This is a genomic window from Streptomyces sp. NPDC111656, assembly GCF_055656965.1.
Genome location: NZ_JBVKCA010000002.1, coordinates 927,944 through 984,047 on the forward strand (window position 1 = coordinate 927,944; position 56,104 = coordinate 984,047).

Here is a 56,104-nt window from a genome sequence, read left to right on the forward strand (position 1 = left end):
GCACCCGGGCCACCCCGACGGAGCGGCAGCTGACGGAGATCGGGATCGTGCCGGACACCCGGCGTGAGGTCACGGCGGCCGAACTGGTCGACGACGAGGAGCTCGCCGCGGCCGACGTGGTCGTCCTGGCCACCGTGGGCGGTACGACACTCGCGCTCACCCACAGCCTCGGGATCGCGTGGGAGGGGCGGGAGCGGCGGCCGGTCACGGTCACGGGGTATGTCGGGGTCGTGTACGAGAAGATGGTCGACGGGCTGATGACCCGGGCCGGCACCGATCTCGTACTCGCCAACAGCGCGTACGACGCGGACCGTTTCCGTTCCGCGTTCGCGAGTGTCGGAGTCGATCCGGACTCGGTGGTCGAGTGCGCGCTGCCCTTCCTCGGCGGCGAGCCGTACGTGCCGTCCACGGAACGGCCCTTCACACTCACCTTCGCCGTCCAGCCGTCGGTGCCCAAGGGCCGGGAGTCCCGGCTCAAGCTGCTGGAGCGGGCGGCGGCCCACGCGCGACGGCATCCCGACCGACAGGTGCTGATAAAACTGCGCAGCCTCCCGGGCGAACACACCACGCACGTCGAGGCCGATCCGTACCAGGTGCTCGTCGAGAAGCTGACCGAGCCGGCCCCGGCCAACCTGCGGCTGGTCTACGGCAACATGGGCGAAGTCCTGGACCGCACCGACCTGTTGGTGACGGTCAGCTCGACGGCCGCCCTGGAGTCGATGCACCGCGGCATCCCAACCGCGATCCTCACCGACTTCGGTGTCCGCGAGGCGCACGGCAACCACTATTTCGTACACTCCGGCTGCCTCGCGTCCTGGGACGACCTGGACGCGGGTGCGTTGCCCCGCGTCGACCCGGTGTGGGCGGCACGGCAGGGCATCGGCAAGAGCGATCCGTACGGAGCCGCCCGCGCGCGGGTCGCCGCGCTGGGCGCGGCAGGACGGCTGCCCGCGCTGCGGCCGTACTACTCGCCGCAGCGCGCGGGGGCGTATCTCGACGGCATCCTGGAGCGCAACGGTCTCGACGAGAAGGGCAGGCCGCTGGCCCTCGCGCCGAGCGGGGACGGCGCGAGCCCGCTGCGGGCGGTCGTCCGCCGGGCCGCGCGCAGCGGCGCCAAGTCCCTCTACCGCGTGGGCCGCGAGAAGGTCGCCCCCACCTTGCGCCGCTGGGGGCAGAACTGACCCCGACCGACGCGGAGAGAACCCCGTGTCGGTCGGGTGTCAGACCTCTGCGGCGGGCTGGGGCGGGATCCCCGTGGCGGGCGGGGACCACGGGCGGTCCTGCATGAGGTTGCCGAGGCCCGCCCAGGCGAAGTTCATCAGGGTCGCCGCGGCCTGCTTCGCGGAGACGCCCGGCGTGGCGTTGGCCCAGGCGGCGAGGGACTCGGCGGCGCCGACGAGGGCCTCGGCGAGTCCGGCGACCTCCCGTTCGGGCAGCGACGGATCACGGTGTGCATCGCGCGCGGCGACCACGATCAGCTGGGTGACGAACGCGACGAGTTCCTCGCGCATCGCCGCGACCTCGGACGCGAACGGCTCGCCGTGCGTACGCGCCTGACGGTGCAGGACCGCCCAGCCGTCCGGATTCTCCGCCGTGTGCGTGAAGAACGCCCGCAGGCCCGCCCAGAGTTGACGGTCGGCGGGCAGGCCGGGCCGGACGCCCGCGCGTACCGCCGTGGTCAGTGCGGCCGCCTCACGGCGGATGCAGGCGGTGAAGAGGTCTTCCTTGGAATTCAGGTACAGGTACACCAACGGCTTGGACACGCCCGCCAGATCGGCGATCTCGTCCATCGAAGCGGATCGGTACCCCCGCTGCCCGAAGGTCCGCACGGCGGCGTCCAGCATCTGCTGTTCGCGTACCGCGCGCGGCATCCGCTTGTTCTTCACAGCACCCATACAGGCAAGCGTACGATCGGCCGCCGTCGGCCAGGCACAGCGTTACGAGGTCTGGCCCTGCACGCCGCCGCGGGCGGCGTCGTCCACGCCGTCCTCCTGGCTGCGGTTCTGGTCCAGGTTGGTCTTCATGCGATCCACGCGCGCGACAACCTGGGCGGAGGCGCGGTCGCGCTCCTTGCGCAGCACGACGAAACTGATGGGCGCGGAGATCACCAGCGCGAGCAGGACGATCCACATGTAGTTGGAGTCACCCAGGCCGCGCGGGGCGATGCCCAGGTAGACGAGGCCCCAGACGACCACGAGGCAGCCGGCGAAGACGCCGAGGCGCATCAGTGTGTAGCGGCCCATGTCAATCCACTCTTCCGTTCCGAACCGTTTCGAACGTTCCCAAAGGGCACCGTCCAGTGAAGCACGCCCGGCGTTCCCGGCGCGCAGGGGGGCCTCAGTCGATGCGCGGGAGAGGCAGCAGCATCGTGATCTCGTCTCGGTCGTCGCCTGGCGCGACACGCAGCGCGTCGGGCGCCCGGCCGATCTCCTTGTAGCCGCAGGAGGCGTAGAAGCGTTCCAGTCCCTCCCCGCCCCGGCAGGTGAGGCGGAGTCCCTCCAGGCCGAGCGCGCGGGCCTGGTCCTCGGCCTCGCGGAGCAGGTCGGCGCCGTAACCGCGGCCCTGGAGGGCCGGGTCGACCATGACGGTGTACAGCCAGGCCCAGTGGCGCATGAGGGGGTGGTCGTTGAAGGCGAGGAACGCGGTGGCGGCGAGCCGGCCGTCGGTGGTGAATCCGGCGAGGAGCCGGGTGCGGCCCTCGGCTATCGCGGTGAGGTGGGCCTGGGCGCGGGGGCCTATGTCGACGGCGGTCACCGGCGGCACGAAGCCGACCGCACCGCCCGCGTTGGTGACATCCGTCCAGAGGGTGAGCAGCTGGTCGGGCAGGGGGTGGGGCGGTTTCGCGTCACGGGTGAACAGGGTGAAGGTCAGTGGCACGGCCACCGAGCGTAGAACACCGAGGTCGGAGTGGACCAACTGCGGATGTCACCCGCCCACGCCGGGTTGAACTTCCGGAACACGACGGCGGAGTCGTCGCACGAAGCGACATGCCGGCCCCCTCCGCGAGGAGGGAACCGGCACAGGGACCGTCATGGGCGTACGACCGGACCGCGGAGCGTCAGACGCGCATCGGCTGCGGCGACTCGCGGCGCGCCGGGTCCGGACCGTCGTACTCGCGGATGATCTCGTAGCGGGTGTTGCGCTCGACCGGCCGGAAGCCCGCGTCGCGGATCAGGTCGAGCAGGTCCTCGCGGGTCAGCTTGTTCGGCGTGCCGTAGTTGTCCGCGTCGTGCGTGATCTTGTACTCGACGACCGAACCGTCCATGTCGTCGGCACCGTGCTGGAGGGCGAGCTGCGCGGTCTGCACGCCGTGCATCACCCAGAAGACCTTGACGTGCGGCACGTTGTCGAAGAGGAGACGGGAGACCGCGAAGGTCTTCAGGGCCTCGGCGCCGGTCGCCATCTGGGTGCGCGCCTGGAGCCGGTTGCGGACCTTGCCGTCCTTCATGTCCACGAAGTCGTGCTGGTAGCGCAGCGGGATGAAGACCTGGAAGCCGCCGGTCTCGTCCTGGAGCTCACGGAGCCTGAGGACGTGGTCGACGCGGTGGCGGGGCTCCTCGATGTGCCCGTACAGCATCGTGCACGGGGTCTTCAGACCCTTCTCGTGCGCGAGCCGGTGGATGCGCGACCAGTCCTCCCAGTGCGTGCGGTGGTCCACGATGTGCTGGCGGACCTCCCAGTCGAAGATCTCCGCGCCGCCGCCGGTGAGGGACTCGAGACCCGCCTCGATCAGCTCGTCGAGGATCTCCGACGCCGACAGCCCGGAGATCGTCTCGAAGTGGTGGATCTCCGTCGCCGTGAAGGCCTTCAGGGAGACGTTCGGGAGGGCCTTCTTCAGCTCGCTCAGCGACCGCGGGTAGTAGCGCCACGGCAGGTTCGGGTGCAGGCCGTTGACGATGTGCAGCTCGGTGAGGTTGTCGTTCTCCATCGCCTTGGCGAGGCGGACGGCCTCCTCGATGCGCATCGTGTACGCGTCCTTCTCGCCCGGCTTGCGCTGGAACGAGCAGTACGCGCAGGACGCGGTGCACACGTTCGTCATGTTGAGGTGGCGGTTGACGTTGAAGTGGACGACGTCGCCGTTCCTGCGCGTGCGCACCTCGTGGGCGAGCCCGCCCAGCCAAGCCAGGTCGTCCGACTCGTACAGCGCGATGCCGTCCTCGCGGGTCAGCCGCTCACCGGCTCGAACCTTCTGCTCCAGCTCGCGCTTGAGCCCGACATCCATGCCTCTACCTCTTCCTCAGACAGCCTTCGCAAACCGTACTCCCCCACCCTGCGGGCGGGAGGGGCCCCCATCAGGCACGTCGTGCCCTAGCCCTCTTCGGGCAGCTCTCCGACCCGGTTCTCCCACTTCGTGGAGAGCACGATCGTCGTACGGGTCCGGGAGACGCCCTTCGTCCCCGAGAGCCGTCGGATGGTCTTCTCCAGCCCGTCGACATCACTCGCCCGCACCTTGAGCATGAACGAGTCGTCGCCCGCGATGAACCAGCAGTCCTCGATCTCGCCGAGGTCCCGCATCCGCCGGGCCACGTCCTCGTGGTCCGCGGCGTCGGAGAGCGAGATGCCGATCAGGGCGGTGACGCCGAGACCGAGCGAGGCGGAGTCGACGGTGGCACGGTAACCGGTGATGACCCCGGCCGCCTCCAGCCGGTTGATGCGGTCGGTGACGCTGGGTCCCGACAGACCGACGAGGCGCCCCAGCTCCGCGTAGGAGGCCCGGCCGTTCTCTCTCAGGGCCTGGATGAGCTGCCTGTCCACCGCGTCCATGCGATCGCTAGCCTTCCGCTGAAGTGTGTGAGTCGTGAGTGGTGCGATGTTGCTCAGTGGTGCTCGGGTCGTGCGTGCTCGGGTCGTACGTGCTCGGGTCGTACGTGCTTCGCTTCACAGGTGCTCGGTCGTGGCCGCTCAGGTCGCTCGGGAACCGCCGCCGAGTTCGCCCTCCCACCGGCGGTACAGCTCGTGTTCGACGCCCGCCGCGTCCAGCACCCGCCCGGCGACGAAGTCCACCAGGTCCTGGATGTGGGTGGCCCCCGCGTAGAACGCCGGCGAGGCGGGCAGCACGGTGGCGCCCGCGTCGTCCAGGGAGACCAGATGACGCAGCGTCTGCCCGTTCAACGGGGTCTCGCGGACGGCGACGACGAGCTTGCGCCCCTCCTTGAGGGTCACACTCGCCGCGCGCTGCAGCAGATCCTTCGACAGCCCCAGGGCGACTCCGGCCACGCAGGCCGTCGAGGCCGGCACGATCAGCATGCCCTTCGAGGGGTACGAGCCCGAGGACGGCCCCGCCGCCAGGTCACCGGCGCTCCAGTGCCGTACGTCCTCGATGGGCACGTCGAAGGTGCCGGGCTTGCCGTCCGCGCCACGCGCCAGCCATTCCCGCAGGTCGTCCTGCCAGTGGGCGTCCCGGAAGGGGAGGCCGGTCTCGTCGAGCAGCGTGAGCCGGGAGGCGCGCGAGACCACCAGGTCGACGCTCTCCCCCGCCGCCAGGAGCGCCCGCAGCACGGAGGCGGCGTACGGCGTACCGGAGGCACCCGACACCCCCACGATCCAAGGCCGCCGCTGCGTCTGTCCTGGCTTCATGATGTCGAGGGTATCCGGCGGCTGTCGGGATTCAGACCGTGAGCCCGCGGACCAGCAGATCGAGCAGGGCACACACGAACAGGGCGATGCCGATGAATCCGTTGACTTGGAAGAACGCGCGGTTCAGACGAGACAGGTCGTGCGGCTTCACGATGGAGTGCTCGTAGAGGAACGCGCCCGCGACGATCAGCAGGCCCAGCCAGAAGAACGCGCCCGCGTCGGTGGCGACGGCGTACCAGGCGAACAGGGCGGTGGTGACGGCGTGGCAGCCGCGCGCCCCCCAGATCGCGGCGGGGATACCGAAGCGCGCCGGTACCGACATGACCCCGATCTCGCGGTCCGTGTCGACGTCCTGGCAGGCGTAGATCAGGTCGAAGCCGCCGATCCAGATCCCGACCGCGAGCCCCAGGATGACGGCGTCCCACGACCACTCGCCGGAGATCGCCAGCCAGCCGCCGATCGGGCCCATCGCCTGGGCCAGACCCAGGATGGCCTGCGGGAAGTTCGTGAACCGCTTGCCGTACGGATACACCACCATCGGGATCACCGCGATGGGGGCGAGGGCCAGGCACAGGGGGTTCAGGAGGGCCGCGGCGCCCAGGAAGAAGACCAGCGCGACCAGCGCGCCCGTCCACGCGTGCTTCACGCTCATCGCACCGGTGACCAGCTCACGGTGGGCCGTGCGCGGGTTGCGGGCGTCGATCTCGCGGTCGATGATCCGGTTCGCCGCCATCGCGAACGTGCGCAGCCCGACCATCGCGATCGTGACGAGCAGCAACCTGCCCCAGTGGATGTTCCTGTCCCACTCGAACATCGCGGTCAGCGCGGCGATGTAGGCGAAGGGCAGCGCGAAGACGGAGTGCTCGATCATGACGAGCCGGAGGAAGGCCTTGGTGCGCCCCGGCTGCTGCGGGAGCGCGGCGGATGCGCTGGTCACCGGCCGGCCGCCTGTCCGCTGTCGATCCGTCCGCTGTCGATCCGTCGGTTGTCGATCCGTCCGCTGTCGATGGACCTCACAGGCCGTACTCCTTCCAGCGGCGGTCGACCGTCGCCGCCGTCTCCGGGTCGGAGAGAACCATTTCCGGCCACCCCCCGTCCCGGGTGTAGCCCTCCTCGGGCCACTTCCTCGTCGCGTCGATGCCCGCCTTGCCGCCCCAGAACTGCTGGTAGGAGGCGTGGTCGAGATGATCGACGGGGCCTTCGACGACGGTGAGGTCGCGGGCGTAGTCGGTGTTGCCGAGGGCTCGCCACGCGACCTCGTGCAGATCGTGGACGTCGCAGTCCGAGTCCACGACCACGATGAGCTTCGTGAGGGACATCATGTGCGCCCCCCAGACGGCGTGCATCACCTTCTGGGCGTGCTTGGGGTATTTCTTGTCGATCGCGACGATCGCGCAGTTGTGGAAACCGCCGGCCTCGGGGAGGTGGTAATCCACGATGTCCGGCACGATGATCTTCAGCAGGGGGAGGAAGAAGCGCTCCGTCGCCCGTCCGAGGGGGCCGTCCTCCGTCGGGGGCCGCCCCACGACGATCGACTGGAGCAGCGGCCGCTTGCGCATGGTGACGCAGTCGATGGTCAGCGCCGGGAAGGGCTCCTGGGGCGTGTAGAACCCGGTGTGGTCGCCGAAGGGCCCCTCCGGGAGCATCTCCCCCGGCTCCAGCCACCCTTCGAGCACCACCTCCGCGTTCGCGGGCACCTGCAGCGGGACGGTCTTGCAGTCCACCATCTCGATCCGCTTGCCCTGGATGAACCCGGCGAAGAGGTACTCGTCGATGTCACCGGGCAGGGGGGCGGTGGAGGCGTATGTCACGGCGGGAGGGCACCCGAAGGCGATCGCGACCGGCAGTCGCTCTCCCCTTCTCGCCGCCACCTGGTAGTGGTTGCGGCTGTCCTTGTGGATCTGCCAGTGCATGCCGATGGTGCGCTTGTCGTGGCGCTGGAGGCGGTAGAGCCCGAGGTTGCGGATTCCGCTCTCCGGGTCCTTGGTGTGGGTGAGCCCGAGGTTGAAGAAGGAGCCGCCGTCCTGGGGCCAGGTGAAGAGTGCGGGGAGGGCGTCCAGGTCGACGTCCTCACCGCGCAGCACGACCTCCTGCACGGGCGCGTTGTCCGACTTCACCTTCTTCGGCGGTACGTGGGTCATCGCGCCGAGCTTGCCGAAGGCCTCGCGTACGCCGACGAAGCCGTGCGGGAGTTCGGGCCTGAGCAGGCCGCCGATCTTCTCGCTGATCTCGCCGTACGACTTCAGGCCGAGGGCCTTCAGCAGCCGTCGGTCGGTGCCGAAGACATTCATGGCGAGCGGCATGGCGGATCCGCGCACGTTCTCGAAGAGCAGCGCCGGTCCACCCGCCTTCTGCACCCGGTCGACGATCTCCCCGACCTCCAGATACGGGTCCACCTCGGCCTTGATGCGCTTGAGGTCGCCCTCGCGCTCCAGCGCCCTCAGCAGGGATCGAAGATCGTCGTAAGCCATGCGTCCAAGTATCGCTGAGGCCCACCCGACACCGACGTGCGCCCCACCGCCGCGGGCAGGACCACGCCTCTCGCCCCCGCCGCCCCTACCCGTCCCATCCCAGGGGCTCCGCCCCTTCCACCCCGCTGGGGGCTCCGCCCCCAGACCCCCGCATCGGCCTGAACGGCCTCGTCCTCAAACGCCGGACGGGCTGAAAGATGCGCGCCAGCGCCCTTGAGGGGCGCGGGGAACTGCGCGCCAAGCCCCCACCGGGCCCGCAGCCAAACGAACTCGGGCGGGCGGGAGATCCGGGGCGCAGCCCCGGCCCCAGGGGCGCGGGGAACTGCGCGACCAGCCCCCACCGGCCCGCGGCCGACGAACCACCGGACGCACGGGGCATCCGGGGCGTAGCCCCCTGGGCGGTGGGGGCGGGGGAAAGTGTCATACCCCCGTTGAAGTCAGCCGCTACCCTGTGCGCGTCACCGGGGCGCACCGCCCCGCCACCGTCCACTGGGGGACCGTTCCGCCATGCTCAGGTATCTGCCGTTCCTGCTGGTCCTGGCGCTGTGGATCTACGCGTTCATCGACTGCCTGAACACGCCGGAGGAAGAGGTCCGCGGCCTGCCCAAGGTGGTGTGGGTGATCGTCATCCTGCTCTTCGGAGAAGTCCTCGTCGGCCCGATCGCCTGGCTCGTCGCGGGCAAGGTCGGCCGGGGCCCGACCCGAGGCGTCACGCCCTCCGAGTGGCACCGCGACCAGCGCCCGCAGTACGTCGCCCCCGACGACAACCCCGAGTTCCTGAACTCCCTCGGCGCGGAGCCCGCCCCCTCCAAGAACGTCAAGGACGAGGCACTCCTGAAGGACTGGGAGGCCGACCTGCGGCGCCGCGAGGAGGAGCTGCGCCGACGCGAGGCCGGCGAGGAGTCCGAGAGCTGACGCCCGTACAAGGTGCGCGCTGGTGCGGCGGGCGCCCCGCGCGGGCTGAGCGGTCAGCCCGTGGTGCTCAGCAGCGAGGCCTGTTCGGCGTACCCCACCTCGATGTGCCGTGTGCCGAAGGCCTTCTCGACGAGGGGCGCGGCGGCGGTGGGGTCGTCGACGCCCACGAACACGAACCCGGCCTCGTCCACGCCGACTTCGCGCAGGTCGAAGGTGCCGTTCCAGCGGTTCATGTCCTCGGCGATCCGGTCGGCGAGGGCCTCCAGGTCGGTCCGGTTGGCATCGGTGTCGTGCAGCCGCACCGTGACGCCCTTCTCGGCGGCGCCGCAGAGGTCGGCGTCGAAGGAGGCGGACGGCATGCGGTACACGTCCGTGGCCCGGTCCTCCTCGTCGACCGACATGCCCGTGTACACGGCGGCGTAGCGGGCGGACTCCGCCATCCTGTCCACGTGGGCCAAGGTGCGGTCCAGCGGGGTGAAGTCGTCGGCGCCGCGGTCGGGAAGGCTCCCGGGCGGCCGGGTTCCGACGCAGGTGGCGGTGACGGGCGCGGTATGCGCGGGCTCGGCCTGCGCGACGGCGCTCGATCCCTGGAGCAGCGCTCCCAGCAGCACGACGGCACCGGTCACGGTGGCACCGGTGGCCGTCCGACCCCTCACGCGCTTGTTCATGCCCCTTCGACGCGGGAGGCGGCGAATCGGTTCAGTGCGCCCGGTCCTCACGCAGAACCAGGTCGAGGAGTCCGGGGAAGCGGGCCTCGAACTCCTCGCGTCGCAGGCGGTTGACGCGCTTGGGGCCCTCGTCGCGCTGCTCGACCAGGCCCGCCCCGCGCAGCACCGCGAAGTGGTGGCTGAGGGCCGCCTTGCCGACGGGCACGTCGAAGCTGCCGCAACTCCGCGTCCACTCCGCCGAGTCGGCCAACTCCCTCACGAGGGTGACGCGTACGGGGTCGGCGAGGGCGGCGAGGGCGGTCTGGACCGGAACGTCGTCGGGATGGGTGTGCTCCGGGGCGACCCGGTGACTCGCTCGTTCCGCCACGCCCGACTCCCCTCAGATCTCCGACACCTTGCCGAGTGTTCGATGAAAACCATACACTCCCGAGTGTTCGGTTTTCATTGAACAGTCGAGCGGACGAACTCTCGTGAGAGGTGTGCCATGCGCGCGGTCGAGATCCAGGAGTACGGCGGTCCCGAGGTGCTGAGGGTCGTCGAGGCGGAGGTGCCCGCGCCTGGTGCGGGGCAGGTGAGCATCGACGTGGCGTACACCGGCGTGAACTTCGCCGACCTCAAGGCGCGGGCCGACGGCTATCGGGTGCCCGCCCTGCCCTTCGTCCCCGGTCTGGAGGTCTCGGGCCGCGTCCGGGCGCTCGGCGCGGGGGTCACCGGCCTGGCCGTGGGGCAGGAGGTGGCGGCCCTGACGCAGGGCGGCGCGTACGCGGACGTCGTCGTGGCCGACGCGGTGACCGTCTTCCCGCTGCCGCCCGGCGTGGGCCTGCGCACCGGCGCGACCCTCCCCACCGTGCTGCCCACCGCGTACGCCCTGATCCACACCGTGGGCCGGCTCCAGCCCGGCGAGACGGTGCTCGTGCAGGGCGCGGCGGGCGGGGTGGGCACGGTGCTGGGGCAGTTGGCGAGCGCGGCGGGGGCCGGGGCGGTCTACGGGGTGGTGTCGAGCGCGGCGAAGGCCGAGTACGCGCGGGAGCACGGCTACGACGAGGTCTTCATCACCTCCTCCACCGCCCCCTCCTTCGCCAAGGAGGTGCGCGAGGCGACGGACGGCCGCGGGGTCGACCTGGCCCTCGACCCGGTCGGCGGCGAAACCCTCCGGGCCTCCCTCGACTCCCTCGCCCCCTTCGGCCGCCTGGTCTCCTTCGGCAACGCGAGCGGGGCGCAGCCCTGGCAGGTGGGCCAACCCGACCTCTACCCCCTGGCCCTCTCGGTCTCCGGCTTCTCCATCCTCACCCTGGCCCAGACGTCCCCGACCGAACTGCGCACCCTCACCGAACGCGCCTTCCAAACGGTGGTCGACGGGGTGGTCTCCCTGCCGGTGACGGCGGAGTTCGCCCTGCCGGACGCGGCAGAGGCACACCGTCTGATGGGGACACGAACAAGCACGGGCAAGCTGCTGCTGCGCGCCCACGACACGGACGGGGCCACCGAGCTCGCGTGACGACGAGGCATCGGGCTTGTCAGTGCGAGGTGGGCACGATGGCGGACCTCGACATCGAGGACGCGTCACTCGCCGGGGCCCTCGTCTGGTACCCCACCGCCCACACGCCGTTGGACGAACTTCCCTTGATTTAAGGGGAGTTACACCAGATCCTGGTACCGCGTACGGCCATGACCTGGACCTCGACGTCTACCGCTTCCCACCCGAGCGTGTCGCCGAGCTGCTGCGCGAGGCGGGGCTGGTGGAGGTCGCCCGCCTCGTCCGCGAGGCCGACGCCCAAGAGAAAACCCCGCAGGCGTTCATCCTGGCCCGCAACTCTCCACAACAGCACCACACTTGACCGCTGTTACTGCCTTGCAGTCACCACACGCCCGGTGGTTAATGTTCCTCACTCGGTGATCGGACACCACAACGGCCTCAGGGGGACGCATGGACACGACAGGACCGGAAGAACGGCCATGGAACACCCCGCCGAACACCCCGCCCCCGCCGCCGGTGCCACCTCTCCTACGGGGCGCCGAAGTCGACCTGCGGGTCAGCAAGCGACTGCTGTGGGTGGGCGGGGCCGCCTATCCACTGCAGAACATCGCGCGGGTCTACACGTTCACCCTGCACCCCAGGCGCATGGACGCCACCGTGCGCTTCTTCAAGAACGTCGCGATCACGCTCTCGGTCGCGTTCGCCCTGACGATCATCGGTACCGTGACAGCGCTCGGGAGTGAGAACGCGGCCGGCGGGATCCTCACGTTCGTCTGGCTCTCCACCGTGGCTGCCCTGATCTACTTCATCGGGGAGCTGATCTCCGTGTTGTCGGCACAGTCGCACTACGTCCTGGCCGTCGAAACAGCCGGCCCGTCCACGGCGGTGGTGACGAGCCCGAACCCGCAGCACCTGAACCAGCTCGTCGGCTACATCACCCACGCGATCGACAACCCCGAGGCCGAGTTCCAGGTGAAGGTGGAGAGCATCACGATCAGTCCCAAGAACTACTACTTCGGGGACAACGTCAACATGTACGGCGGCACGGGCAACGTGGGGATGGCGGCATGAGCGGCGACAACTTCTACTTCGGCGACAACGTGAACATGCACGGCGGGGTCGGCAACACCGGCATGGTCAAGAACCAGGCGGTCGCCCCCGACTCCGCGGCGGTGTCTCCCGAGCTGGAGGCCGCGGTGAGGGAACTCCTGCGGCTGGTCGAGCAGCTCCGCGGCCACGTCGCGCCCGTCAGCGCCCAAGCCATCGACGACTCCCTCCCCGCCATCAGCTCCGACGGCAGCACCCCGCCACAGGAACGGCACCGCGCGCTGCTGGCCGTCGCCGGCATCGCGACGACGGTGGGCGCCGTCGGTCAGCCGGTCATCGAGGCAGTCAACAAGATCCTCGAACTGCTGGGCGGACGATAGCGGCACCCGTCCGCCCCGTCCGCATTCCTTCGTCGGGCCTCCGCATACCTTCGGCGGACGGCCGTAGACCTTCGGCGGACGGCCGAGCGGCCCGCCGCTTCCCAGACTGGAGCCACGGCGACGGATCTGGGGAGGCGCGATGCGGGGGATCACTCGGGGGCGGTTCATGGGGATGGCCGCGGGGGTCGGGGGCGCGGTGGTACTGCCGGTCGGGCGGGCCGGGGCGACGGGCCGTCGGCCGGGGCTGACACACCGGGGTGTGGTGTACGAGGTGACGGACGGGGAGACGCCGAGCACCGGGTGGAGCCCCGGGCGCATGCGCCGCGACCTGCGCGCCATCGCGCACGACCTGCACGCCGACTCCGTCAAGGTCACCGGCGACGGCGTCGAACGGCTCACCGCCACCGCGGCCGAGGCGGCGGAGCTCGGTCTGAACGTCTGGCTGGAGCCGGCCCTGGGCGACGTACCGGAACGCGAGATCCTCGACCACCTCGCGCAGACGGGCCGGTTCGCCGAGCGGCTGCGGCGAGGGGGCGCGGGAGTGCATCTCAGCGTCGGCTGCGAGTTCGTGCTGTACGTGCCCGGGATCGTGCCCGGCGCCAACGCCCAGGAGCGCGTCGAGCATCTGCTCAAGGGCGACTTCGATCCCGTACTGATGGCACGGCGCCTGCACCGGTTCACGGCGAAGGCGGCGTCCGTGGGCAGGTCCGTCTTCCACGGGCGGCTCACGTACGCCGCCGCCCACGACGAGGACGTCGACTGGGGCCTCTTCGACCTCGTCGGTGTCGACTACTACGGCTGGTTCCGGGACCGGAACGCCTACGTCCGCGACCTCGCCGCGCTGCGGCGCTTCGGGAAGCCCGTCGCCGTCATGGAGTTCGGCTGCTGCACCTTCGAGGGCGCGCCGGAGAAGGGCGGCATGGGCTGGGACGTCGTCGACTACAAAAAGGAGCCGCCGGAAATCAAGGCGGGTCTCGTCCGCAGCGAGCGCACCCAGGCCGCGTATCTGACGGACGTGCTGTCGGTGTTCGAGTCGATGGGCCTGTACTCGGCGATGGCGTACACCTTCGTCACCCCCGACGCCCCGCACCGCCCCCGCGACCCGCGCCACGACCTCGACATGGCGAGTTACGGCATCGTGAAGACGATCGAGGACCGCCGCGGCGGATGGCACTGGGAGCCGAAGGAGTCCTTCCACGCACTGGCCCGGCAGTACGCATGGGCCCGCGCACACACCTGCTGACGGTCGGACCGGGTTCGGCGACCGTCCGGAAGGCCTCCACGGACGGGGTCGAGGGCCAGGATGTCGCGGAGGGTGAGTGCGGGCACGGGTACCTCCTTCGGGCGCTGACAGTCCGTCCGGGTGCGGCTTGCCGGGAGAGTACTTTCCGCACGTTGCCCTCGTGTTTCGGCCACAGCAGAGTGGAGTCATGGAGCGCATCGATCAGGCACGGGCACGGATGTGGTTGTCGACGGCCGTCGCGGAGGCCCGCGCCGGGCTGGCGGAGGGCGGTATCCCCATCGGCGCCGCGCTGTACGGCGCGGACGGCACGCTTCTCGGCCGCGGTCACAACCGGCGGGTCCAGGACGGCGACCCGTCCATGCACGCGGAGACGTCGGCGTTCCGTGCCGCGGGACGACAGCGTTCGTACCGCGGCACGACCATGGTGACGACTCTTTCACCGTGCTGGTACTGCTCCGGCCTGGTGCGCCAGTTCGGCATCTCGCGGGTCGTGGTGGGCGAGGCGGAGACCTTCCACGGCGGCCACGACTGGCTGGCCGAGCACGGCGTGGAGATCGTGCTCCTGGACGACCCCGAGTGCACCGCGCTGATGCGCGACTTCATCAAGGACAACCCGGCTCTGTGGAACGAGGACATTGGTGAGTAGCCCGAGCAGCCCCCGTACCCCCGGTACCCCCCGTGAGCTGCCAACAGAAATCGAACACCTAGGCTACAGTTCACTCGAAATATCGAGATTGTGCAATCGAGCTGCGAATAAATGCGCGAGCGGCGAAACTGTTCTTCGTGAAGATCGTCGTGCAGGTGAAGTTGCTTCCATCGTCGGAGCAGGCCGCGGCACTTCACGAGACGCTGCGCACCGCTAACAAGGCCGCCGATTGGGTATCCCGCTTGGCGCACCAAGAGCAGGTGACCGACAAGGCGGCACTACAGCGCCTCACCTACGCGCAAGTGAAGGAAGGTTATGGCCTGTCGGCTCAACCTGCGATCCATGTGATCCGTAAAGTCGCAGGATCATATGCCACACTCAAGGCCAATCTGAGGGCAGGAAACTACGGCAAGAAAGGCTCCAAGCGCCGTGCGGGGGTAGAGGCCAAGCCCATCACCTTCCGTGCTAACTCCGCCCAGCCATACGACGACCGATGCCTGTCGTGGCAGCTGGAAAACCACACCGTGAGCATCTGGACCACGCGCGGCAGACTTCGAGCAATCCGGTTCGTCGGCTCGGATGCCCAGCTCGCACTCCTCGCCAAGTATCGGCGAGGTGAAAGCGATCTCCTACATCGCAGCGGGAAGTGGTTCCTACTCGCTACATGCGAGTTTCCTGAGACTATTTCCGACCACCAACCAACAGGATGGCTCGGCGTCGACCTCGGAATCGCCAATATTGCCACGACCAGCGACGTGGAGACATTGTTCGCCGGGGAAGAATTGAACAGCTACCGCCGCAGAAATCTCCGTATCCGTGCCGAGTTGCAGGCATGCGGGACGAAATCAGCGAAACGGAAGCTGAAGCAACGCGCGAGGCGCGAGGCTCGCCATGCTACACACGTCAACCACAAAATCGCGAAGGAAATTGTAGCCGAGGCTCAACGCACCGGCCGCGGAGTCGGTCTGGAGACCCTGACCGGCATCCGCGAACGGGTACGGCTGAGGAAGCCTCAACGGTCCGCCTTCCATTCATGGTCCTTTGCTCAGCTCAGCCGCTTCATCGCTTATAAAGCACATCGCGCTGGAGTGCCAGTCGTCCACGTTGACCCCGCTTATACAAGCCAGTGCTGTTCGTGGTGCGGCCACGTCGAAAAAGCGAACCGGCCTTCCCAAGAACTTTTCACCTGCCGGTCGTGTGGCGTGATTGCGCACGCCGACCACAACGCGGCCCGCAATATCGCGAAGCTCGCCGAAAGCGTCTGGGGCGCCGTCAACCGCCCTCATGCGGCGCAGCCGTCACCGCCAGTGACGTCTGTGGCTGCAAGCCCAAACCGACAAGGAGCAGGTCGTTGACCATCAACTGGTACCCGGGGACGGAGGTCGTCGGCGAGCCCGAGCCCGGCCAGTTCCGTATCGGCCCCCACACCGACTTCGGCACCGTCACCATTCTCGACCGCCAGGCCGGCAAGGGCGGGCTGCAGGTCTACACGGACGAGGGCGGCTGGGCGGACGCGCCCTTCGACCCGGCGGCCTTCACGATCAACATCGGTGACCTGATGGCCCGTTGGACGGGTGACCGGTGGCGCTCGGGCCGGCACCGTGTGCTGCCTCCGCCCGCCGACGCGCCGGCCGAGGAGCTGATGTCGCTGGTCTACTTCGGCGAGTGCACGCCGGGGACGGTGGTGGAGTCGGTCCCCGCGCCGGTGGGCCGCGTCGCGTATCCGCCCGTCGACTCCCATGTTTATCTGCGCGAAAAGCTGGATTCGATCACCGTGGGATAGACGGGCGAAAGGGCGCGGACAATTTTCGTAACCAAACGGACATCCCATGCCCTAGTCCGAATCAACTCCCCCTTTTTACACTGGTGTTGATAGACCTCACAGCAGCACAGAGCAGGACCGGACCGCGCCAGGGGGAGATGCGGTGCACAGAGGGCTGCACGGACGCGGAGCGTTGTTCGACACGGATCCGCCCGGTCTTGCACTACGGCTCGTCGGCCTGCGCCCGTACCAGCTGCGCTCGAACCCGTACGAACACCCGAAGGAACTGCCCTTCGTGGTGTTCGCGGGCGGGCGGGGGCTCGGCAAGAGCGCCGTACTGAGGGAGCTGCGCGACGCGTACCGCGGGCACACACCGGTCGCGCTGATCGACGGCGAGGAACGGCAGTTCGCGGGGCCGCCCGCCGAGCGGCCCGCGGAATCCTGGTCGCCGGTGGGACAGGCGCTCACCACCATCGCCGAGCAGCTCGCGGAGCCGGTCACCGGCGCCGGGCGGATCGGCTTTCCCCGCCTGACGTCCGGGCTGCTGGCCGTCGCGGCGGGCGGCTGGAGCGACCGTGACGTGCCCCGCATCCGGCAGGAGGCGGAGCGGATCCTGCTGCTGAACGAGACCGGCTCATGGCTCTCGGGGTTCGCGGGCCGCTGGGTGAGCAAGGTCGTCTCCAAGCTCATCGCCTCGCTCAGCGGTACGGGTCCCGTGATCGCGCCGATCATCGAAGCCACCCTGGAGGCGTTCGCCGAGGGGATCGGCCCCGCTCCCCGCCGGCTGCGCAGGGCCGCCACCTGGTACCGCGACTATCCGAACGCGGGCGGCAATCCCAAGCTCGGCCTGATCCTGCTCTCCTCGCACTTCCGGGCGGGCGGCGACTCCCGCACCCACGCCGAGCGCTATCTCGTACGGGCCCTGCTGGCCGACCTCGACGACGCCTACACGGGGGTCATGCAGCGCTCGCACCGGCTGGGCCGCCCGGTCGTGCTGATCGACAACGTGCAGGAACGGGCGGGCCTCGGCCTGATGGAACCGGTGCTGCGCGATCGCGCCGACGGCATCGCCGACCACGCCGTCTTCTTCGCCGCCCTGCGCGGATACACCCATGGAGCGCTGCGCAACGCGAGCCGCCGCACCCTCCCCGAGGTCGCCCGGCACGCCGGCTGGGAGCCGGGCACCTCGCCGTCCTCGCGGGCGTTGCTCGTCGCGCTGCCGCCGCTGACCCCGGACGACACCCTGCATCTCGTGGGCGGCGTCTCGCAGGGCCTCGCCGTTCCCCCTCAACTCCCGCACGCCACCCACCGGCTCTCCGGCGGCAGCCCGCTCGGCGTCACCCTCCTCGCGGAGTCCGCCCGCCAGAACCTCCCCCAAGGCGCCAAGTCCCTGGGCGAGTTGCTCACCTCCGACGTCGCCGTCCACGAGGACAACGACGGCCGGCCCACCTATCAGGAGCTGCTCGACCGGCTCGTACCCGGTGGCCGGCTCGACGAGCTGACCGTGCTCGCCGCGGCCCACGACCGCGACTCGGCCTGCGTGCTCGCGGAGGTCCAGCTCTCCGACGACTTCGGCGCGTCGGGGGTCCTCGCGCTGGAGGAGCGGCTCACGGAGGAGGGCTGGACGAGCGCCGCCGGGCAGTTCGTGGGCGATCCGTTCCTGCGCGCGCTGCTCCTGCTGCGGCTGCACCACGACGACCCCGACCACGCACGCTGGCGGTCCGTGCACCGCGCCCTCATCGACCACTACGGCGACGGGGACCGGCCGGACAGCGCCCGCTATCGACTGCACCACGAACTCGCCCTCGGCAAGGCCGACTTCGCGGTGGCGCACCTGCGCGACACCTTCCCGCGCACCGACACCGGGTCCTGGCTGTCCTCGCTCGTCTTCATCGCGTCCGCCCCGTACTACCACGCACACGACCCGGACGGCCGCGACTTCGGCGGCCACGGCGGTCACGACGACCGGGCGGCCGTCGCGCTCGGCCGCACCGACGCCGCCCAGCAGCCGCCGGACAGCGTGGACGCCGTACTGCACTTACGGGTACGACGGCTGCTGCACGCGGTCTGGCAGCTCACCGATCCGCTGGTACTGCCGGACCCGAAGGTGTCCGACCGGCTCCGTTTCGAGCTGGAGCAGTTGTCGAACCTGCGGCCCGCGGGCAACCCGCTGCTGTGGCGGGCCTCGCGGGAGTGGCCGTCCGACGCGCTCGCCGGCCGCCCCCTGCGCATCCCTGGTGACGACGACGACAACGGGAACGGGGACCTGTGATGGCGCGCTTGTGGACCTGGCTGCGCGAGGACGTATGGGAGATTCGTTTCCGCAGGTATGTCGCGCTGACCCTCGCGGCGGTGCTCGCGGGTCTCGGCGTCTGGGGCGGTATGACGGCCACCAAGGAGAATCGCTCCTGCGCGCCCGGCGTCGTCCAGCCGAAGGGCAGCGACGAGTGCGTGGGCGTCTCGTGGACGACGTACGCCTTCGGGCGTGCGCAGTTCGCCGACACCGTACGGGCCATCCACCGCGAGAACGCCCGTCTGGCGCCTGGCAGTTACGTCACCGTCGCGCTCCTGGAACCCTTCACCGCCACCGACGCGGACAACCTGGCCGATGTGCTGCACGAGCTGCAGGGCGCCTATCTGGCCCAGTACCAGGCCAACCACGACACCACCGGCCTGAAGCCGAAGATCCGCCTGGTGCTGGCCAACCCCGGCTCCACCGGCACGTACTGGCAGCACACGGTCGACCAGCTCGCGGGCATGACGGGAGGCTCCGAGCGGCTGCGCGCGGTGACCGGGGTCGGCCTGAGCACCGACAACAACAAGAAGGCCGTCAAGGAGCTCACCCGCCGGGGCATCCCGGTGATAGGGAGTTCGATCACCGCCGACGACCTGGCCAACGGGCAGAACGGCAAGGACCCGTTCCCCGGGCTCGCGCGGGTCTCCCCCACCAACACCGACGAGGCCCGCGCCCTCGCCTCCTTCGCCAAGGTCTCCGCCGCCAACGCCTTCCTCGTCTACGACCGCACCGGCGACCCGTACACGCGCACGCTCCAGGCCTCCTTCGAGAAGATGCTCAAGGGCTCGCGCTACGAGGCCCAGCCGTTCACGCCGCCCGCCGACCGCAGCAAGGAGGGCAGCACCTCCAACGTCTTCATGCAGATCACCAACATCCTCTGCAACACGCCGACCACCACGAACACCATCCTGTTCGCGGGGCGCCACACGCAGCTGCGGCAGTTCATCAACATGCTGGGTCAGCGCGGCTGCCACGACCGCCGGTTCACCGTGCTCACCGGCGACGAGGGCTCCTATCTCGCCGGGGACAAGGACCTCGACCCGGCCGCCCTCAAGGACCCGCTGCTGACCGTCCGCTACACGTCCCTGGCCCATCCGGACGCCTGGCTGAAGGACACCGCGAAGACGGGCGGCAGCGCGGCCGACGCGAAGGTGCTGCAGTCGCTTCTGGGGAGTGCCGGGAAGGAGCCGGTCGGGCCCCTCGGGCCGGTCGCCCTCGACGACGGCCAGCTGATCATCGCGTACGACGCCATGCGGCTCGCCGTGCGCGGCATCCGCGGGGCGTCGCCGACCGGGAAGATCCCGGCCCTCGCGGACGTCGGGCTCCAGTGGCCGCAGGTCAAGGGCGAACAGCAGCGGGTGAACGGGGCGAGCGGGTGGATCTGTCTGAACGTCCACGGCAATCCGTACGACAAGGCCGTGCCGATCGTGCAGCTGACTCCCGAGTCCCGGGCTCGCTTCGTGAAGATCGCGTGGCCTGAGGGGAAGCCGCCCTCCGCGGACTGTCTGCCGCCGGCTTGAGGGGGGCGCCGTTGGAGTTCCGTGGTCCGATGGGTGCGGGTTGTCCGTGGCTGAGCGCGCCCACGCGGCGGAGCCGCACAATGTCACAGCCCCGCGCCCCTAAGGGGCGCTCCTGTCCGGAGCGCTTGCCAAGTGGGCGACCAATCTGTCGAAGCGTTGGCGCCAGCCCGGGTCCTCGTCTCTTGGGGACTCGTGGGTGAAGCGGACCGTCGTGCCTGATGGGCGGGTCGGTTCCAGGTGGAAGCGGATGCGGCCCCGGCCCTCGACCGTGTACTCGGCGATCCGCTCGACGTCCCACGCCGTGATCCGGCCGCTGCCCAGCCCGCGCAGCGTGACCTCGCCGCCGAGTCGCGGCTCGAAGACCTCGGCCTCGGCCAGCCACGCCCTCAGGCCCTCGGGGGTGGCCACCGCCCTCCAGACATTCTCCACAGGCTGGGGGAAACGCAGCAGGTAGTGCAGGACGCGGGTGCCGTCCTCCCGGGTCTCGGTGGCGCCCTCTTCGATGCCTCGGGTCACTCCGGTCATGACACCAGCGTGGCCCGAGACAGCGGGATCCGCATCAGACCCCGGCGTACGAGTGCTTGCCGGAGACGAAGATGTTGACTCCGTAGTAGTTGAAGAGGAAGCAGGCGAAGGCGATCAGGGCGATGTACGCGGCCTTGCGGCCCTTCCAGCCGGCCGTGGCGCGGGCGTGGAGGTAGCAGGCGTAGGCGACCCAGGTGATGAACGCCCACGTCTCCTTGGGGTCCCAGCCCCAGTAGCGGCCCCACGCGTCGCCCGCCCAGATGGCGCCCGCGATGATCGTGAAGGTCCACAGCGGGAAGACGGCGGCGTTGACGCGGTAGGAGAACTTGTCGAGGGAGGCCGAGGAGGGCAGCCGCTCCATGACGGAGGTGGCGAAACGGCCCGGCTCGCCGCCGGTGGCGAGCTTGTTCTCGTACGAGTCCTTGAAGAGGTACATCAGGGTGCCGACCGCGCCCACGTAGAAGACGGCGCCGCAGAGGATCGCGGTCGAGACGTGGATGTACAGCCAGTACGAGTGAAGGGCGGGCACCAGCTGGTCGCTCGCGGTGTAGAGCACGGTGACCGCGAGGCCGAGGTCGAGGAGGACCGTGGTGACCAGGGGCAGGCCCAGCCAGCGGATGTTCTTCTTCAGCGCGAGCATCACCAGGTACACGGTGACGGCGACCGTGGAGAAGGTGACGCTGAACTCGTACATGTTGCCCCACGGCGCCCGCTGCACCGACAGCGCGCGGGCGACGACACCGGCCGCCTCGACGGCCCAGGCGAGCACGGTGAGGGACACCGCGATCCGGCCGTAGAGGTCGCCCTGCTCGTCACCGCCGTGCGCACCGGGCCCGTCGGGCACGTCACGGGCGCCCGCCGCCGACCGGGTGACGACCTTCGGCCGCTCCAGGACGGCCGTACCGCCCGCCGACTGCACGGTGACCGCGGGGGCCTTCGCCTTCTCGGTGGTGGTGAGCGCGGCGGCCGTACGGGCGACCTTGCTGCGGCTGCCGAAGATCCACTCGGCGATGTACGCGAAGAAGGCCAGGGTGTAGACGGCCATCGCGGAGTAGATCAGCGTGTTGCTGATGTTGGCGAGGTGTTCGTTGGTGGCCGTGGCCAGATCGGTCACGGCGCCCAGGTCGGTTGCGGTGGCGAGAGTCATTTCTCAGCCCCTTCGGCGGCAGGTACGGAGGGTTCGGCGTCGGGGTCGGTTTCGACTGCGGCTTCGTCTGTGTCGGGCTTGGTGGGCGCCTGGTCGTGCACCAGGGCGGCCAGGTCCCCCAGTTCCTCGGGGAGCTTCGCGGACTCGCTGCGGCCGAGGCCCGCCATCTCGACGACGGTGACGCCGTCGTCCCCGGTGGTCGCCCGCACCCACACGCGGCGGCGCTGGATGAAGAGCGAACCGGCGAGACCGAAGATCGCGGTGAAGGCACCGACCAGCGCCCAGTCACTGCCGGGCTGCTGGGTGACCTGGAAGTTCGCCCACTCCTTGATGCCCTTGTCGAAGGTGATGGAGCCGGCGCCGTTCGGCAGCTTCATCGTCTCGCCGGGCAGCAGGCGCGCCTTGACGATGTTGCCCTTCGCGTCCTTGAACTGCTTCATCTTCGAGGTGTCGAGCTGGTACACGTTCTGCGGGACGCCCGCGTCGACGCCCAGACTGCCGTGGTAGCCGGTCAGCGCGAGCACGGGGAAGTCGAGCGCGGGGAACTGCGAGAACATCGTGCCCTTGCCCGCGCCCGCGAAGGTCGGCACGAAGACGGCTTGGAAACCGAGCTGTTCGGTCGTCCCCTGCGCGTTCTTGTAGCCGTCCATCACCTTGATCGCGCCCACCGAGGTGACGTTCAAGTCCTGCGGCAGCGCCGGTACGGCGTCGTGGTACACGACGTTGCCCTTGCCGTCCCGGACGGTGACGACGGGCGCGTAGCCATGGGCGGTGAGATAGACCTTCGAGTCGCCGATCTTCAGCGGCTCGTTGACCTTGACGGTGGTCTTCTTCTCCTTGCCGTACGCGCCGACGCTGTACGTGAGGTCCGCCTGGTACGTGCGGGGGGTGCCCTTGTTGGGGCCGGTGCGCTCGTAGGTGCCGGTGAAGTTCTTGAGGTTGAAGCTGAACGGCGTGAGGTCGTCGGTGCTGAAGAGGTTGCCGGACTTGAAGTCGTCGTACTGCGAGATCGTGTTGGAGAAGCCGTCGCCCTCGACGATCAGCTTGTTGCCCTCGGACTTGAAGAGCTGGCCCCAGGCGAAGGCGACCAGCATCACGATCAGCGCGATGTGGAAGAGCAGGTTGCCGGTCTCGCGGAGGTAGCCCTTCTCGGCGGCGACGGCGTCCTTCTCGATGTGCGCCCTGAAGCGTCGCCGCTTGAGGATCTCGAGGGCGGCCTCGCGGACCTGCTCGGGCTCGGCCGCGGTGCGCCAGGTCGCGTACGCGGGCAGCCGGTTCAGCCGCTTGGGGGCGCCCGGCGGACGGCCGCGCAGCTGCCCGACGAACTGCCAGGTGCGCGGGACGATGCAGCCGATGAGCGAGACGAACAGCAGGATGTAGATCGCGGAGAACCACACCGAGCTGTAGACGTGGAACAGGCCGAGCTTGTCGTAGACGGGCCCGAGGATGCTGTGCGCGTCCTTGAAGGTCGCCACCTTCTGGGCGTCGGTCCCGGACTGCGGGATCAGCGAGCCGGGGATCGCCCCGAGCGACAGCAGGAAGAGCAGGATCAGGGCGACCCGCATCGACGTCAGCTGCCGCCAGAACCAGCGGGCCCAGCCGACGACCTCACGGCCGGTCCAGGTCAGCCAGCCCAGGGCGCCGGGCGCGCGGGACCCGCCGAAGGAGCCGGGCACGGCCGTGTCGACCGGCGCGGTGGAGAGCTGGGATCCGGCTTCGCCGAGTTCGCCGTCGGCGCTCACCCCGATGTGCCGCTTGGCGGTCGCCGGGTCCTTCGTCCTGCCGGTGCCGGTGTCGGTGTCGGTCGTGCTCATCGATCAGATCCCTACCGTGAAGCCGTTGGACCAGGTCTGCATCTGCTGCACGATGCTGTCCCAGGCGCCGGTGAGCAGGAGCAGGCCGGTCACGATCATCATGCCGCCGCCGATCCGCATCACCCATGCGTAGTGCCGCTTGACCCAGGCGAAGGCACCGAGCGCCTTGCGGAAGGCGACGGCGGCGAGGACGAAGGGCACTCCCAGGCCGACGCAGTACGCGACGGTCAGTATGGCGCCGCGGCCCGCGCTCGCCTGGTTCATGGAAAGAAAATTGATGGAGGAGAGCGTCGGTCCCAGGCAGGGCGTCCAGCCGATACCGAAGAGCGCACCGAGTATCGGAGCGCCCACCAGGCCGGTCACCGGCCGTTTGTGGAAGCGGAACTCGCGCTGCGTGAGCCAGGGCATCATCCCCATGAAGAACACGCCCATCGCGATCATCAGCACGCCGAGGATCTTGCTGAGCGTGCTCTGGTACTCCTGGAGGGTCGATCCGAAGTAGCCGAACAGCGCCCCGCCGGAGACGAACACGGCGGTGAACCCCACCACGAACAGGCTGGCGCCCGCGACCATCCGCCCCCGTCTGGCGTCCGCCAGATCCGTGCCGGTGACACCGGTCACGTACGACAGATAGCCGGGGACGAGCGGCAGCACGCACGGTGAGAAGAAGGAGACGAGGCCGCCGAGGACGGCGATCGGCAGGGCGAGCACCAGGGCACCGCTGACGACGGTGTCGGACGACGCGGCGAGGTTCGTGGACGCGGCGAGAAGGGACACGTCGGGTCACTTCTCCGCGACTACGGGGTCGAGCATCTCGCGGAGCTTCTCCTCGCTGAGGGCCTGCAGCGTACGGGCCGCGATCTTCCCGTCCCGGTCGATGACGATCGTGGAGGGGATCGTCTGCAGGTTCAGCGTGCCCTTCTTGAAGCGGAGCAGCAGCTTGCTCGTCGGGTCGTAGAGGCTGGGGTAGGTGACGCCCTGCTGCTTCTCGAACGCCTGGGCCAGACTGATGTTGGCGTCACGGGTGTTGATGCCGACGAACTGCACGCCCTTCGCCGCGGTGTCCTTGGCGACCTTGACGAAGTTCGGCGCCTCGGCGCGGCACGGCGGGCACCAGGAGCCCCACACGTTCACGACGACGACCTTGCCCTTGTAGTCCTTGACGTCGAGCTGCTTGCCGTCCACGGTCGGGCCGGAGAGGTCGGGGGCCTCGGCCCGGGAGCCCTTGGCGACGGTCGAGATGCCGTCCTTGCCCGCCACGAAGTTGCTGTCGCCCGAGCCCCCGGACGTCCCTCCCGAACCGCACGCGGACAGGACAAGCGCGGCGACGGCGGCCCCGGTGGTGAGCAGGGCGGCGCGGCTACGGGTGCGGTTCGAGCGCTGTTCGGCGCGGCAGGCGGCACTCATGTGAAAAGTTTCGCATGCCCGTTTCGAGGATCTTCCGCACCCCCCTCGCGGGCGGAAAACACCATTTCAGGCGGCGTTCCCGGACTCCTTGGAAGTGGCCGTCCCGGTGCCGGTACCAGTGCCGGTACCCGTACCCGAACTCGTACCAGCCCCCTTGCCGGTGTCGCCGAGGAACGTCTTCCAGCCACCCGCGGGCCGCTGTCCCACGTCCAACGTCCGCAGCTTGGCCAGGATCTCGGGCTTCTGTACGTCCATCCAGTCCACGTACTGCCGGAAGGAGACGAGGCGGACGTCCTCGCCCTTCTCCTTCTCCCGGGCTATGTGCTTGAAGGCGTACTCGACGGCGTCCATGTAGATGCCGCCGTTCCAGTGCTCGAAGTGGTTGCCGATGAAGAAGGGCGCCCGGTTGCTCTCGTAGGCCCGCCGGAATCCGGCGACGTACGCCTCGCCCGCCTGCTGCCGCCACGCCGGGTAGTTGTGCGCGGGCGCCTTCGTCGAGTTGATCGACTGGTTGGCCAGCATGTTGTAGTCCATGGACAGCACCTCGAAGCTGCGCCCCGGGAAGGGGATCGCCTGGAGGGGCAGGTCCCACAGTCCGTGCCGCTTCTGCGGCCAGACCTGGCGGCCGCCGGGCGAGGAGGCGTCGTAGCGCCAGCCGAGCTCCTTGGCGGTGGGCAGCAGGTTGTCCTGGCCGAGCAGACAGGGGGTGCGCGCGCCGACGAGTTCCTTCTCGTAGTCGAAGGGCAGCGGGGGCAGATCGGTCCAGCCCGTGTTGGTCCGCCACTCCTTGACGAAGGACTTGGCCTGGTCGATCTCGCTGCGCCACTGCGCCGGCGTCCAGTTGCCGACGGTGCCGTGGCCGGAGCAGAAGTGGCCGTTGAAGTGCGTGCCTATCTCGTGGCCGTCGAGCCAGGCCTGCCGGACGAGCCCGAGCGTCGACTTGACGTGGTCGTCGGAGAGATAGCCGATGTCGGAGGCGCCCCGGGGGTTGTTCGGCGGCAGGTACTTGCGCTTCTTCGACTCGGGCAGGAGGTACAGCCCGGAGAGGAAGAAGGTCATGTGCGCCTCGTGCTCACGGGCGAGCCGGAGGAAGCGGGAGAAGAGTCCGGTCCCGACCTCACCCGCGCCGTCCCAGGAGAAGATGACGAACTGCGGAGGGGTCTGGCCGGGCTCCAGAGGAACCGGCTTCGCGGGCTGGTTCGGCTGCTTGCCCGTGAAGGAGGTGGAGCCGTCGCCTATCAGGCGGGCGGGGTGCGCGGAGGCGCTGGGCTTGCCGGACGGACCGGGCTTGCCCGACCGGGAACCACCGCCCCCGCCATGACCGTCCTGTTGGTCGGTGCCGCACGCCGCGAGTCCCATCGCCGCCGCGGCACCCGCCCCGAGTCCGATCATTCCCCTCCGGCTGATGTCCCGCATTCGGTCCCCATCTCATCGTGCCCTCTCAGCTGGCTCCCAGCTGACACACAATGAGAGGGCACGACAAGCAGATAGGTTCCTTCGAACGCGCAACATTGATCGTATTTTACGAAGAACAGTTCGGGTAGCGACGCATACAAACACTTTGCGCCAACATGTACGGGAATGGACGCTCTACGCCCCGAACGCCTTGCCCTTCCCCTTCACCGGCTTGGCGCCCGCGAGGAGATGGGCGGGAACGAGATCCCGGGCGGGCTCGCTGTATCCCACGGACACGATCTTGTCGCCGCGGTAGGTGAAGGACGTCAGGGACGCCAGCGTGCACTGCCGCTTGCGCGGGTCGTGCCACAACCGCCGCTTCTCCACGAAGGACCGCACGATCCAGATCGGCAACTGGTGGCTGACCAGCACCGCTTCATGCCCACGGGCCGCGTCCTTGGCGGCGTCCAGCGCCCCCATCATCCGTACGACCTGATCGACGTACGGCTCGCCCCAGGACGGCTTGAACGGGTTGACGAGGTGCTTCCAGTTCTCGGGCCGCCGCAGCGCCCCGTCCCCCACACCGAAGGTCTTCCCCTGGAACACGTTCTCGGCCTCGATCAGCCGCCCGTCGGTGTCGAGGTCGAGACCGTGCGCCTTCGCGATGGGCGTCGCGGTCTCCTGCGCCCGCTCCAGCGGGGAGGCGACGACATACGTGACGTCCCGCGGGGCCAGGTGCTCGGCGACCCGCTCGGCCATCTGCCGCCCGAGCTCGGACAGGTGGTAGCCGGGCAGCCGCCCGTACAGCACCCCGTCCGGGTTGGCGACCTCGCCGTGCCGCATGAGATGCACGACGGTGATGTCCTGATCCCGGCCCTGCGTCTGACCCTGCGTCTGTTCCTGGCTCATGCCGTGGCCTCCGCCGCTGCCCGAGCCGCCGCCGGAAGGGCGTCGGCGATCCGCTGAATGGCCCGCTCGTCGTGGGCCGTGGACACGAACCACGACTCGAAGGACGACGGGGGCAGATAGACGCCCTGCGCCAGCATCGAGTGGAAGAACGCGGTGAACCGGAAGGACTCCTGCGCCTTCGCGCCCTCGTAGTCGCGCACGTCACGCCCGGTGAAGAAGACCGAGAACATGTTGGAGGCGTTCTGCAGCCGGTGTGCCACGCCCTCCTTGCTCAACGCCTCCGTGACCAGCCCGCGGATCTGCTCGGAGACGGCGTCGACCTTGTCGTACGCGGCGTCGTCGAGCAGCCGCAGCTGGGCGAGCCCGGCGGCGGTCGCGACGGGGTTACCGGAGAGCGTGCCGGCCTGGTAGACGGGCCCCGCGGGAGCCAGGTGCTCCATGACGTCCTTGCGGCCACCGAAGGCGGCGGCGGGGAATCCTCCGCCCATGACCTTCCCGAACGTCATGAGATCGGGACGTACCCCGTCGATCCCGTACCAACCGGCCTTGCTGGTCCGGAATCCGGTCATGACCTCGTCGGAGATGAACAGGGCGCCGTTGCGCGCGCAGGCGTCCTTGAGTCCCTGGTTGAACCCGGGCTGGGGCGGTACGACACCCATGTTGCCCGGCGAGGCCTCGGTGATCACACAGGCGATCTCACCGGGGTGCGCGTGGAAGGCCTCGTTCACGGCTTCGAGGTCGTTGTAGGGCAGCACGATCGTGTCGGCGGCCTGGGCGCCGGTGACACCGGGGGTGTCGGGCAGCGCGAAAGTCGCCACCCCGCTCCCCGCCGACGCCAGCAGCGCGTCGACATGCCCGTGATAGCACCCGGCGAACTTGATCACCTTCGACCGCCGGGTGAACCCGCGGGCGAGCCGGATGGCGGACATGGTCGCCTCGGTCCCGCTGGAGACGAGCCGGACCTGCTCGACGGGCTCGACGCGGGCGACGATCTCCTCGGCGAGCGCGACCTCGCCCTCACCGGGAGTGCCGAAGGAGGTGCCGCGCGCGACGGCCTCCTGGACGGCGCCGATGACGTCGGGATGCGCGTGCCCGAGGATCATCGGCCCCCACGAACACACGAGGTCGACGTATTCCCTCCCGTCGGCATCGGTCAGGTATGGACCGTTTCCGGACACCATGAAGCGGGGCGTACCGCCCACGGCGCGGAACGCGCGCACCGGAGAGTTCACGCCGCCGGGCGTGACGGCAGCCGCACGGTCGAAAAGAGTCTGCGAAACTGGGGCTTCGTACGGATAGCTCACACGGGCCATGGTGTCAGAGGCTGCGAAGATCCTGCGGACAGGTGTTTCAGCGTACGTTTCGGCGTGCGGCCGTGGGGGAGGTCACTGTCACGATGATCGGGTTGCGTGGCGGGGGTCGCGCGCCTTAGAAAAGCAGTCGGGTGGAGATATGCATCGCGGTGGCGGACTGGGCGAGGGGACCGATGACCTCGGTCCTCGGCGTGCCCGGCGGGGAAGGCACCGGCGCGAGGCGGAGGAAGCGGCCGAGGCACGACAGACGCAGGGGTCGCCGGGCTCTCCCGGATCACCCGGAGCACCCGGGTCGCAAGGAACACAGAACGATCCTGAGCGGATCGACCCGTCGGGCCGTATGGACGGTATGGACTACACGGACCGCGGGGCAGACCGGCTCAGGGCAGGAAGCGGGAATGGTGGCCGGGTGGGGGTGACCTACAAATACTTCGGCGCGCCGGACGGCGCGACGGCGGCCCGCGTGCCGATCTCGATGCGCCCCGAGGAACTCGGCGGCGACGAGCTCGGCATGAACGGCATGTTCACCAAGATCAAGCCGGAGACCATGGCCGCGATGGTCCTCACCGGTATCGAGGGCGTCCCTCTCCACAAGGTCCCGCCCCTGGAACTGGTCGTCCTGCACCCCGACTACGCCGTCGTGAAGCTCCCCATGACCGTCGTCGACCCCCTGCGGGGCATCGGCGAGGAGGCGGTCGGCGCGGCGGCCTTCATCTGGTCGACGGTCCCGGACCGCGGGGGCCCGCGGGACGCCTTCAACGTGTACCAGCTCCTCCACGAATGGCAGGATTTCAGCCATCGTCTGCACGAGGCGGGGCACCAGCCGTACTGCCTGGTGTGGCCCTGATCTCAGGTTCTCCGTGACACGGGCGAGGCCTTCGGGTCCCGCCCGGGAGCGGCCCGCACAGCGGACATGACGGGCATGACGGGCATACCGCACCGGCCCGGCGGATACTGGATTTCATGCGCGTCGATTTCGACCCGGAAGCCATGCCCGGAGCCGACTTCTACCGGTTCCTCACCTCGGTCGTCATCCCTCGTCCGATCGCATGGATCTCCACCGTCACGCCGGACGGCTCGACCGAGAACCTCGCCCCGCACTCCTTTTTCAGCATCGTCAGTACCGACCCGCCGATCGTGCAGTTCACCTCGATCGGCCGCAAGGATTCCTTGCGCAATGTCGAGGACACCGGGGAGTTCGTCGTCAACTTCTCCTCCGAACCGCTGCTGCAGTTGATCAACGCCACTGCCACCGATTTCCCCCGGTCGGTCAGTGAATTCGACTTCGCGGGAATCGACCGCGAACCGAGCCTGCGGGTACGACCGCCCCGAGTGGCGGCCTCCCCCGTCGTTCTCGAATGCCGTTCGCACACCACCCTGCGGATGGGAAACTCCACCCTCGTCTTCGGACGGGTGCTCCACGCGGCGGTGCACGAGGACCACATCGTCGAAGGCCGCCCCGGCTCCGCACGTCTGCTCCCGCTCACCAAGCTCGGCGGCGACGAGTGGGGCACGCTGGGAGAGGTCCTGCACCTGAGCCGCATCCCCTACGAGGAACCGCGTCCCTAGGGCCTGGGCACAGCCGCGGTCACAGCCAGCCGTTGCGCTTGAACCCGCGGTGGATGACGAAGCACGACACGGCGATCACCGTGAGGGCCAAGGGGTAGCCGAAGCGCCAGTGGAGTTCGGGCATGTGGTCGAAGTTCATGCCGTAGACGCCGCACACCATCGTTGGTACGGCGATGATCGCGGCCCAGGCCGTGATCTTGCGCATGTCCTCGTTCTGGGCGACGGAGACCTGGGCGAGGTGGGCCTGGAGGATGGAGTCGAGGAGGGCGTCGAAGGCGGTGATCTGTTCGGTGACCCGGGACAGGTGGTCGGCGACGTCACGGAAGTACGCCTGTATCTCGGGGGCGATGAGGCGCATCGGCTCGGTCGCCAGGATGTGGAGAGGGCGGCCGAGGGGGACCACCGCGCGCTTGAGTTCGAGAAGTTCGCGCTTGAGCTGGTACATGCGGCCGGCGTCGGCCCCCTGGGCACCGCGAGGTGAGAAGACGGACGTCTCCACCTGGTCGATGTCGTTCTGGACGGCGTCCGTGACGGTCAGGTAGTCGTCCACGACGTGGTCGGCGATGGCGTGCAGCACCACGGTCGGCCCCTTGGCCAGCTGCTCCGGCTCGGCTTCCAGATCCTCGCGCAGGGGGCCGAGGGAGCCGTGCCGTCCGTGCCGTACGGTCACCACGAAGTCGGGGCCCGCGAAGACCATGATCTCGCCGGTGTTCACGACCTCGCTGGTGGCGGTCAGTTCGGTGTGTTCGACGTAGGAGACCGTCTTGAAGACGGCGAACAGGACGTCGCCGTACTGCTCGACCTTGGGGCGCTGGTGGGCGTGGACCGCGTCCTTGACGGCGAGCGGGTGCAGCCCGAACAGTTCGGCGACCCGGGCGAACTCCGTCTCGGTGGGCTCGTGCAGACCGAGCCAGACGAAGCCGTGGCCGCCGTGTTTGCGGACCCGGGCGACGGACTCCTCGACGCTGGGCGCGGCCTTCTGGCGGACGCCGTCGCGGTAGATGACGCAGTTGACGACGGCGGAGCCGAGCGGGGAGCGGGCGGGGTGACTCAGGTCCACCCGGCGTCCGCCGCGTGCCAGACGGGCGACTTTGCGCAGGTTGCCGACCATCGACATGCGGTACTCCTTCCCCAGATTTCCCGGAACGGACGGCCAGTGTGCCAGCAAGGGGTAAGACCGACGTCAGAGCCCGCTTCGAGCGTGCGCCCCGCGCCCGGCCCCGCGGTGTCAGGAGGGCGTCATAAATCACGCCCGCGCCGTCAGGCCCACGCCAACGCGGCGGTCCGCCGCCGTCCTCCGGCCCTTCGATGGCCGATGGGTACGTGTGTGGACCGACGTCGAGGAGTGCGCGAGCGATGAGCGAGGAAGAGCGGGGACCGCGCGTGGTCGCGGGAGTCAGCGGTTCACCGGGGAGCCTGGCGGCCCTGCGCCGGGCCGCCGCAGAGGCCCGGCGCCGCGGAGCCGAGCTGCTGGTCGTGGTCGCCTGGGAGCAGCCCGGTGGTGATTTCGCCCACCGCAGTGCGCTCAGTCCACTGCCGACGGCCATGCTCCGGCTGGACGCGGGCCGGCGGCTGCTCGCCGCGCTGGACGCCGCCTTCGGCGACGCGGGGCCCGGGGTCCCGCACCAGGGTCTTGTCGTACGGGGCACACCGGGGCAGGCGCTGGTCGAGACCGCCGACCGGGCCGACGACCTGCTGGTGGTCGGCCCGGGGTGCCGAGGAAGGCTGCACCGGTGGCTGTTCCCGTCCGTCGCCCGGTACTGCCTCGCGCACGCCGTCTGCCCGGTGCTGGCCCTGCCGCCCTCGCCCCTGTCCCGCGAGCTCGCCTCGATGCACCGCCGAATCCGGCTGTGGCTGCCGCTCGACGCGCGGGAGCTGACCGAGGGCAGATCCTGAGCGAACCGGGGGGTGTCGCCCGGGTCACCACGGGTCCGGAGTGACCCGCACAACACCCCCAGTCGCCCACGTCAGGGGCGCGTTACGGGTCCGGGGCAGCGCGTCAAGCATCCGTCAGTGAGGGGCTCCGTCCCCGGCCCGGCGGGCATAGCTTCATCGAAGACGGCTGCACCCGCGCCGCCCTGCCCGTCCCCCGCCTCACCCTCGAACCCGGCCGCGCCGTCGCCGGCCCCGCCGGCATCGCCGTCTACCGCGTCCTGTCCGTCAAACGCACCGGCACCCACACCTTCGTCGCCGTCGACGGCGGCATGAGCGACAACCCCCGACCCGCCCTCTACGGAGTGCGCTACGCACCCCGACTCATCGGCCGCCCCACCACCGCACCACCCCACCTCGTCACCGTCGTCGGCCGCCACTGCGAAGCCGGCGACATCCTCGCCGACGACGTAGCCCTCCCCGGCGACATCCACCCCGGCGACCTCCTCGCCGTCCCCGCAGCCGGCGCCTACCACCTCTCCATGGCCTCCGGCTACAACCTCGTCGGCCGCCCACCCGTCGTCGCCGTCTCCCACGGCACCGCACGCCTACTCGTACGCCGCGAATCCCTCGACGACATGAACCGCCGGGACATCGGACTGTAGGTCTGTGGGTCTGTCGGGCCCCTCTTCGGGATCGGGCCCTGGCCGGCGGCCGGTTCAGAGGCTGAGCCGGTAGGGCACGACGCAGACGACCACGTCCGTGCGGGCCCGCAGCGCGGCGGCGAGGAGCAGGCCGCGCTGGTTCTGCAGGATCTGATAGCGGCGGTGGAGGGGCTCCACCTCGGGGATGAGGACGGCGATCTGCCGTCCTCCCTCCTGCGCCCTTTGGACGTAGTCGACGATCGGTTCCACGAGCGAGCGCTGCGGGCTGTCGACGACGTCCAGGCGTACGCCCGGGTTCCAGCGGTCCCAACTCTCCCTGAGTGCACGGACTTTGGCCGGATCGGCGTGGACGGCGACCGCGACCACCTCGTGGCCGAGGGCGCGGGCGGCGGACAGCGCATGCTGGGTGAGTCTGCTGACCTCGCCGACCGGCACGATGACGAGGGAGTCGCCGACGCGCACGGGCGGCGGGACCTCGCCGAGTCCGAGTTCCCGGCCGACGGTCGTGTAGTAGCGCTGGATGCGGTCGAACAGCAGCATCAGCAGCGGGATGGCGACGACCACCACCCAGGCTCCTTCCAGGAACTTGGTGGTGAGCAGGACGACGCCCGCCACGGCGGTCAGTACCGCGCCGACCCCGTTGAGGAACGCGCGCCGCAGCCAGCCGTGCGGACGCTGCCCCGTCCAGTGCCGCACGAGACCGATCTGACTGATGGTGAAGCCGATGAACACGCCGATCGCGAAGAGCGGGATCATGCGGTGGGTGTCGGCGTTCACGGCGATCAGGAGAACGGCCGCGAGCAGGGCGAGGGTCACCACGCCCCACCGGTACACCGGCCGTTCCGTGCGCAGCCCGAAGAGGTGCGGCAGCCGGTGGTCCTTGGCGAGCAGGCTCATCAGGACGGGCAGACCGCCGAAGCTGGTGTTCGCGGCGAAGGCGAGGGCCAGGGTGACGATGAGATTGGTCGCGTAGTACGGCCATCCCGTCCCGTACGCGCCCGCCGTCAGCTGCGCGAGTACGGTCACACCGCCACGCGGGGCGACATGGTCGCGGCGGATCAGCAGGGCCATGCCGATGAGCATCAGACCGAGGAGTGCGCCGAGCATCAGCTCCGTTCGCTGGGCGCGTTTGACGCGCGGCTCGCGGAAGGAGGGCACGCCGTTGGCGATGGCCTCGACTCCGGTGAGCGCGGAGCAGCCGGAGGAGAACGCCTTGAGGAGCAGCAGGACGCTCAGTGCCTCGGTGGCGTGGACGGGCTGGGCGGTGCCGACGAACGCCACGGGATGGCCTCGCGCCAGGCCGAGCACGACGATGCCGAGGATGCTCACGATGAACAGCACGGTGGGCAGCATCAGCACCCGCGCGCTCTCGGCCACACCGCGCAGGTTCACGGCTGTGAGCAGGGCGAGCCCGATCAGGCAGACCGCGAGCAGGTGCGAGCCGAGCACCGGGAACGCGGAGGCGAGGCTGGCCGCGCCCGCCGCCAGACTGACCGTCACGGTCAGCACGTAGTCCACGACGAGGCTGGCCGCCGCGAGCAGGCTGACGGTCGGTCCGAGGTCCTTCTTCCCCACCGCGTACGCGCCGCCGCCGTCCGGATGCACGGCGATCACCTGTCCGTACGACACGACGAGCACCGCCAGCAGTCCGGCGATGACGAGCGTCACCGGGAACGTGGCGGACAGCGCGCCCGTTCCGGCGGCGATCAGTACGAGCACGATCGCCTCGGGGCCGTACGCCACCGAGCTCAGCGCGTCCAGGGAGAGCGCGGCGAGCCCCTCGACGCTGGTCAGGTGGTACTTGTCGCCCTCTCCGTGCCGCAGCGGAACTCTCGGCCGCAGTTCGCGGCGGGCCAGGCCGTACGCCATGGGGACCTCGCGGGGGTGGGGGTGTTTGAGTCAGTGTGACCGGCTCGGTGCGGTGTGGCGGGGCAAGGACGCGCCAGGACCGCCGCGGACCGAAGGTGCGGGACGCGCAGTCGTGTTGCCGCCGATCGGGTAGTACCCGAGGCACGGTGCGGGCGGGGGCACGGCCGCTCACCCCCGGCGAAACAGCAGGTCAGTGCAGTCTGACGAGTCATCGGTTGGCTCAATGGGCCCGAGTGGGCGTGACCTCGGGGGTGCGCCAGGTGAGCGGCTCGAGTGGTGCGCGGAGCCCGGCGGACTGACGGTGGATCACGTCGGGGTCGGGTTCTCACGAGCTGACGCAGTGTCAGCTGCCTGGCTGCGACGGAAGGACTCCGAAGATGCGATCTGCCCGCATGCTCCTCGCCACCGCGACGGCCACGGCCGCCCTCGCGATCGGCGCACCAGGCGCTCTCGCCGCCACGGCGGGTGACGAGGGCCACGATGACTCTTCCTACAGCAGGGAGCACCACAAGCCGAACGGGGGGATCCACGCGGGCGGCGGAGCACTGACCACCGTGCGCGGTGACGACTCGGGTTCCGACCGTGGAAAGAGCGATTCGGGCTCGGACCGTGGCAAGAGCGATTCCGGCTCGGACCGTGGCAAGAGCGATTCGGGCTCGGACCAGGGCAAGAGCGACGACTCCGGCTCCGAACACGGCAAGAAGGGCGGCTCCGACTACGGCAAGGGCGACGACTCCGGCTCCGACCGCCACGGGCCCCGCGGCGGCATGCACACCGGCGGCGGCGCCCTCAGCGCCGTGCGCGGCGAGGACTCGAACAGCGACGGCTCCGGCTCCGACCATGGCAAGAGCGACTCCGGCTCCGACCATGGCAAGAGCGACTCGGGCTCGGACCAGGGCAAGAGCGACTCGGGCTCGGACCAGGGCAAGAGCGACGACTCCGGCTCCGAACACGGCAAGAAGGGCGGCTCCGACTACGGCAAGGGCGACGACTCCGGCTCCGACCGCCACGGGCCCCGCGGCGGCGTGCACACCGGCGGCGGCGCCCTCAGCGCCGTGCGCAGTGACGACTGGAACAAGGACGACGAGAAGTTCAACCCGGAGACCTACAAGGACAAGGGCGACAAGGGCAACGACGACTCGGGTTCCGACCGCGACAGCGACTCGGACTCGGGGCGCGACAAGCCCCGCGGCGGCATGCACACGGGTGGCGGTGCGCTCGCCACACCGGGCAGGACGGCCGGTGGGCTGGCGGTCCTGGCTCTCGCCGGTGCGGGTGCCTACGTCGTGCGCCGCAAGCGTGCGGCGCACGGCCTTTCCTGATCCATGCCTGACGACATAGCAGCCCGGGCCGCCTCCTGCGCACAGTGTGGCGGCCCGGCTGGTTGCCCCCCGTGCCGCGCCGGCTCCGCCGCCGTGGTCCAGCGAGTTGTCCCGTACGTGTTCCAGTGAGGTGGTGCCCGATGGCATCCCGGTTGTCCTCCCCTGTCGAGCCCCGGGCCGTGACGCCGCTCCAGGGCGCGCGGCCCGGCGTGCCGATGTTCGTGTGGTGCGTCGGAATCCTGGTCCTGGCGCTGAGCCTGTTCGGCGGCCATGGCAAGCCCTCCGACCCCTCCGACCCCTCGGCCAAGCCCCATGGCGCGGCGGCGCTCGCACCGTCGTCCCCGGCCCGGCCGCCGGGCAAGCATCTGCCGCGGTCCGAGCCGACGCGGCTGCTCATCCCGAAGATCGACGTGGATGCCCCGTTCAGCGAACTGACCGTCGACGCCGCGGGCAAGCTCCAGCCTCCGGTCGCCGACGACACGAACCTGGTCGGCTGGTACGCCAAGGGTGTGTCCCCCGGTGAGCCGGGCACCGCGATCATCGCCGGCCATGTCGACACGACCACCTCCGCGGCCGTCTTCGCCGACCTCAGGGAGCTGGAGAAGGGCGACCGGTTCACCGTGGACAGGGCCGACGGGCGCAAGGCCACCTTCGTGGTCGACAACGCCGACACATTCGCGAAGGACGACTTCCCCGACCAGCGTGTGTACGCCGACACCCGCGACGCCGAGGTCCGGCTGATCACCTGCGCCGGCGACTACGACCATTCGGCGAAGGACTACACCGAGAACCTGGTGGTCTTCGCCCACCTCGTCTGACCTCGCGGCCGGTGACGTGTCAGGGGCCCGGGACGCCGTGTTCGCGCAGCGGCCCGACGTGCCAGCCGTGCGTCTCGCAGGTGTCGAGGACGCGGGGCAGGGCGGCGAGGGTGGTGCGCCAGGAGTCCGGGGCCGAGGTGCAGTCGGAGTCGTGGAGCAGGATGGTGCCGCCGCCGGACAGATCGCGGGTGACGGTGCGGTGGACGGAGTCCGGGGTGGCCCGTTTGCGCCAGTCCTCGCCCCAGGCCGTCCACAGCGTCGGGGTCAGCCCGAGGCGGCGGCAGGTGAGGTGGGCGGCGGTGTTCATCACCCCGTACGGCGGCCGGAACAGCGTGGGCGGGCGGCCGGTGACCTCGGCGACGGCGTCGCGGGCCCGGGCGAGGTCGTCGTACGTGGCGCGCGGGCCGCGCAGCAGCAGGGGGCGGTGGTGCCAGCCGTGGATGCCGATCTCGTGCCCGGCGGCGGCCATCTCCTTGGCCAGGCCGGGCGAGCGGGCCAGCATCGAGCCCAGCAGGAAGAAGGTCGCCCGGATGCCCCGGGCGTCCAGCAGCCGCAGGAAGTGCGGGGTGGAGAGGTGGTCGGGCCCGTCGTCGAAGGTGAGCGCGACGTGGTCGGGGCGGCCGCGGCCGGCGAGGCGGGGCATGGCCCGGTTGCGCAGCGGGCCGAAGGTGGAGATCACCGGGGCGGCGTGCGCGGTGGCGAGCGCGGGCAGGGCGATCGCCCCGGCCCGCCGAACGGTACGGGCCAGCCGGCCCGGGCCTGACCTCATCGGTCGTCGTCCTCCAGGTAGTGGGTGAGCGCACCGAAGTGGTGGCCGGGGGACTCCCCGTAGGCGTAGGCGAGCGGGGCGCCGATACCGAGGGAGAGGGTGGCGGCGACGGCGGCGACCATGAGGACCGTACGGCGCCGCGCCTGCCGTGACCTGGCGGCGAACCGCGCGGCAACGGGGAGGCGCGGCGCCCCGACCGGCCGCCCGGGCCTCGCGGGCAGCCCGAACCGTGCGCCGGCCCGGGGGCCGGGAGTCCCGGCGCGGCCGTCGGCCGGGCGCCGCTGGGACGGAATCGTGGCCGTGGACAGGTCCGGCGTCCCGGCCGGTAGCGCGGTCGAGGAACTCTGACGGCCCGGGCGTACGGCGGACAGCGGGCCGCGGGCCATCGCCGTGACGGCCGGTACGGGACCGGGGGCCGCGGTGAACAGGGCCAGGCCCGCCTCGCGCTGCGCCCGGCCGCGCGGGCCATGGAGGAGTTCGGTCAGGGTCGGCGCCAACTGGTCCGGCTCGCGGATCCAGGGGGCGAGGCCCGCCTCGTCGAGCGCGGCGGCGTTGGTCTGGCCGTGCCCGGGTATGCAGCGGTAGCTGACGACCGGGAGTCCGCCCGCGAGCGCCTCCAGCGAGGTGAGCCCGCCCGCGTTCTGGACGAGGACGTCGCACGCGTGCATCAGGCCGGGCATGTCGTCCACCCAGCCGTGCACGTGGGAGATGCCGTCCGCGCGCAGCCGTTCGGCCAGCGCCTGATTGCGTCCGCACACCACGACCGGCAGCGCGACCGCGGTGCCGAGGATCTCCGCGGCGGCCTCCCGGACGGGCCCGACTCCCCACGAGCCCGCGACCAGCAGGGCGAGCGGTGTGTCCGGGGGAAGGCCGAAACGGGTGCGGGCGGCGCGCCGTTCGTCCTCGTCGGCGGGGGTGAAGCGCGGGTCGGTCATCGGGCCGGTCACGGTGACACCCGCCGCGCCCTGCTCGTGCGCCTGGGCGGCGGGTATCGCGTGGGCGGCGAGGTGGGCGTCGATGCCGGGCGCCACCCACAGGGAGTGGACGGAGAAGTCGGTGAGGTAGGTCAGGGCCGGTATCGCGAGCCGGCCGCGCAGCCGCAGGGCCCCGAGGACCTGGCTGGCTCCGGGATAGGTCGAGACGACCGCACGGGTGTCGGGGGCGACGGTGGCGAGGGTGCGGCGTTCGGCACCGCGCAGCAGGGCCCGTACGGCGGGGTTGGGGCGTCGTTCGTGCTCGGTGGCGGCGTAGATGCGCTGGTAGCCCGCGGGAGCCCAGGTCAACAGCCGGAGGTAGACGCCGGAGAGCAGCTTTCCGATGCGGGCGGGCAGCAGGTCGAGGAAGTCGTGGCGGTCGACGAGGAAGCCCGCCGCTGTGAGGTGGCGGGTGAGTTCGGTGGCGGCGCCGTCGTGCCCGGCCCCCATGCTCGCGGAGATGACGGTGATGCGGTGGGGACTGTCGGAGTGGGGCACAGCGGATCAGCCTCCAGAGTGGTGAGGGCATGACGGGGGACGTCACCGACTCGCCGGAACAAAGACGAAGGAAACAAACGCAGGGGGCCGAGGTCGCGGCCACCGGCGTCGGCGATGCGGGCCGACTCGGCGGTGAGGTGTTGAGCGCTCAGGCGTCGAACACTCAGGCGTTGAGCGCCCCCGCGCCCAGCAGCCCGAGAAGCAGCACGCCGACGACAATCCTGTAGATCACGAAGGCGTTGAAGGAGTGCTTGGCGACGAACTTCAGCAGCCAGGCGATCGACGCGTAGGCGACGACGAAGGAGACGGCGGTGCCGACGGCCAGCGGTACGGCGCCCACGCCCGCGCCGACGGCGTCCTTCAGCTCGTACAGACCGGCGCCGGTGAGGGCGGGAATGCCGAGGAAGAAGGAGAGCCGGGTGGCGGCGACCCGGTCCAGGTCCAGGATCAGCGCGGTCGACATCGTGGCGCCGGAGCGCGAGAAGCCCGGGAAGAGCAGCGCCAGGATCTGTGAACAGCCCACCAGTATCGCGTCCTTGAAGGTGGTGTCGTCCTCACCGCGCTTGTGGCGCCCCATCTGGTCCGCCGCCCACATCGCGCCACTGCCGACGATCAGCGAGACGGCGACCACCCACAGCGAGCCGAGCGCCCCGTCGATGAGCGGCTTGGCGGCGAGGCCCACGATCACGATGGGAATGGTGGCGTAGATGACCCACCACGCGAACTTGTAGTCGTGGTGCTGCCGTTCCTCGCGGTGGCGCAGCCCCCGGCCCCAGGCCGAGACGATCCGCACGATGTCCTTGAAGAAGTACACGAGCACGGCGGCGATCGCGCCGACCTGGATGACGGCGGTGAAGCCGACCACGGCCGTGTCGTCGACCGGGATGCTCATCAGCCCCTCGGTGATCTTGAGGTGGCCGGTGGAGGAGACGGGGAGGAACTCGGTCACGCCCTCGACGACTCCGAGTACGACGGCCTGGCCGACGCTGATAGCACTCATGGGATCCATCTCTGCGGTGAACGGGGCGAGCACGTGTCCCCCGGGGCACGGGCGCACGGCGACACATGGCAGACTCGGACCACGGCAGCATTTACACCGCCGTAGAAGCTCAAGTTTTACACGACTGTAGAAGATGGACGGGTGAACGACAAACCCATGGGCCGCGATTCACGCGATTCACAGGCTCGGGGCTCCAAGCGGGCCAACGGCGAGCGGGAGTCCGAGATCCTCGGCGTACTCCAGCGGGCCGAGGCCGCGCTCACCCCGGGCGAGGTCGCCGAACGGCTCGGGGGCGAGCTGACGTACAGCAGCGTGGTCACGATCCTCACCCGGATGCACACCAAGCAGCTGCTCACCCGCACCCGGCGCGGACGGGCGTACGCCTACGCGCCCGTGACCGACGACCCCGGGTTCGCCGCCCGCCGGATGCGCACCGTGCTCGAGGAACGCCCCGACCGCGAGGCGGTGCTCGCCCGCTTCGCCGACAGCCTGTCCGACACCGACGCGGACCTGCTGCGCCACCTGCTGGGACCCGACGCGGACCCCGACCGGTAGGACAAGGAGCCCGCCCGGATGCGTATCGCCGTTTATCTGCCGCTGCTGCTGTCCGTGATCGCGCCTCTCGGCGCCCGCCCGCTCTCCGAACGCTGCGAACCACGCCTTGCCACCTGGCTGCTCACCGCCTCCGCGCTGATCCTGGGCGTGGCGACCACCGTCTCGCTGGGCCTCCTGGCGATCACCGGTCTGATAGGCGTCCCGTTCCTCGCCGACCTCGGCCACTGGTCGGCCCGCACCGCGCAGATCAACGACCCCGCCGAACCGCCGGTCGCGCTCCTCGCCGGCCTCCTGCTCGGCGGCGCACTGCTGACCGTGGCGCGGATGCTGTGGCGCCGGGGCCGCTCCATCGCCTCCGCCATCTGGGACGCCGCGTGCATGCCCACGCCGGACGGGCTCGTCATCGTCGAGGACGAGGCTCCGGACGCGTACGCGCTGCCGGGGCTGCCGGGGCGGGTCGTCGTCTCCACCGGCATGCTGCGCACCCTGGACAAGGCCGAGCACGACATCCTGCTCGCCCACGAGCGCGCCCATCTCGCCGCCCACCACTATCTGTTCGTGGCCCTGGCCGGCCTGGGCGCCGCCGCCAACCCCCTCCTGCGGCCCTTCGCCACCGCCGTCACCTACACCGTGGAACGCTGGGCCGACGAACAGGCCGCCCGCGCCACCGGCGACCGGCGCCGGGTCGCCCGCGCGGTCGGCAAGGCGGCCCTGGCCGCCCACGGCGCCCCCGCACCCCGCCTCTCCACCCTCGGCTTCCGCGGCGTCCTCGGCCGGCGGGGACCGCTCGCCGGCGCGGGCCCGGTCCCCCGCCGGGTCGCCGCCCTCCTCGCCCCGCCGCCGGCCCGCCGCCCGGGCCTCGCCCTCGCCACCGCGGCGTGCCTCGCCCTCACGGTCATGTCGACCGCCGCGGCCGCCCATGACCTGGACGCCCTACTGGACGTGGTCGGCGTCGAGCACCAGCACGGCCCGCATCACCCTGGTATGGAGCGGCCGGACGCGCACGGCATGGGCTGACCCAGGGCCTCACACAGGGCAACCAGGAAAACTCCCGCACGAAGGAACCTGAGGGCCGAAAAAGCCATCACTAAGCAACGTCGGCAATCACCGATGGCCGGCGTCCGCAATCACCAGATCCGTGAAAAGGTCCCCATGCCGCGGTACGCGCGAATACGACGGCCACGCATACTCATCGCCCTCGCGGCAACCGTGACCGTCGTCCTGGCCGTCGCGCTGACCCTGGCCCTGACGGTCACGACGTACGACCACACGTCCCCGCGCGCCGCCCGGGGCAAGGCATCGGGATCGGTGACCGGGAACGTCGACTGCCGCAAGGCGAAGTGCGTGGCCCTCACCTTCGACGGCGGCCCCAGCCTGACGACCCCCAAGCTGCTGGACATCCTGAAGCAGGATGATCTGCACGCGACGTTCTTCGTGCAGGGCAAGGGCCACATCGCGAAGTACCCCGAGATCCTGCGTCGCATCTCGGACGAGGGGCACGAAATCGGCAATCACACGTGGTATCACGAGGTTTTGACGGATATCAACACGGACGACGCCCGTCAGGAGCTGACCCGGACGCAGGACGCCATCGAGAAGATCACTGGCACCAGGCCCATCCTGATGCGTCCGCCGGAGGGCCGCACCAACCGCAAGGTGGCCAAGATCTGCCGGGACCTGGGGCTGGCGCAGGTGCTGTGGAGCGTCACGGCCAAGGACTACGAGACGACCGACTCGGCCCTGATCACCAAGCGGGTGCTCGACCAGACCCACCGCGACGGCATCATCCTGCTGCACGACCTGCACAAGGGGACCGTTCCCGCCGTCCCGGGAATCATCAAGGCGCTCAAACAGCGCGGCTACACCATCGTCACGGTGTCGCAGCTGCTCGCCCCCGCCAAGCCCCAGCCGGGGATGGTCTACCGGCCCTGAACAACCGAAACCGGTCGAGCCTTCTCTCGCCGGGTCGGAGCCGCGTTCGGGCCCGTCGGGGCACAACCGCGACGCTCCGAACGAAGGGCTCCGATCTAGCCGCCGAGGGAACGCGCCACGCGGAAGCCCACGTCGTCGACCTGGAAGGTCGGGTGGCTGCGGCGGCGCGCGGAGGCCCGGCAGCTCCAGTGCTCGTCGAACCAGCCACCACCGCGCAGGACCCGGTAGGCGCCGTAGACCTCGGGGTCGTAGAGGTCCCAGCACCAGTCCCAGACGTTGCCCAGCATGTCGTACAGGCCCCACGCGTTGGGCCGCTTGCCGCCCACGTCGTGGACGCGTTCGACCGAGTTGCCGCGGTACCAGGCGATCTCGTCGAGCGGCCCGTAGCGCGGTCCGCTCGTCCCGGCACGACAGGCGTGCTCCCACTCGGCTTCGGTCGGCAGCCGGTACCCGTCGGCGGACGCATCCCACTCAATGTCTTCGCCCTTGACGCCTTCGCTGTCGGCAGGCAGGTGGTAGGCGGGCGCCAACCCCTCACGCCCGGACAGGGCATTGCAGAATCGGACCGCGTCCCACCAGGAAACACACACGACGGGCAGCCGGTCCCCCTCGGCAGCGGTGGCCCGACCCGTCACCTCCCCGTACAACGCCCGGGTGACCGGGAACACGGCAAGCTCGTAGGGGGCGAGCTCGACCGACCAACTGCGCCGCGTACGCCGGTCCGACAGCGTGACCCGTCCCGGCGGTACGGAGGTCATTTCGACGCACGCCTTGAAGTCCATGATCGGCAATGCTACGGAGGCCCACGGCTCATCGGCCCGGCATCGACAGGTCGAACCACACCGCCTTGCCCTTCGGGTGCGCCGGTGCGTCGTACGGGACGGCCGGGGCGGCGTGCCCAGCACCCGCCCGTGAAGGCATCCACCGGATACAGCCCGCGCCCGCCCTTCTCCCGTCCCTCGGGCGTCGATTCTCCACCTCCGCGAAAGCGACCCTCTTCGCCCGCCACGGCCAGACCCTGTGCCTCCCGGCCCGCACCTTCGCGGAGCCGGTGCTCGGGCGATGGGCCGCGGGAGGCCGGGCCGCCCGGCCCGCGTAGCGGCAGGCCGACGCTTCTTGTCGCATCCTTGACGCCCAAGTCATCAGAGACGCGTCAAGGCATGCTGCCTCGGGCCTCCCCGGTCTCTACCGTCGGTCGTATGGAACGCCGCAACCGCCGCAGCGACACGCGTACCGCGGTCGCCGCAACCGCCCCACCCTCGGCGGAAGTCGCGCGCGACCGCCTCTGGGCCCAGGACGTACGCAGTTCGATCCGCTGCGCGGCCGTGCTGCTCGCCCTTCTCCTCCTCATCGACTGGGGAGTCGGCACCCTCTCCGCGCCGCGCGCCACCTTGTGGGCCGCGCTCGCGGTGCTGCTGTTCGTCGTGCTGTACCCCACCCGGGTCTCCGCGGGCGAGGGCTGGCTGGTGGCGCGCGGGCTGCTGCGCACGCGGCTGGTGCGCACCGACCACCTGGTGTCGGTGCGCTGCCTGGACGGAGTCGGCCAGCGGCTCGTGCTGCGGGACACGTTCGGCGCGCGCGTCGAGATCGACCCCCGGGTCCTGGTCGCCAATCCGCCGCTGTGGCGCCGTCTCGACGAGGACGCACGCCTGTCCGCCCTGCGCTCCACGCTCTCGTGCGGACAGACCGCGCTGCACCGCGTCTCGGAGCGGATCGACCGCGAGACGGCACTGACGGTCTTCAAGGTGTCGGGGCTGGAGTGAGCGAGCGGTCGTGCGGAGGGGGACCTGTGCCCACCCTCGCCGACATGGTGAGGAGCGGCCCGGAGTGAGTGTCGGGCCCCTTCCCGGCCCCTCCCCCGGCTTACCCTCCGCCCGTGTTCAACGTCACGGGGATCCTCAAGCGGCTGGTGATCGGCCGGGCCATGCGCAGCGAAGAGCTGCACGAGACGCTGCTGCCCAAGCGGCTCGCCCTGCCGATCTTCGCCTCGGACCCGCTGTCCTCGGTGGCGTACGCCACTCAGGAGATCCTGCTGGTCCTCACCCTGGGCGGCCTTGCCTACCTGCACTTCACCCCGTGGATCGCGGCCGCGGTCGTGGCCCTGATGACGGTCGTGGTGCTGTCGTACCGCCAGGTGGTGCACGCCTACCCGAGCGGCGGCGGCTCGTACGAGGTGGTGTCGACGAACCTCGGCCCGACCGCCGGACTGGTCGTCGCCGCCTCGCTCCTCGTCGACTACGTCATGACGGTGGCCGTCTCGGTCGCCTCCGGCGTCGACAACATCATCTCCGCCGTCCCACGCCTCGCCGACCACCGCGTTCTGATGGCGATCGGCTTCGTGGCGGTCCTGACGGCGATGAACCTGCGGGGCGTCCGGGAGTCGGGACGCGCCTTCGCCGCACCGACGTACCTGTTCATCAGCGGTGTGCTCGTCATGGTGGTCACGGGCCTGATCCGCTACGCCCTCGGGGACGCGCCGGTCGCCGAGAGCGCCGGGTACGGCGTCGCGCCGGACCCCTCGGACGCGCACCTGACGGGTCTCGCCCTGCTGATGCTGGTGCTGCGCGCGTTCTCCTCCGGCTGTACGGCGCTGACCGGGGTGGAGGCCATCTCCAACGGCGTACCGGCCTTCCGCAAGCCCAAGTCGAGGAACGCGGCCGAGACACTGACCGCGATGGGCGCCCTCGCGATCGTCATGTTCGTGGGCGTCACCGCGCTGGCGCTGATCACCAAGGTGCACATCACGGACGACGCGTGCCGGCTGACGGGACTCACCGGCGACTGCGCCGCGTACACCCAGCGCACGGTGATCGCGCAGATCGCGGCGGCGGTCTTCGGCGGCGAGCACAGCGTCGGCTTCTACGTCATCCAGGCGGCGACCGCGCTGGTCCTGATCCTGGCGGCGAACACGGCCTTCAACGGCTTCCCCCTGCTCGCGTCCATCCTGGCCCAACACCGTTACCTTCCACACCAGTTGCACAACCGGGGCGACCGGCTCGCGTTCTCCAACGGCATCCTGGCGCTCGCGATCGTCGCGGCTCTGCTGCTCTGGGGCTTCAAGGCGAATGTCACCAACCTCATCCACCTCTACATCCTGGGCGTGTTCACCGCCTTCACGCTCTCCCAGCTGGGCATGGTCCGGCACTGGAACGGCGAGCTGCGCGTCGAACGCGACCCGCAACTGCGGCGCCGCCGGCACACGGCCCGTGTGATCAACGCACTCGGATCGGTCGTCACCGGCCTGGTGCTGGTGATCGTGCTGGCCACCAAGTTCACGGAGGGCGCGTGGCTCGCGGTACTCGCGGCGATCGTGCTGTGGGTGATGATGCGCGGCATCCGGCGCCACTACGACGCCACGTCGGCGGAACTGGCGGTGGCCGACCCGAAGGGCGAACTCACCCTTCCTTCCCGCGTGTTGGGGATCGTACTGGTCTCCACCCTGCACAAGCCGACCCTCCGTGCCCTCGCCTACGCGCGCGCCTTCCGCCCCGACCGGCTGGAGGCCCTGACGGTCTCCGTCGACCGTGCCGAGGCGGCGGCGCTGCTCAGGCGCTGGGAGGAGTACGGCATCGACGTCCCGCTGAAGATCATCGACTCGCCGTACCGCGAGGTGACCCGGCCTGTCGTGGAGTACGTCCGCTCGATCCGCCGCGAGAGCCCGCGGGACATCGTCGCCGTCTTCATCCCCGAGTACGTCGTCGGACACTGGTGGGAGAACCTCCTGCACAACCAGTCGGCGCTGTGGCTGAAGAACCGGCTCCTGTTCACCCCGGGGGTCATGGTCACGAGCGTGCCGTGGCAGCTGACGTCCTCGGCCCACGCCGACCGGCCCGCGGCCAGGGCTCCGGGGTCCTTCCGGCGGGGGGAACCGCAGGGGCCGACGCCCCGGGCGGGCACCCGGCACCGGTGACGCGCCCGCGACGGACCCCGGCTCGGCGGAACCCGGTTCGGCGCACCCCCGCTCAGCAAGCCCCGGTTCAGCGGAACTCGGCGAGCCTCGGTCGCAGCCCCAGCAGGATCAGCGCACCCGCGCCGAGCAGCAGACCGCACGTCCACGGGAGCAGTCCGGTGGCCTCGAAGCGGCCCGCGCGGACCGCCGCCGTGAAGTGCCGCCGGTTGATGTCCGTCACCTGGTCCAGCGCCCTCATCCAAGCCCCGAAGTGGGCGTTGGACGTGCCCGGCTCCCAGCCCATGCAGAACGCGACGGCCTCGCGCTCCTTGCCCTGCGCGACCATGGCCCGGATCCTCCGGTCGTCGCGCTGGTAGACGGCGTACGCGTCCACCGTCCGCTCCGCCGCGGCCCGTTCGCCGGGGAAGGTGAGGTTGGCGAGCTCACGCGCGAACTCGCCGCCGAAGTCGAGGGTGTGGTGGTCGGCGCGGTACTCCTTCCAGGTCGTGGTGAGCCCGAAGTCGTACGAGTTGAGACCCGCGCCCTTCATCCCGTACAGCTGCTGCGACTTGGCGAGGAACGCCTGCGCGTACTGTTCGCGGCGCTCGGGGTCCAGCAGGTAGCGGCTCTCGTCGGCGTTCGCGTCGTAGGCGATCGCACGGGCACGGGAGAGGGCGACGACGGAGTCGAAGGCGTCGCGGCGGGCGCCGTACAGCCGGTCGGCGGAGGCGGCGAGCGCCTGGCCGCCGAGGAGCACGGCGAGCAGCGCGCAGACGGTGGCGGCCAGCACGCCGGGGTTGAGGATCCGGTGGAAGCGGCGGGCCAGGTACCACTGGAGGACACCGAGGGCGGCGAGCAGCAGCGCGCCGAGCACGAGGACGGCGGCGAGCTGGGCCGAGAGGACCGAACGGGCCTGGTCGTACTGCCGGTCGAAGGCGCTGTCGTTGGAGTCCACCAGTTTCCTCGCGCTCGGCAGGAGCTGGGCCTGGAGGAGATCGGTGGCCTCGCGGTAGTCGACGAGGGCGGCCGGTCCCCCGCCGGCGCGGTCGTCGTTCTCCAGCGCGCGGCCGATCAGCTCCTGGTATGCGGCGAAGTCGTCGGTGAGCGACTCGACGGTGTGCTCGTCGGCGGCGTCGCCCTGGGCGGCGACGGCGAGGGTGCGCAGGTCGTGGCCGATCGCGCGGCGCGCGTCCCCGTAGAAGCCGACCGCCTTCTCGTACGGCGTCGCCAGGCGTCCCTTGCCCCCGTCGCCGCCGGCCAGCAGGAGGTTGGCGGCCTGCGCGTCCATGTCGTTGAGGGCGAGGTTCAGGTCGGCGGCGCTGGTGGTGCGGGGTGCGTCGCGGCCCGCGACCGTGTCCCAGGTGCCGTTGGCGGCGAGTCCGGCCAGGCCCAGCAGCAGGGCGAGGGCGACGGTCAGCAGGAGGGTGACGGTCCGCAGCAGCCGCAGTCGCGCGGGCAGCGTCGCCCAGAAACGGCGGTGCAGGGCGGTGGCGGCTCTTCGGGGTACGAGGCGGAGAGGGAGCCTCGGACTTCGGGGCCGCCCGGCGCGTCGGGGGCGTCTCGATCGCGGCCCTCCGCGCCTGGGCCGAGGCCGGCGCCCACCCCCGGAGGGGGCGCTCGCCACGCGCGGTGGCGCTCCGACGGTGCCGGCTCGCGCCGGACCGTGCGTGGTCGCGGCTCGCGCCGCGGGACTGTGCGTGGTACCGGCCGTGACAGCCACGAGCCCCTCCATCGGCACGCCACGGACGCTCGTCCGTGTCCCCCGTGCCGTGCACAGTCTGCGACCGCTTCACGTCACACATATCGAACCTTGATGGGCCCCTGATGTCGCACCGGACGACTTTGACGCGGCCTTGACGCCTTCGGCCGACCACGTGTGCGAAAAGCACGGCATTCTCGTCGTCGGGGGGCGGACCGGAGCGCCGGACCGCGGTGCCGCACCGGGGGCTGCCACCCCCGCGACCGCACCGCCGTCCCCCGTTCGCCGTAATGTCCGCCCGCCCTGCCGTTCCCTCTCCCAGTGACCACAATCGGATCACATGGGCACGACGCCGGGCAGCACGTCAGGAGCACCCCGATGGCCACCACCGACCACGCTCGTACCAGAGGTACGACGGGTACGAGCCGGCTGCGCGCGTGGATGCTCGAGGGACTGTCCGACATGGGCAAGACTCCACAGAGCTCGCACACCCTGCCGGAGCCCGTGCACCAGGGGCAGCGCTGGTGGCGGGTGATGTGCCTGACCGGCGTCGACTACTTCTCGACACTGGGCTACCAGCCCGGCATCGCGGCCCTGGCCGCCGGACTCCTCTCGCCCATCGCCACCATCGTGCTCGTCATCGTCACCCTGGCGGGCGCACTGCCCGTCTACCGGCGGGTGGCCGAGGAGAGCCCGCGCGGCGAGGGCTCGATCGCGATGCTGGAGCGGCTGCTGTCGTTCTGGAAGGGCAAGCTGTTCGTCCTGACCCTGTTGGGCTTCGCCGCCACCGACTTCCTGATCACCATCACCCTGTCGGCGGCCGACGCCTCCACCCACCTGGTCGAGAACCCCCATCTCACCAGCACGCTGCACGACCAGCAGATGCTGATCACGCTCATCCTGGTGGCCCTGCTCGGCGCGGTGTTCCTCAAGGGCTTCCTGGAGGCGATCGGCGTCGCCGTCGTCCTGGTGGGGATCTATCTCGCGCTCAACGTCGTGGTCGTGGTCGTGGGCCTGTGGCACGTGGCGACGGCCGAGCATGTGATCACCGACTGGACCAGCGCCCTGACCACCCAGCACGGAAACGTTTTCGCAATGGTCGGGGTCGCCCTCCTGGTCTTCCCCAAACTGGCCCTCGGCCTCTCCGGCTTCGAGACCGGCGTCGCCGTCATGCCGCACGTCCAGGGCGACGCCACCGACACCGACGAGAAGCCGGCCGGCCGCATCCGGGACACCAAGAAGCTGCTGACCACCGCCGCCGTGATCATGAGCGTCTTCCTCATCTTCACCAGCTTCATCACCACGCTCCTCATCCCGGAGCAGGAGTTCAAGTCCGGCGGCCAGGCCAACGGCCGCGCCCTCGCCTATCTCGCGCACGAATACCTCGGCGGTGCCTTCGGCACGGTCTACGACGTGTCGACCATCGCCATCCTGTGGTTCGCGGGCGCCTCCGCCATGGCCGGACTGCTCAACCTCATGCCCCGCTACCTCCCCCGCTACGGCATGGCCCCGCACTGGGCACGCGCCGTCCGCCCCATGGTGATCGTCTTCACCCTGGTCGCGTTCCTGGTCACCTGGATCTTCAACGCCGACGTCGACGCGCAGGGTGGCGCCTACGCCACCGGTGTCCTCGTCCTCATCAGCTCCGCCGCGATCGCCGTGACCATCGCCGCGCGCAAGGCCGGCCAGCGCAACTGGACCATCGCCTTCGCCGTCATCTCCGCGGTCTTCCTCTACACGACCGTCGTCAACGTCATCGAACGCCCCGACGGCGTCAAGATCGGCGCCTGCTTCATCGCCGGCATCATCCTCGTCTCGCTGCTCTCCCGGCTGGCCCGCGCCTTCGAACTGCGGGTGACCAGCGTGAGCCTGGACGACATGGCGGACCGGTTCGTACGCGACATAGCCAGCCGCCGGATCCGGTTCATCGCCAACGAACCCGACAACCGCGACAAGGCCGAGTACCGCGAGAAGATCGAGCAGATCCGCGCCGACAACGACCTCCCGGCCCAGGAGGACTTCGTCTTCGTCGAGGTCACCGTCCTGGACCCCTCGGAGTTCGAGGCGGGCCTGACCGTACGCGGTGAGGTGCTCCACGGCCGCTACCGCGTCCTGACCCTGGAGTCCTCCTCCATCCCCAACGCCCTGGCCGCCCTGCTCCTGTACGTCCGCGACCGCACCGGCTGCACCCCGCACATCTACTTCGAGTGGACCGAGGGCGACCCCTTCACCAACTTCCTGCGCTTCTTCCTCTTCGGCCAGGGCGAGGTCGCCCCCGTCACCCGGGAGGTCCTGCGCGAGGCCGAACCCGACCGCTCCCGCCGACCGCGCGTACACGTCGGCTGAGCGCTCCGCTGAAAGCGCGGTACGCCACCTGCGGATCCGTCGTGGCTGGTCGCGCGGTTCCCCGCGCCCCTTCAGGGCGCTGTCCGCCCGTCAGTCCTCCTCCGTCGGGTAGTCCGCGCTCACCGTGAAGCCGATGACCGCGCCTCCCCCCTCCCGCCGGAAGGCGAACGGCGCTCCGCCGTGGCCGGTGGCCACCTCACGGACGATGGACAGACCGAGCCCGGAACCGGGCAGGCTGCGGGCGTCGGCGGCGCGGTAGAAACGGTCGAAGACCCGGAGGAGATCGCCCTCGACCACGCCCGGACCCCGGTCGAGGACCTCGATCCGGACGCTGCCGTGAAGACCACCGCCCACCCCGACGCCGGGGCGCACCGGACCGGTGACCGCGATCTCGATCGGCGCCTTGCCCTCGCGGTCGAATTTGGCCGCGTTCTCCACCAGGTTGGATATCGCCCGCTGGAGCGCCGTGGGACGACCGTCGACCGTTGTGTCACCGCCCACCCGGACGAGGATGTCCCGCCCGGTGCGGCGCCGCGAGGCGATCGCCACGTCCTCCGCGAGATCGGCCAGGTCGATCCGCTGCACGGGCTCGGTGTCGGACCGCCCGGCCGCGAGCGCCACCAGCTCGTTGACGAGGTCGGTCAGCTCACGGGACTCCTGCGCCAGGTCGGCGACCAGTTCCTCACGGGCGTCGGGCGGCAGCTCGTCGATGCGGCGCAGCATGGAGATGTTCGTACGCAGCGAGGTCAGCGGCGTACGGAGTTCATGGCCCGCGTCCTGGACCAGCCGACGCTGGTCCTCCTCGGACTGCGCGAGCCGGCCGAGCATCCGGTCGAAGGAGCGGCCGAGGCGGGCCACCTCGTCGTATCCCGCCACCGGCACCTGGATGCCGAGCCGCCCGGTGCGCGCCACGTCCTCCGCGGCCCCGGCCAGCCGCACCAGCCGCCGGGTGATGCGCCGGGCCAGCCACCAGCCGAACAGCCCCGACGCGATCACCACGGCCCCCACAAGGAGCACGGTCCGCTGCTGCAGCTCCTGCAGCAGATCCTCCGTGTCGCTGAACTGCTGGGCCACCTGCACCGCGCCCCGCCCACCACCGAGCGCGACGGTCGCCACCCGGTAGCGGTCGCCGGCGACGTCGACCTCCCCGTGCTCCACCCACTGGCCCGCGGTGGCGGACGCGGCTGTCCTCCGGTCGGCGGCGGTCACGGGCAGCGCGGGGTTCCCGCGGTCGGATATCACCCCACCGCGCCCGAGCACCTGCACATCCGTACGGGCGGGCCGGATGATGTCGTCCAGGGGCCCGTCGTGATCAGGGTCGGACGACGAGAAATCACCCGGGTCCAACGCCGTCTCACGCACCTGGACCCGCAGGTCCTGCACGACCCCGGAGAAGACGGTCTGCTGGTCCACCCGCACCAGCCGGGCGGCGGCGTCGTAACTCAGGAACCCGACGAGGACGGTGACCGCGGCGGCCACGGCGGCGAAGGACAGGGTGAAGGTGGCCCGCAGGGAGGACACCCGCCGGGGCCGCAGCCCCGTGAGCCACCGGGGGGGCACTCAGTCCTCCCTCAGCACATACCCCACGCCCCGGACGGTGTGGATCAGCGCCGGTGCCCCCGGTTCGTCGAGCTTGCGCCGCAGATATCCCACGTACACGGCGAGGTTCTTGGAGCCGGGACCGAAGTCGTAGCCCCAGATGCGGTCGTAGATCGTGGCGTGGTCGAGGACGATGCCCGCGTTGCGGACGAGCAGTTCGAGCAGCTCGAACTCGGTGCGGGTGAGCTCCAGCTCGCGCTGTCCGCGCCAGGCGCGGCGCGCCTGGATGTCCATGCGCAGCCCTGCCGCGGAGATCTGCCCCGACGCCTCCTTCGACGCGGACGCGGACACCGACGGCGACGACGCCAGTACGTCGGCGGGGGTGCCGTTCACCGGAACGGTCCGGCGGAGCAGGGCCCGCAGCCGGGCGAAGACCTCCTCCACGTCGAACGGCTTGACCACGTAGTCGTCGGCCCCGGCGTCCAGGCCCGCGATGCGGTCGGCCGTCTCGACCAGTGCGGTGAGCATCAGGATCGGCGTACGGTCGCCCTCCGCGCGCAGCACGCGGCACACCTGCAGCCCGTCGATACCGGGCATCATCACGTCCAGCACGAGGACGTCCGGTGGCGTGCGGTGGGCCTGGGCCAGCGCCTCCACGCCGTCGGCGACGGCCGTCACCGCGTAGCCCTCCAGCGTCAATGCCCTTTCCAGGGCATGGCGGATGGCACGGTCGTCCTCGGCGAGCAGCACATTCTGGGGCACCCCACCAGTCTGCCAAGCCGCCGGCCGGGTACCACCTGGTGGGCGGTGGTGGGGGTGGGCTTCTTACTGGCCTCTCACCGTTCCTCCCGTGCGCCCCTTACCTCGCCCGGTCAGTCTGTCCCGTATGTCAGGACGGGCGGACCCGCGAATCCCCCAGTAGGGGTCCGGCCGGTGCGGAGGGGGTGGGCCGGAAGCGCAGGACGGTGGCGGCCCACCCCCTCTTTTGGCCTTCGCGGCCTGCTCCCCTTACGGCCGCAGCGCGGCGAGCTGCTGCTCGAAGGGGATGACGGTGAACCTGTCGGCCGAGGCGAGGGCCCCGTCGAGCGCGCGCGGCGCGATGGCGGCGGCGGTGTCGGTGTCCACAGCCACCGACGCGTCCGCCCTTTCCGCCGCATCCGCCGTGTCCGCCGCATCGGCCCTTCGCACAGCCCCGGCCCCGGAGCCCAGGCCTTCCATGAGCCTGCCCAGTTCGCCCGCCGCGCGGTCGATCCGCTCGGCCAGGCCTTCCGCACCCCAGTCCTCCGAGGCCGCGTAGACCGCGGTCGGTACGACCACGGCGCGCAGGTAGGCGAAGAGGGGGCGCAGGGCGTGTTCGAGGACGAGGGAGTGGCGGGCGGAGCCGCCGGTCGCGGCGATCAGGACCGGCTTGCCGGTGAGCGCGTCCTGGTCCAGTACGTCGAAGAAGGACTTGAACAGGCCGCTGTAGGAGGCGGAGAACACCGGGGTGACCACGATCAGACCGTCCGCCTCCGTCACCGCCTCCAGGGCCGCGGACAGGGCCCGCCCGGGAAAGCCGCTGGTGAAGTTGTGGGCGATCTCCACGGCCAGGTCGCGCAGTTCGACGACCTGGACGTCGACGGACGTGTACCGGCCGGTGGCGGCGGCCAGCCGGTCGGCCAGCAGCCGGGTCGACGAGGGGACGCTCAGCCCCGCCGAGACGACGACGAGCTTCATGCGACGCTCACTTCCTGAGCCTTGAGCAGGGACTGGTGGGTCGGCGCGTCCGGCACATCCGCCGGGCGCCCCTTGGCGAACTCCTCGCGCAGCACCGGGACGACCTCCTCGCCGAGCAGGTCGAGCTGCTCGAGGACCGTCTTCAGCGGCAGCCCGGCGTGGTCCACCAGGAACAGCTGGCGCTGGTAGTCACCGGCGTAGTCGCGGAAGGCCAGGGTCTTCTCGATGACCTCCTGCGGGGAGCCGACGGTCAGCGGGGTCTGGTCCGTGAACTCCTCCAGGGAGGGACCGTGCCCGTAGACCGGCGCGTTGTCGAAGTACGGGCGGAACTCGCGCACGGCGTCCTGGGAGTTCTTCCGCATGAACACCTGCCCGCCGAGACCGACGATCGCCTGCTCGGGCGTGCCGTGCCCGTAGTGCGCGTACCGCTCCCGGTAGAGCTCGACCATCTGCTTGGTGTGGTCGGCCGGCCAGAAGATGTTGTTGTGGAAGAAGCCGTCACCGTAGTACGCGGCCTGCTCGGCTATCTCCGGCGACCGGATCGAGCCGTGCCACACGAACGGGGGCACCCCGTCCAGCGGACGCGGCGTCGAGGTGAACGACTGCAGCGGCGTGCGGAACTTGCCCTCCCACGTCACCACGTCCTCGCGCCACAGCCGGCGCAGCAGCGCGTAGTTCTCCACGGCCAGGTTGATGCCCTGGCGGATGTCCTGCCCGAACCAGGGATACACCGGCCCGGTGTTCCCGCGCCCCATCATCAGGTCCACCCGCCCGTCGGCCAGGTGCTGCAGCATCGCGAAGTCCTCCGCGATCTTCACCGGGTCGTTGGTGGTGATCAGCGTGGTCGACGTCGACAGGATCAGCCGCTCGGTCCGCGCCGCGACATAGCCGAGCATCGTGGTCGGAGACGACGGCACGAACGGCGGGTTGTGGTGCTCACCCGTCGCGAAGACGTCCAGGCCCACCTCTTCAGCCTTCTGCGCGATGGCGACCATGGCCTTGATCCGCTCGGCCTCGGTCGGCGTACGGCCGGTCGTCGGGTCCGCCGTGACATCGCCGACGCTGAAGATTCCGAACTGCATGGTCGCTCACCCTCCAGGTTGTTTACGATTCAACTATACCCCCAAACGATCCACCCCCCGTCGCTATTCCGCGCACCCCACCCCCCGACTCCTCGCCCCTGCCCCTGCCCCTGCCCCTGCCTCTGCCTCTGCCTCTGCCTCTACCCCTCGGCTGTCAGTGCCCCGCCCTACGATCCCTTCATGGCCGCCCCACGCCGTGACACCCGAGGCATCGTCGACGCCGCGGAGCTCTTCGCGCGCGTCCGCTTCCGCCGCCGCGAACCCGCCGAGCCGCTCCGCCCCTACCTCGAGCACTACTGGCTGATCGACTGGGACCTGCCCGGGCCGTACGCCTCCCACGTGGTCCCGCACCCGTCCGTGAACGTCGTCTTCCAGAGGTACGCGGGTCAGCACCCCGGCGACTTCGGCGAGGTGGCCGGCATCGGCCTCGGCCTGTTCACACAGAAACTGGAGGGCCGGGGACGGGTGTGCGGGATCCAGTTCCGCCCGGGGGGCTTCCGCCCCTTCGCGCCGGGACGGGCCCTGACGTCACTCACGGGCGAGCGCACCGCGCTCCACACGGTGTTTCCCACGGTGGACGCCGCCACGGTCCCCTCCGTCCTCGACCCCGCCGACGAGGACGCACGCGTGGCCGCGCTCGACGCGTTCCTCCTGGGCCTCGGTCCGCGCCCGGATCCCCAGGCCGACCTCGCCATGGCCCTGGTGGACCGCATCCGGGGCGACCGCGCCATCCGGCACGTCGGCGACTTCGCCCGCGCCCAGGGGATGACCGTACGGGCCCTGCAACGGCTCTTCGCCGCGTACGTCGGCGTCGGCCCGAAGTGGATCATCCTGCGCTACCGGATCCACGAGGCCCTGTCCCGCGCGGAGGCCTCCGGCCCGGTCGACTGGGCCGCCCTCGCCGCCGACCTCGGCTACGCCGACCAGGCCCACCTCGTCCGCGACTTCACAGCGACGGTAGGAGTACCCCCCACCACCTACGCAACCACCACCCACTGACCCGACTCCGATCGCGGGGCGGGCGGGGGCTCGGCTGCGGGCGGGCGGGGGACGCGGGGCGAAGCCCCCGCCTCAGGGGCGCGAGGAACTGCGCGACCAGCCCCCACCGGGCCGCAGCCAAAGGACTTCGGGCGGGCCGGGGACGCGGGGCGTAGCCCCCGCTCTGGGGGCGCGGGGAACTGCGCGATCAGCCCCCACCGGCCGGCAGCCGACAAACCCACCCGGGGCCTGGGGCGGAGCCCTCGGGCATCACCGCGTGGCGCTGGTGATCGTGTCGCGGAGCCAGCGTTGCGCGGCGTCGTCGTCCAGGCGGGGATGCCAGGACATCGCACAGCTCATCGGGCCGATCTCGCTCGGTGCCGGGATGACGGTGGTGGTCCCCGGCGACGCGTGCCGGATCGCGAAGCTCCTCGGCAGCGTCGCCACCAGCGAGGTTCCCGGCACCGCGGCGGCCGCCGCCGCGTGGTAGGGCACGGTCA

The 56,104-nt window shown here is 70.4% G+C and carries 53 protein-coding genes and 2 pseudogenes (2 of these 55 cut by a window edge); 24 read left to right on the forward strand and 31 right to left on the reverse strand.

The annotated features are described in order from the left end of the window. Window positions 1-1,181, forward strand: the 3' portion of a protein-coding gene (locus ACZ7M3_RS09805) for a DUF6716 putative glycosyltransferase (protein WP_472062028.1). Its footprint begins 112 nt before the window's first position; 1,181 of the gene's 1,293 nt are visible here — the last part of the coding sequence; its start codon lies off the left edge, out of view; it ends in the stop codon at window positions 1,179-1,181. A 39-nt stretch (window positions 1,182-1,220) separates the two neighbouring features. Here ACZ7M3_RS09805 and ACZ7M3_RS09810 read toward each other — a convergent pair whose 3' ends face one another. The 8 genes from ACZ7M3_RS09810 to ACZ7M3_RS09845 form a co-directional block, all read right to left on the reverse strand. Beyond that, entirely contained in the window at window positions 1,221-1,895 is a 675-nt protein-coding gene (locus ACZ7M3_RS09810; RefSeq protein WP_472062030.1) for a TetR/AcrR family transcriptional regulator, read from the reverse strand. A 42-nt stretch (window positions 1,896-1,937) separates the two neighbouring features. Continuing rightward, window positions 1,938-2,243 (reverse strand): DUF4229 domain-containing protein, encoded by a 306-nt coding sequence (locus tag ACZ7M3_RS09815; RefSeq protein ID WP_355620746.1) that lies wholly within the window; start codon window positions 2,241-2,243, stop codon window positions 1,938-1,940. A 94-nt stretch (window positions 2,244-2,337) separates the two neighbouring features. Then, window positions 2,338-2,877, reverse strand: a complete 540-nt coding sequence (locus tag ACZ7M3_RS09820; RefSeq protein WP_472062032.1) for a GNAT family N-acetyltransferase — start codon at window positions 2,875-2,877, stop codon at window positions 2,338-2,340. A gap of 181 nt (window positions 2,878-3,058) precedes the next feature. Next, window positions 3,059-4,222, reverse strand: coding sequence for an aminofutalosine synthase MqnE (gene mqnE / locus ACZ7M3_RS09825; RefSeq protein WP_472062034.1), 1,164 nt, complete (start codon window positions 4,220-4,222; stop codon window positions 3,059-3,061). Window positions 4,223-4,308: 86 nt separating this feature from the next. Continuing rightward, window positions 4,309-4,764: an Lrp/AsnC family transcriptional regulator gene (locus tag ACZ7M3_RS09830; RefSeq protein WP_054232130.1), complete on the reverse strand. Its 456-nt coding sequence runs from the start codon at window positions 4,762-4,764 to the stop codon at window positions 4,309-4,311. Window positions 4,765-4,902: 138 nt separating this feature from the next. Further along, window positions 4,903-5,577 (reverse strand): UbiX family flavin prenyltransferase, encoded by a 675-nt coding sequence (locus ACZ7M3_RS09835; protein ID WP_472062036.1) that lies wholly within the window; start codon window positions 5,575-5,577, stop codon window positions 4,903-4,905. A gap of 31 nt (window positions 5,578-5,608) precedes the next feature. Next, a complete protein-coding gene (mqnP, locus tag ACZ7M3_RS09840) occupies window positions 5,609-6,514 on the reverse strand; it encodes a menaquinone biosynthesis prenyltransferase MqnP (protein WP_060896634.1) in 906 nt (301 codons plus the stop codon). Window positions 6,515-6,590: 76 nt separating this feature from the next. Beyond that, window positions 6,591-8,048 (reverse strand): menaquinone biosynthesis decarboxylase, encoded by a 1,458-nt coding sequence (locus ACZ7M3_RS09845; RefSeq protein ID WP_355303100.1) that lies wholly within the window; start codon window positions 8,046-8,048, stop codon window positions 6,591-6,593. Between the two features lie 507 nt (window positions 8,049-8,555). Here ACZ7M3_RS09845 and ACZ7M3_RS09850 point away from each other — a divergent pair. Then, window positions 8,556-8,963 carry a PLD nuclease N-terminal domain-containing protein gene (locus ACZ7M3_RS09850; protein WP_351302216.1) on the forward strand — a complete coding sequence of 136 codons (408 nt, stop codon included), beginning with the start codon at window positions 8,556-8,558 and terminating at the stop codon, window positions 8,961-8,963. 53 nt (window positions 8,964-9,016) lie between these two features. Here the strand turns inward: ACZ7M3_RS09850 and ACZ7M3_RS09855 are convergent, their stop codons facing one another. After that, window positions 9,017-9,619 carry a hypothetical protein gene (locus tag ACZ7M3_RS09855; RefSeq protein ID WP_472062039.1) on the reverse strand — a complete coding sequence of 201 codons (603 nt, stop codon included), beginning with the start codon at window positions 9,617-9,619 and terminating at the stop codon, window positions 9,017-9,019. Window positions 9,620-9,662: 43 nt separating this feature from the next. Then, window positions 9,663-9,998, reverse strand: a complete 336-nt coding sequence (locus ACZ7M3_RS09860) for an ArsR/SmtB family transcription factor (RefSeq protein ID WP_472062041.1) — start codon at window positions 9,996-9,998, stop codon at window positions 9,663-9,665. A 117-nt stretch (window positions 9,999-10,115) separates the two neighbouring features. On the opposite strand from ACZ7M3_RS09860, the gene ACZ7M3_RS09865 reads away from it, so the two are divergent. After that, entirely contained in the window at window positions 10,116-11,129 is a 1,014-nt protein-coding gene (locus ACZ7M3_RS09865; RefSeq protein ID WP_472062043.1) for a quinone oxidoreductase family protein, read from the forward strand. Between the two features lie 130 nt (window positions 11,130-11,259). Here the strand turns inward: ACZ7M3_RS09865 and ACZ7M3_RS09870 are convergent, their stop codons facing one another. Then, the gene (locus ACZ7M3_RS09870; RefSeq protein ID WP_472062045.1) at window positions 11,260-11,409 is read right to left on the reverse strand and encodes a hypothetical protein; all 150 of its coding nucleotides are present in this window, start codon (window positions 11,407-11,409) and stop codon (window positions 11,260-11,262) included. Between the two features lie 149 nt (window positions 11,410-11,558). Between ACZ7M3_RS09870 and ACZ7M3_RS09875 the strand changes: the two genes are divergently transcribed. The 8 genes and pseudogenes from ACZ7M3_RS09875 (at window position 11,559) to ACZ7M3_RS09910 (ending at window position 20,002) form a co-directional block, all read left to right on the forward strand. Continuing rightward, the gene (locus ACZ7M3_RS09875) at window positions 11,559-12,179 is read left to right on the forward strand and encodes a DUF6232 family protein (RefSeq protein ID WP_472062046.1); all 621 of its coding nucleotides are present in this window, start codon (window positions 11,559-11,561) and stop codon (window positions 12,177-12,179) included. Then, window positions 12,176-12,535 (forward strand): hypothetical protein, encoded by a 360-nt coding sequence (locus tag ACZ7M3_RS09880; RefSeq protein ID WP_472062048.1) that lies wholly within the window; start codon window positions 12,176-12,178, stop codon window positions 12,533-12,535. Before ACZ7M3_RS09875 ends, ACZ7M3_RS09880 begins: the two co-directional genes overlap by 4 nt. A gap of 139 nt (window positions 12,536-12,674) precedes the next feature. Continuing rightward, the gene (locus ACZ7M3_RS09885; protein ID WP_472062049.1) at window positions 12,675-13,778 is read left to right on the forward strand and encodes an abortive phage infection protein; all 1,104 of its coding nucleotides are present in this window, start codon (window positions 12,675-12,677) and stop codon (window positions 13,776-13,778) included. A 187-nt stretch (window positions 13,779-13,965) separates the two neighbouring features. Next, on the forward strand, window positions 13,966-14,424 hold the full coding sequence (locus ACZ7M3_RS09890; RefSeq protein WP_472062051.1) for a nucleoside deaminase: 459 nt from the start codon (window positions 13,966-13,968) through the stop codon (window positions 14,422-14,424). A 137-nt stretch (window positions 14,425-14,561) separates the two neighbouring features. Continuing rightward, window positions 14,562-15,779, forward strand: a complete 1,218-nt coding sequence (locus ACZ7M3_RS09895) for an RNA-guided endonuclease InsQ/TnpB family protein (protein WP_472062053.1) — start codon at window positions 14,562-14,564, stop codon at window positions 15,777-15,779. Next, a pseudogene (locus tag ACZ7M3_RS09900) lies at window positions 15,779-16,207 on the forward strand (2OG-Fe(II) oxygenase family protein); the annotation flags it as partial. The gene ACZ7M3_RS09895 and the pseudogene ACZ7M3_RS09900, both read left to right, overlap by 1 nt. Before the next feature lie 142 nt (window positions 16,208-16,349). Further along, complete coding sequence (locus ACZ7M3_RS09905) at window positions 16,350-18,458, forward strand: hypothetical protein (RefSeq protein WP_472062055.1); 2,109 nt, start codon at window positions 16,350-16,352, stop codon at window positions 18,456-18,458. Continuing rightward, entirely contained in the window at window positions 18,458-20,002 is a 1,545-nt protein-coding gene (locus ACZ7M3_RS09910) for a hypothetical protein (RefSeq protein ID WP_472062057.1), read from the forward strand. The genes ACZ7M3_RS09905 and ACZ7M3_RS09910 overlap by 1 nt, the downstream gene beginning before the upstream one ends. 99 nt (window positions 20,003-20,101) lie before the next feature. Here ACZ7M3_RS09910 and ACZ7M3_RS09915 read toward each other — a convergent pair whose 3' ends face one another. From ACZ7M3_RS09915 to hemL, 8 genes are all read right to left on the reverse strand, one after another. Beyond that, entirely contained in the window at window positions 20,102-20,527 is a 426-nt protein-coding gene (locus ACZ7M3_RS09915; protein ID WP_472062059.1) for an SRPBCC domain-containing protein, read from the reverse strand. A 34-nt stretch (window positions 20,528-20,561) separates the two neighbouring features. Next, window positions 20,562-21,674 (reverse strand): c-type cytochrome biogenesis protein CcsB, encoded by a 1,113-nt coding sequence (ccsB, locus tag ACZ7M3_RS09920; RefSeq protein ID WP_472062061.1) that lies wholly within the window; start codon window positions 21,672-21,674, stop codon window positions 20,562-20,564. Beyond that, the gene (gene resB, locus ACZ7M3_RS09925) at window positions 21,671-23,488 is read right to left on the reverse strand and encodes a cytochrome c biogenesis protein ResB (protein ID WP_472062063.1); all 1,818 of its coding nucleotides are present in this window, start codon (window positions 23,486-23,488) and stop codon (window positions 21,671-21,673) included. The genes ccsB and resB overlap by 4 nt, the downstream gene beginning before the upstream one ends. Window positions 23,489-23,491: 3 nt before the next feature. Continuing rightward, a complete protein-coding gene (locus ACZ7M3_RS09930; RefSeq protein WP_121418366.1) occupies window positions 23,492-24,265 on the reverse strand; it encodes a cytochrome c biogenesis CcdA family protein in 774 nt (257 codons plus the stop codon). A gap of 6 nt (window positions 24,266-24,271) precedes the next feature. After that, a complete protein-coding gene (locus ACZ7M3_RS09935) occupies window positions 24,272-24,895 on the reverse strand; it encodes a TlpA family protein disulfide reductase (protein ID WP_472062065.1) in 624 nt (207 codons plus the stop codon). Window positions 24,896-24,961: 66 nt separating this feature from the next. Further along, window positions 24,962-26,311 carry a polysaccharide deacetylase family protein gene (locus ACZ7M3_RS09940; protein WP_472062067.1) on the reverse strand — a complete coding sequence of 450 codons (1,350 nt, stop codon included), beginning with the start codon at window positions 26,309-26,311 and terminating at the stop codon, window positions 24,962-24,964. 174 nt (window positions 26,312-26,485) lie between these two features. Beyond that, window positions 26,486-27,199 (reverse strand): histidine phosphatase family protein, encoded by a 714-nt coding sequence (locus ACZ7M3_RS09945; protein ID WP_351302161.1) that lies wholly within the window; start codon window positions 27,197-27,199, stop codon window positions 26,486-26,488. Further along, complete coding sequence (gene hemL / locus ACZ7M3_RS09950) at window positions 27,196-28,512, reverse strand: glutamate-1-semialdehyde 2,1-aminomutase (protein WP_472062069.1); 1,317 nt, start codon at window positions 28,510-28,512, stop codon at window positions 27,196-27,198. Before hemL ends, ACZ7M3_RS09945 begins: the two co-directional genes overlap by 4 nt. A 409-nt stretch (window positions 28,513-28,921) precedes the next feature. On the opposite strand from hemL, the gene ACZ7M3_RS09955 reads away from it, so the two are divergent. Both ACZ7M3_RS09955 and ACZ7M3_RS09960 read left to right on the forward strand, forming a co-directional pair. After that, a complete protein-coding gene (locus tag ACZ7M3_RS09955; RefSeq protein ID WP_003974483.1) occupies window positions 28,922-29,359 on the forward strand; it encodes a hypothetical protein in 438 nt (145 codons plus the stop codon). Window positions 29,360-29,475: 116 nt separating this feature from the next. Further along, on the forward strand, window positions 29,476-30,081 hold the full coding sequence (locus ACZ7M3_RS09960) for a flavin reductase family protein (protein WP_472062071.1): 606 nt from the start codon (window positions 29,476-29,478) through the stop codon (window positions 30,079-30,081). A gap of 19 nt (window positions 30,082-30,100) precedes the next feature. Here ACZ7M3_RS09960 and ACZ7M3_RS09965 read toward each other — a convergent pair whose 3' ends face one another. After that, window positions 30,101-31,198 (reverse strand): magnesium and cobalt transport protein CorA, encoded by a 1,098-nt coding sequence (locus ACZ7M3_RS09965; protein WP_472062073.1) that lies wholly within the window; start codon window positions 31,196-31,198, stop codon window positions 30,101-30,103. Between the two features lie 239 nt (window positions 31,199-31,437). Between ACZ7M3_RS09965 and ACZ7M3_RS09970 the strand changes: the two genes are divergently transcribed. After that, window positions 31,438-31,977: a universal stress protein gene (locus ACZ7M3_RS09970; protein WP_472062075.1), complete on the forward strand. Its 540-nt coding sequence runs from the start codon at window positions 31,438-31,440 to the stop codon at window positions 31,975-31,977. Between the two features lie 167 nt (window positions 31,978-32,144). Beyond that, a pseudogene (locus ACZ7M3_RS09975) lies at window positions 32,145-32,618 on the forward strand (diaminopimelate decarboxylase family protein); the annotation flags it as partial. Window positions 32,619-32,672: 54 nt separating this feature from the next. On the opposite strand, the gene ACZ7M3_RS09980 reads toward ACZ7M3_RS09975, so the two are convergent. After that, the gene (locus tag ACZ7M3_RS09980; protein ID WP_472062077.1) at window positions 32,673-34,487 is read right to left on the reverse strand and encodes an APC family permease; all 1,815 of its coding nucleotides are present in this window, start codon (window positions 34,485-34,487) and stop codon (window positions 32,673-32,675) included. A gap of 377 nt (window positions 34,488-34,864) precedes the next feature. On the opposite strand from ACZ7M3_RS09980, the gene ACZ7M3_RS09985 reads away from it, so the two are divergent. Next, window positions 34,865-35,809, forward strand: coding sequence for a hypothetical protein (locus ACZ7M3_RS09985; RefSeq protein WP_472062079.1), 945 nt, complete (start codon window positions 34,865-34,867; stop codon window positions 35,807-35,809). Window positions 35,810-35,949: 140 nt separating this feature from the next. Then, the gene (locus ACZ7M3_RS09990; RefSeq protein WP_472062081.1) at window positions 35,950-36,627 is read left to right on the forward strand and encodes a class F sortase; all 678 of its coding nucleotides are present in this window, start codon (window positions 35,950-35,952) and stop codon (window positions 36,625-36,627) included. 19 nt (window positions 36,628-36,646) lie between these two features. Here the strand turns inward: ACZ7M3_RS09990 and ACZ7M3_RS09995 are convergent, their stop codons facing one another. From ACZ7M3_RS09995 to ACZ7M3_RS10005, 3 genes are all read right to left on the reverse strand, one after another. Next, window positions 36,647-37,396 carry a polysaccharide deacetylase family protein gene (locus ACZ7M3_RS09995; RefSeq protein ID WP_355303143.1) on the reverse strand — a complete coding sequence of 250 codons (750 nt, stop codon included), beginning with the start codon at window positions 37,394-37,396 and terminating at the stop codon, window positions 36,647-36,649. Then, on the reverse strand, window positions 37,393-38,868 hold the full coding sequence (locus ACZ7M3_RS10000) for an MGDG synthase family glycosyltransferase (RefSeq protein WP_472062083.1): 1,476 nt from the start codon (window positions 38,866-38,868) through the stop codon (window positions 37,393-37,395). Before ACZ7M3_RS10000 ends, ACZ7M3_RS09995 begins: the two co-directional genes overlap by 4 nt. A 163-nt stretch (window positions 38,869-39,031) precedes the next feature. Continuing rightward, complete coding sequence (locus ACZ7M3_RS10005; protein WP_472062085.1) at window positions 39,032-39,868, reverse strand: undecaprenyl-diphosphate phosphatase; 837 nt, start codon at window positions 39,866-39,868, stop codon at window positions 39,032-39,034. Between the two features lie 141 nt (window positions 39,869-40,009). Between ACZ7M3_RS10005 and ACZ7M3_RS10010 the strand changes: the two genes are divergently transcribed. The 3 genes from ACZ7M3_RS10010 (at window position 40,010) to ACZ7M3_RS10020 (ending at window position 42,355) form a co-directional block, all read left to right on the forward strand. Further along, the gene (locus tag ACZ7M3_RS10010; RefSeq protein ID WP_472062087.1) at window positions 40,010-40,423 is read left to right on the forward strand and encodes a BlaI/MecI/CopY family transcriptional regulator; all 414 of its coding nucleotides are present in this window, start codon (window positions 40,010-40,012) and stop codon (window positions 40,421-40,423) included. Window positions 40,424-40,441: 18 nt separating this feature from the next. Further along, entirely contained in the window at window positions 40,442-41,440 is a 999-nt protein-coding gene (locus ACZ7M3_RS10015) for a M56 family metallopeptidase (RefSeq protein ID WP_472062089.1), read from the forward strand. Window positions 41,441-41,575: 135 nt separating this feature from the next. Beyond that, on the forward strand, window positions 41,576-42,355 hold the full coding sequence (locus ACZ7M3_RS10020; RefSeq protein ID WP_190169853.1) for a polysaccharide deacetylase family protein: 780 nt from the start codon (window positions 41,576-41,578) through the stop codon (window positions 42,353-42,355). A gap of 95 nt (window positions 42,356-42,450) precedes the next feature. On the opposite strand, the gene ACZ7M3_RS10025 is transcribed toward ACZ7M3_RS10020, so the two are convergent. Beyond that, window positions 42,451-43,137 (reverse strand): formylglycine-generating enzyme family protein, encoded by a 687-nt coding sequence (locus ACZ7M3_RS10025; RefSeq protein ID WP_472062091.1) that lies wholly within the window; start codon window positions 43,135-43,137, stop codon window positions 42,451-42,453. A gap of 417 nt (window positions 43,138-43,554) precedes the next feature. On the opposite strand from ACZ7M3_RS10025, the gene ACZ7M3_RS10030 reads away from it, so the two are divergent. Both ACZ7M3_RS10030 and ACZ7M3_RS10035 read left to right on the forward strand, forming a co-directional pair. Continuing rightward, the gene (locus ACZ7M3_RS10030) at window positions 43,555-44,118 is read left to right on the forward strand and encodes a hypothetical protein (protein WP_472062093.1); all 564 of its coding nucleotides are present in this window, start codon (window positions 43,555-43,557) and stop codon (window positions 44,116-44,118) included. Window positions 44,119-44,279: 161 nt separating this feature from the next. Next, complete coding sequence (locus ACZ7M3_RS10035; protein ID WP_472062212.1) at window positions 44,280-46,265, forward strand: APC family permease; 1,986 nt, start codon at window positions 44,280-44,282, stop codon at window positions 46,263-46,265. Window positions 46,266-46,332: 67 nt separating this feature from the next. On the opposite strand, the gene ACZ7M3_RS10040 is transcribed toward ACZ7M3_RS10035, so the two are convergent. Continuing rightward, complete coding sequence (locus ACZ7M3_RS10040; protein WP_472062095.1) at window positions 46,333-47,964, reverse strand: hypothetical protein; 1,632 nt, start codon at window positions 47,962-47,964, stop codon at window positions 46,333-46,335. A gap of 357 nt (window positions 47,965-48,321) precedes the next feature. Between ACZ7M3_RS10040 and ACZ7M3_RS10045 the strand changes: the two genes are divergently transcribed. Next, window positions 48,322-50,289, forward strand: a complete 1,968-nt coding sequence (locus ACZ7M3_RS10045) for an APC family permease (protein WP_452978455.1) — start codon at window positions 48,322-48,324, stop codon at window positions 50,287-50,289. A 90-nt stretch (window positions 50,290-50,379) separates the two neighbouring features. Here ACZ7M3_RS10045 and ACZ7M3_RS10050 read toward each other — a convergent pair whose 3' ends face one another. From ACZ7M3_RS10050 to ACZ7M3_RS10065, 4 genes are all read right to left on the reverse strand, one after another. Continuing rightward, window positions 50,380-51,849, reverse strand: a complete 1,470-nt coding sequence (locus tag ACZ7M3_RS10050) for a sensor histidine kinase (RefSeq protein ID WP_472062097.1) — start codon at window positions 51,847-51,849, stop codon at window positions 50,380-50,382. Further along, on the reverse strand, window positions 51,850-52,590 hold the full coding sequence (locus ACZ7M3_RS10055) for a response regulator transcription factor (RefSeq protein WP_472062099.1): 741 nt from the start codon (window positions 52,588-52,590) through the stop codon (window positions 51,850-51,852). A gap of 246 nt (window positions 52,591-52,836) precedes the next feature. After that, a complete protein-coding gene (locus ACZ7M3_RS10060) occupies window positions 52,837-53,544 on the reverse strand; it encodes an FMN reductase (RefSeq protein ID WP_472062101.1) in 708 nt (235 codons plus the stop codon). Then, entirely contained in the window at window positions 53,541-54,626 is a 1,086-nt protein-coding gene (locus tag ACZ7M3_RS10065; protein ID WP_351313435.1) for an LLM class flavin-dependent oxidoreductase, read from the reverse strand. Before ACZ7M3_RS10065 ends, ACZ7M3_RS10060 begins: the two co-directional genes overlap by 4 nt. A gap of 180 nt (window positions 54,627-54,806) precedes the next feature. Between ACZ7M3_RS10065 and ACZ7M3_RS10070 the strand changes: the two genes are divergently transcribed. Then, complete coding sequence (locus tag ACZ7M3_RS10070) at window positions 54,807-55,625, forward strand: DUF6597 domain-containing transcriptional factor (protein WP_472062103.1); 819 nt, start codon at window positions 54,807-54,809, stop codon at window positions 55,623-55,625. Window positions 55,626-55,874: 249 nt separating this feature from the next. Here the strand turns inward: ACZ7M3_RS10070 and ACZ7M3_RS10075 are convergent, their stop codons facing one another. After that, window positions 55,875-56,104, reverse strand: partial view of a LysR family transcriptional regulator gene (locus tag ACZ7M3_RS10075; RefSeq protein WP_472062105.1) — the final stretch only. 667 nt of this gene lie beyond the right edge of the window; only the last 230 of its 897 coding nucleotides appear in the window; its start codon lies beyond the right edge, outside the window; the stop codon is at window positions 55,875-55,877.

Bases quoted from the DNA above. Each gene is read 5' to 3' on its own strand.
- ACZ7M3_RS09810 (WP_472062030.1), bottom strand. From the start codon at position 1,895: ATGGGTGCTGTGAAGAACAAGCGGATGCCGCGCGCGGTACGCGAACAG.
- ACZ7M3_RS09815 (WP_355620746.1), bottom strand. From the start codon at position 2,243: ATGGGCCGCTACACACTGATGCGCCTCGGCGTCTTCGCCGGCTGCCTC.
- mqnE (WP_472062034.1), bottom strand. From the start codon at position 4,222: ATGGATGTCGGGCTCAAGCGCGAGCTGGAGCAGAAGGTTCGAGCCGGT.
- ACZ7M3_RS09830 (WP_054232130.1), bottom strand. From the start codon at position 4,764: ATGGACGCGGTGGACAGGCAGCTCATCCAGGCCCTGAGAGAGAACGGC.
- ACZ7M3_RS09835 (WP_472062036.1), bottom strand. From the start codon at position 5,577: ATGAAGCCAGGACAGACGCAGCGGCGGCCTTGGATCGTGGGGGTGTCG.
- ACZ7M3_RS09845 (WP_355303100.1), bottom strand. From the start codon at position 8,048: ATGGCTTACGACGATCTTCGATCCCTGCTGAGGGCGCTGGAGCGCGAG.
- ACZ7M3_RS09850 (WP_351302216.1), top strand. From the start codon at position 8,556: ATGCTCAGGTATCTGCCGTTCCTGCTGGTCCTGGCGCTGTGGATCTAC.
- ACZ7M3_RS09865 (WP_472062043.1), top strand. From the start codon at position 10,116: ATGCGCGCGGTCGAGATCCAGGAGTACGGCGGTCCCGAGGTGCTGAGG.
- ACZ7M3_RS09875 (WP_472062046.1), top strand. From the start codon at position 11,559: ATGGACACGACAGGACCGGAAGAACGGCCATGGAACACCCCGCCGAAC.
- ACZ7M3_RS09880 (WP_472062048.1), top strand. From the start codon at position 12,176: ATGAGCGGCGACAACTTCTACTTCGGCGACAACGTGAACATGCACGGC.
- ACZ7M3_RS09885 (WP_472062049.1), top strand. From the start codon at position 12,675: ATGCGGGGGATCACTCGGGGGCGGTTCATGGGGATGGCCGCGGGGGTC.
- ACZ7M3_RS09890 (WP_472062051.1), top strand. From the start codon at position 13,966: ATGGAGCGCATCGATCAGGCACGGGCACGGATGTGGTTGTCGACGGCC.
- ACZ7M3_RS09910 (WP_472062057.1), top strand. From the start codon at position 18,458: ATGGCGCGCTTGTGGACCTGGCTGCGCGAGGACGTATGGGAGATTCGT.
- ACZ7M3_RS09915 (WP_472062059.1), bottom strand. From the start codon at position 20,527: ATGACCGGAGTGACCCGAGGCATCGAAGAGGGCGCCACCGAGACCCGG.
- ccsB (WP_472062061.1), bottom strand. From the start codon at position 21,674: ATGACTCTCGCCACCGCAACCGACCTGGGCGCCGTGACCGATCTGGCC.
- resB (WP_472062063.1), bottom strand. From the start codon at position 23,488: ATGAGCACGACCGACACCGACACCGGCACCGGCAGGACGAAGGACCCG.
- ACZ7M3_RS09935 (WP_472062065.1), bottom strand. From the start codon at position 24,895: ATGAGTGCCGCCTGCCGCGCCGAACAGCGCTCGAACCGCACCCGTAGC.
- ACZ7M3_RS09940 (WP_472062067.1), bottom strand. From the start codon at position 26,311: ATGCGGGACATCAGCCGGAGGGGAATGATCGGACTCGGGGCGGGTGCC.
- ACZ7M3_RS09945 (WP_351302161.1), bottom strand. From the start codon at position 27,199: ATGAGCCAGGAACAGACGCAGGGTCAGACGCAGGGCCGGGATCAGGAC.
- hemL (WP_472062069.1), bottom strand. From the start codon at position 28,512: ATGGCCCGTGTGAGCTATCCGTACGAAGCCCCAGTTTCGCAGACTCTT.
- ACZ7M3_RS09960 (WP_472062071.1), top strand. From the start codon at position 29,476: ATGCGCGTCGATTTCGACCCGGAAGCCATGCCCGGAGCCGACTTCTAC.
- ACZ7M3_RS09965 (WP_472062073.1), bottom strand. From the start codon at position 31,198: ATGTCGATGGTCGGCAACCTGCGCAAAGTCGCCCGTCTGGCACGCGGC.
- ACZ7M3_RS09970 (WP_472062075.1), top strand. From the start codon at position 31,438: ATGAGCGAGGAAGAGCGGGGACCGCGCGTGGTCGCGGGAGTCAGCGGT.
- ACZ7M3_RS09980 (WP_472062077.1), bottom strand. From the start codon at position 34,487: ATGGCGTACGGCCTGGCCCGCCGCGAACTGCGGCCGAGAGTTCCGCTG.
- ACZ7M3_RS09985 (WP_472062079.1), top strand. From the start codon at position 34,865: ATGCGATCTGCCCGCATGCTCCTCGCCACCGCGACGGCCACGGCCGCC.
- ACZ7M3_RS09990 (WP_472062081.1), top strand. From the start codon at position 35,950: ATGGCATCCCGGTTGTCCTCCCCTGTCGAGCCCCGGGCCGTGACGCCG.
- ACZ7M3_RS09995 (WP_355303143.1), bottom strand. From the start codon at position 37,396: ATGAGGTCAGGCCCGGGCCGGCTGGCCCGTACCGTTCGGCGGGCCGGG.
- ACZ7M3_RS10005 (WP_472062085.1), bottom strand. From the start codon at position 39,868: ATGAGTGCTATCAGCGTCGGCCAGGCCGTCGTACTCGGAGTCGTCGAG.
- ACZ7M3_RS10015 (WP_472062089.1), top strand. From the start codon at position 40,442: ATGCGTATCGCCGTTTATCTGCCGCTGCTGCTGTCCGTGATCGCGCCT.
- ACZ7M3_RS10020 (WP_190169853.1), top strand. From the start codon at position 41,576: ATGCCGCGGTACGCGCGAATACGACGGCCACGCATACTCATCGCCCTC.
- ACZ7M3_RS10025 (WP_472062091.1), bottom strand. From the start codon at position 43,137: ATGGACTTCAAGGCGTGCGTCGAAATGACCTCCGTACCGCCGGGACGG.
- ACZ7M3_RS10030 (WP_472062093.1), top strand. From the start codon at position 43,555: ATGGAACGCCGCAACCGCCGCAGCGACACGCGTACCGCGGTCGCCGCA.
- ACZ7M3_RS10035 (WP_472062212.1), top strand. From the start codon at position 44,280: ATGCGCAGCGAAGAGCTGCACGAGACGCTGCTGCCCAAGCGGCTCGCC.
- ACZ7M3_RS10045 (WP_452978455.1), top strand. From the start codon at position 48,322: ATGGCCACCACCGACCACGCTCGTACCAGAGGTACGACGGGTACGAGC.
- ACZ7M3_RS10060 (WP_472062101.1), bottom strand. From the start codon at position 53,544: ATGAAGCTCGTCGTCGTCTCGGCGGGGCTGAGCGTCCCCTCGTCGACC.
- ACZ7M3_RS10065 (WP_351313435.1), bottom strand. From the start codon at position 54,626: ATGCAGTTCGGAATCTTCAGCGTCGGCGATGTCACGGCGGACCCGACG.
- ACZ7M3_RS10070 (WP_472062103.1), top strand. From the start codon at position 54,807: ATGGCCGCCCCACGCCGTGACACCCGAGGCATCGTCGACGCCGCGGAG.